Source organism: Nocardia sp. NPDC003963 (assembly GCF_053605105.1).
The window spans coordinates 1-57,671 of the sequence record NZ_JBSGIP010000026.1; the positions used below are offsets into that span (position 1 = coordinate 1).

44 protein-coding genes (1 of these 44 running past the window's edge) are annotated in these 57,671 nt (G+C 68.8%); 24 read left to right on the forward strand and 20 right to left on the reverse strand.

Annotation, left to right across the window (positions count from 1 at the left end; genetic code table 11):
* A partial coding sequence (locus tag ACWEWT_RS27650) for a serine/threonine-protein kinase (protein WP_452563249.1) occupies positions 1-967 on the reverse strand: 967 nt, incomplete at its 3' end.
* Between the two features lie 14 nt (positions 968-981).
* Positions 982-1,416 (reverse strand): ATP dependent DNA ligase, encoded by a 435-nt coding sequence (locus ACWEWT_RS27655; RefSeq protein WP_452563251.1) that lies wholly within the window; start codon positions 1,414-1,416, stop codon positions 982-984.
* Between ACWEWT_RS27655 and ACWEWT_RS27660 the strand changes: the two genes are divergently transcribed.
* Complete coding sequence (locus tag ACWEWT_RS27660; protein WP_452563252.1) at positions 1,369-1,620, forward strand: SDR family oxidoreductase; 252 nt, start codon at positions 1,369-1,371, stop codon at positions 1,618-1,620. The two genes, ACWEWT_RS27655 and ACWEWT_RS27660, sit on opposite strands and share 48 nt — an antisense overlap.
* A 925-nt stretch (positions 1,621-2,545) precedes the next feature.
* Here the strand turns inward: ACWEWT_RS27660 and ACWEWT_RS27665 are convergent.
* Both ACWEWT_RS27665 and ACWEWT_RS27670 read right to left on the reverse strand, forming a co-directional pair.
* On the reverse strand, positions 2,546-3,058 hold the full coding sequence (locus ACWEWT_RS27665) for a hypothetical protein (RefSeq protein WP_452563254.1): 513 nt from the start codon (positions 3,056-3,058) through the stop codon (positions 2,546-2,548).
* Between the two features lie 337 nt (positions 3,059-3,395).
* A complete protein-coding gene (locus ACWEWT_RS27670) occupies positions 3,396-4,073 on the reverse strand; it encodes a hypothetical protein (protein WP_452563255.1) in 678 nt (225 codons plus the stop codon).
* Between ACWEWT_RS27670 and ACWEWT_RS27675 the strand changes: the two genes are divergently transcribed.
* The 9 genes from ACWEWT_RS27675 to ACWEWT_RS27715 all read left to right on the forward strand — a co-directional run bounded on the left by ACWEWT_RS27675 (position 4,057) and on the right by ACWEWT_RS27715 (position 24,995).
* The gene (locus ACWEWT_RS27675; protein ID WP_452563256.1) at positions 4,057-4,341 is read left to right on the forward strand and encodes an acyl carrier protein; all 285 of its coding nucleotides are present in this window, start codon (positions 4,057-4,059) and stop codon (positions 4,339-4,341) included. The two genes, ACWEWT_RS27670 and ACWEWT_RS27675, sit on opposite strands and share 17 nt — an antisense overlap.
* Positions 4,305-5,468 (forward strand): acyl-CoA dehydrogenase family protein, encoded by a 1,164-nt coding sequence (locus ACWEWT_RS27680; RefSeq protein ID WP_452563258.1) that lies wholly within the window; start codon positions 4,305-4,307, stop codon positions 5,466-5,468. Before ACWEWT_RS27675 ends, ACWEWT_RS27680 begins: the two co-directional genes overlap by 37 nt.
* Before the next feature lie 11 nt (positions 5,469-5,479).
* Positions 5,480-6,496 carry a 3-oxoacyl-ACP synthase gene (locus tag ACWEWT_RS27685; protein WP_452563260.1) on the forward strand — a complete coding sequence of 339 codons (1,017 nt, stop codon included), beginning with the start codon at positions 5,480-5,482 and terminating at the stop codon, positions 6,494-6,496.
* The gene (locus ACWEWT_RS27690) at positions 6,493-9,345 is read left to right on the forward strand and encodes an HAD-IIIC family phosphatase (RefSeq protein WP_452563262.1); all 2,853 of its coding nucleotides are present in this window, start codon (positions 6,493-6,495) and stop codon (positions 9,343-9,345) included. Before ACWEWT_RS27685 ends, ACWEWT_RS27690 begins: the two co-directional genes overlap by 4 nt.
* A gap of 17 nt (positions 9,346-9,362) precedes the next feature.
* Positions 9,363-13,712, forward strand: coding sequence for a condensation domain-containing protein (locus ACWEWT_RS27695; RefSeq protein WP_452563264.1), 4,350 nt, complete (start codon positions 9,363-9,365; stop codon positions 13,710-13,712).
* A complete protein-coding gene (locus ACWEWT_RS27700) occupies positions 13,709-14,563 on the forward strand; it encodes a 3-hydroxyacyl-CoA dehydrogenase family protein (RefSeq protein WP_452563266.1) in 855 nt (284 codons plus the stop codon). Before ACWEWT_RS27695 ends, ACWEWT_RS27700 begins: the two co-directional genes overlap by 4 nt.
* Positions 14,550-19,532 carry an amino acid adenylation domain-containing protein gene (locus tag ACWEWT_RS27705; protein WP_452563268.1) on the forward strand — a complete coding sequence of 1,661 codons (4,983 nt, stop codon included), beginning with the start codon at positions 14,550-14,552 and terminating at the stop codon, positions 19,530-19,532. Before ACWEWT_RS27700 ends, ACWEWT_RS27705 begins: the two co-directional genes overlap by 14 nt.
* Positions 19,529-23,905, forward strand: a complete 4,377-nt coding sequence (locus ACWEWT_RS27710) for an amino acid adenylation domain-containing protein (RefSeq protein WP_452563269.1) — start codon at positions 19,529-19,531, stop codon at positions 23,903-23,905. Before ACWEWT_RS27705 ends, ACWEWT_RS27710 begins: the two co-directional genes overlap by 4 nt.
* 655 nt (positions 23,906-24,560) lie before the next feature.
* A complete protein-coding gene (locus tag ACWEWT_RS27715; protein WP_452563270.1) occupies positions 24,561-24,995 on the forward strand; it encodes a nitroreductase/quinone reductase family protein in 435 nt (144 codons plus the stop codon).
* 8 nt (positions 24,996-25,003) lie between these two features.
* Here ACWEWT_RS27715 and ACWEWT_RS27720 read toward each other — a convergent pair whose 3' ends face one another.
* Both ACWEWT_RS27720 and ACWEWT_RS27725 read right to left on the reverse strand, forming a co-directional pair.
* Positions 25,004-26,071 (reverse strand): NAD(P)H-dependent amine dehydrogenase family protein, encoded by a 1,068-nt coding sequence (locus ACWEWT_RS27720; RefSeq protein WP_452563272.1) that lies wholly within the window; start codon positions 26,069-26,071, stop codon positions 25,004-25,006.
* Positions 26,072-26,123: 52 nt separating this feature from the next.
* A complete protein-coding gene (locus ACWEWT_RS27725) occupies positions 26,124-27,251 on the reverse strand; it encodes an NDMA-dependent alcohol dehydrogenase (RefSeq protein ID WP_452563274.1) in 1,128 nt (375 codons plus the stop codon).
* A gap of 224 nt (positions 27,252-27,475) precedes the next feature.
* Here ACWEWT_RS27725 and ACWEWT_RS27730 point away from each other — a divergent pair, with 224 nt between their 5' ends.
* Complete coding sequence (locus tag ACWEWT_RS27730; protein ID WP_452563275.1) at positions 27,476-28,327, forward strand: oxygenase MpaB family protein; 852 nt, start codon at positions 27,476-27,478, stop codon at positions 28,325-28,327.
* 211 nt (positions 28,328-28,538) lie between these two features.
* Positions 28,539-28,844 carry a hypothetical protein gene (locus ACWEWT_RS27735; RefSeq protein WP_452563277.1) on the forward strand — a complete coding sequence of 102 codons (306 nt, stop codon included), beginning with the start codon at positions 28,539-28,541 and terminating at the stop codon, positions 28,842-28,844.
* A 37-nt stretch (positions 28,845-28,881) separates the two neighbouring features.
* Here ACWEWT_RS27735 and cobG read toward each other — a convergent pair whose 3' ends face one another.
* A complete protein-coding gene (gene cobG, locus ACWEWT_RS27740) occupies positions 28,882-30,066 on the reverse strand; it encodes a precorrin-3B synthase (protein WP_452563279.1) in 1,185 nt (394 codons plus the stop codon).
* 36 nt (positions 30,067-30,102) lie between these two features.
* Positions 30,103-30,648, reverse strand: coding sequence for a PaaI family thioesterase (locus tag ACWEWT_RS27745; protein WP_452563280.1), 546 nt, complete (start codon positions 30,646-30,648; stop codon positions 30,103-30,105).
* Between the two features lie 65 nt (positions 30,649-30,713).
* Here ACWEWT_RS27745 and cobN point away from each other — a divergent pair, with 65 nt between their 5' ends.
* Positions 30,714-34,346, forward strand: a complete 3,633-nt coding sequence (gene cobN, locus ACWEWT_RS27750; RefSeq protein ID WP_452563282.1) for a cobaltochelatase subunit CobN — start codon at positions 30,714-30,716, stop codon at positions 34,344-34,346.
* A gap of 6 nt (positions 34,347-34,352) precedes the next feature.
* Here the strand turns inward: cobN and ACWEWT_RS27755 are convergent, their stop codons facing one another.
* The 3 genes from ACWEWT_RS27755 to ACWEWT_RS27765 form a co-directional block, all read right to left on the reverse strand.
* Positions 34,353-34,844: a hypothetical protein gene (locus tag ACWEWT_RS27755; RefSeq protein ID WP_452563283.1), complete on the reverse strand. Its 492-nt coding sequence runs from the start codon at positions 34,842-34,844 to the stop codon at positions 34,353-34,355.
* Positions 34,845-35,091: 247 nt separating this feature from the next.
* Positions 35,092-35,862 (reverse strand): nucleotidyltransferase domain-containing protein, encoded by a 771-nt coding sequence (locus tag ACWEWT_RS27760; protein WP_452563284.1) that lies wholly within the window; start codon positions 35,860-35,862, stop codon positions 35,092-35,094.
* 37 nt (positions 35,863-35,899) lie between these two features.
* Positions 35,900-36,658 carry a TetR/AcrR family transcriptional regulator C-terminal domain-containing protein gene (locus ACWEWT_RS27765; RefSeq protein ID WP_452563286.1) on the reverse strand — a complete coding sequence of 253 codons (759 nt, stop codon included), beginning with the start codon at positions 36,656-36,658 and terminating at the stop codon, positions 35,900-35,902.
* Between the two features lie 53 nt (positions 36,659-36,711).
* Here ACWEWT_RS27765 and ACWEWT_RS27770 point away from each other — a divergent pair, with 53 nt between their 5' ends.
* Both ACWEWT_RS27770 and ACWEWT_RS27775 read left to right on the forward strand, forming a co-directional pair.
* Positions 36,712-38,184: an MFS transporter gene (locus ACWEWT_RS27770; protein ID WP_452563287.1), complete on the forward strand. Its 1,473-nt coding sequence runs from the start codon at positions 36,712-36,714 to the stop codon at positions 38,182-38,184.
* A gap of 31 nt (positions 38,185-38,215) precedes the next feature.
* Complete coding sequence (locus ACWEWT_RS27775; protein WP_452563289.1) at positions 38,216-38,608, forward strand: PPOX class F420-dependent oxidoreductase; 393 nt, start codon at positions 38,216-38,218, stop codon at positions 38,606-38,608.
* Between the two features lie 53 nt (positions 38,609-38,661).
* Here ACWEWT_RS27775 and ACWEWT_RS27780 read toward each other — a convergent pair whose 3' ends face one another.
* Complete coding sequence (locus ACWEWT_RS27780; RefSeq protein ID WP_452563291.1) at positions 38,662-39,555, reverse strand: hypothetical protein; 894 nt, start codon at positions 39,553-39,555, stop codon at positions 38,662-38,664.
* Between the two features lie 240 nt (positions 39,556-39,795).
* On the opposite strand from ACWEWT_RS27780, the gene ACWEWT_RS27785 reads away from it, so the two are divergent.
* The gene (locus tag ACWEWT_RS27785; RefSeq protein WP_452563293.1) at positions 39,796-40,203 is read left to right on the forward strand and encodes a nuclear transport factor 2 family protein; all 408 of its coding nucleotides are present in this window, start codon (positions 39,796-39,798) and stop codon (positions 40,201-40,203) included.
* Positions 40,204-40,454: 251 nt separating this feature from the next.
* Here ACWEWT_RS27785 and ACWEWT_RS27790 read toward each other — a convergent pair whose 3' ends face one another.
* The gene (locus ACWEWT_RS27790; RefSeq protein ID WP_452563295.1) at positions 40,455-40,808 is read right to left on the reverse strand and encodes a 4Fe-4S dicluster domain-containing protein; all 354 of its coding nucleotides are present in this window, start codon (positions 40,806-40,808) and stop codon (positions 40,455-40,457) included.
* The gene (locus ACWEWT_RS27795) at positions 40,805-42,394 is read right to left on the reverse strand and encodes an FAD-dependent oxidoreductase (protein WP_452563297.1); all 1,590 of its coding nucleotides are present in this window, start codon (positions 42,392-42,394) and stop codon (positions 40,805-40,807) included. Before ACWEWT_RS27795 ends, ACWEWT_RS27790 begins: the two co-directional genes overlap by 4 nt.
* 154 nt (positions 42,395-42,548) lie before the next feature.
* Here ACWEWT_RS27795 and ACWEWT_RS27800 point away from each other — a divergent pair, with 154 nt between their 5' ends.
* Entirely contained in the window at positions 42,549-43,607 is a 1,059-nt protein-coding gene (locus ACWEWT_RS27800) for an ABC transporter substrate-binding protein (RefSeq protein WP_452563299.1), read from the forward strand.
* Between the two features lie 27 nt (positions 43,608-43,634).
* A complete protein-coding gene (locus tag ACWEWT_RS27805; RefSeq protein WP_452563301.1) occupies positions 43,635-44,954 on the forward strand; it encodes an MFS transporter in 1,320 nt (439 codons plus the stop codon).
* On the opposite strand, the gene ACWEWT_RS27810 is transcribed toward ACWEWT_RS27805, so the two are convergent.
* Positions 44,910-46,145 (reverse strand): cytochrome P450, encoded by a 1,236-nt coding sequence (locus ACWEWT_RS27810; protein ID WP_452563303.1) that lies wholly within the window; start codon positions 46,143-46,145, stop codon positions 44,910-44,912. The two genes, ACWEWT_RS27805 and ACWEWT_RS27810, sit on opposite strands and share 45 nt — an antisense overlap.
* A 243-nt stretch (positions 46,146-46,388) precedes the next feature.
* Here ACWEWT_RS27810 and ACWEWT_RS27815 point away from each other — a divergent pair, with 243 nt between their 5' ends.
* Genes ACWEWT_RS27815 through ACWEWT_RS27825 form a run of 3 tightly spaced genes read left to right on the forward strand, consistent with a single transcriptional unit; the run spans position 46,389 to position 48,508 of the window.
* Entirely contained in the window at positions 46,389-47,216 is an 828-nt protein-coding gene (locus ACWEWT_RS27815; protein WP_452563305.1) for a mycofactocin-coupled SDR family oxidoreductase, read from the forward strand.
* 60 nt (positions 47,217-47,276) lie between these two features.
* On the forward strand, positions 47,277-48,224 hold the full coding sequence (locus tag ACWEWT_RS27820; RefSeq protein ID WP_452563307.1) for an endonuclease/exonuclease/phosphatase family protein: 948 nt from the start codon (positions 47,277-47,279) through the stop codon (positions 48,222-48,224).
* 44 nt (positions 48,225-48,268) lie between these two features.
* Positions 48,269-48,508: a hypothetical protein gene (locus ACWEWT_RS27825; RefSeq protein WP_452563309.1), complete on the forward strand. Its 240-nt coding sequence runs from the start codon at positions 48,269-48,271 to the stop codon at positions 48,506-48,508.
* A gap of 20 nt (positions 48,509-48,528) precedes the next feature.
* Here the strand turns inward: ACWEWT_RS27825 and ACWEWT_RS27830 are convergent, their stop codons facing one another.
* On the reverse strand, positions 48,529-49,680 hold the full coding sequence (locus ACWEWT_RS27830) for a serine hydrolase (RefSeq protein WP_452563311.1): 1,152 nt from the start codon (positions 49,678-49,680) through the stop codon (positions 48,529-48,531).
* Positions 49,681-50,116: 436 nt separating this feature from the next.
* Between ACWEWT_RS27830 and ACWEWT_RS27835 the strand changes: the two genes are divergently transcribed.
* Positions 50,117-50,917: a polysaccharide deacetylase family protein gene (locus ACWEWT_RS27835; protein WP_452563313.1), complete on the forward strand. Its 801-nt coding sequence runs from the start codon at positions 50,117-50,119 to the stop codon at positions 50,915-50,917.
* Between the two features lie 355 nt (positions 50,918-51,272).
* Here the strand turns inward: ACWEWT_RS27835 and ACWEWT_RS27840 are convergent, their stop codons facing one another.
* On the reverse strand, positions 51,273-51,536 hold the full coding sequence (locus ACWEWT_RS27840) for a helix-turn-helix transcriptional regulator (protein ID WP_452563314.1): 264 nt from the start codon (positions 51,534-51,536) through the stop codon (positions 51,273-51,275).
* Between the two features lie 73 nt (positions 51,537-51,609).
* Here ACWEWT_RS27840 and map point away from each other — a divergent pair, with 73 nt between their 5' ends.
* Positions 51,610-52,377: a type I methionyl aminopeptidase gene (gene map / locus ACWEWT_RS27845; protein WP_452563315.1), complete on the forward strand. Its 768-nt coding sequence runs from the start codon at positions 51,610-51,612 to the stop codon at positions 52,375-52,377.
* A 332-nt stretch (positions 52,378-52,709) separates the two neighbouring features.
* Here map and ACWEWT_RS27850 read toward each other — a convergent pair whose 3' ends face one another.
* Genes ACWEWT_RS27850 through ACWEWT_RS27860 form a run of 3 tightly spaced genes read right to left on the reverse strand, consistent with a single transcriptional unit; the run spans position 52,710 to position 56,460 of the window.
* Positions 52,710-54,113 carry a metallopeptidase TldD-related protein gene (locus ACWEWT_RS27850; RefSeq protein WP_452563317.1) on the reverse strand — a complete coding sequence of 468 codons (1,404 nt, stop codon included), beginning with the start codon at positions 54,111-54,113 and terminating at the stop codon, positions 52,710-52,712.
* The gene (locus ACWEWT_RS27855) at positions 54,110-55,663 is read right to left on the reverse strand and encodes a TldD/PmbA family protein (RefSeq protein WP_452563319.1); all 1,554 of its coding nucleotides are present in this window, start codon (positions 55,661-55,663) and stop codon (positions 54,110-54,112) included. The genes ACWEWT_RS27850 and ACWEWT_RS27855 overlap by 4 nt, the downstream gene beginning before the upstream one ends.
* Before the next feature lie 50 nt (positions 55,664-55,713).
* Positions 55,714-56,460 (reverse strand): TSUP family transporter, encoded by a 747-nt coding sequence (locus ACWEWT_RS27860; RefSeq protein ID WP_452563338.1) that lies wholly within the window; start codon positions 56,458-56,460, stop codon positions 55,714-55,716.
* 102 nt (positions 56,461-56,562) lie between these two features.
* Between ACWEWT_RS27860 and ACWEWT_RS27865 the strand changes: the two genes are divergently transcribed.
* On the forward strand, positions 56,563-57,671 hold the 5' portion of the coding sequence (locus ACWEWT_RS27865; protein WP_452563321.1) for a sensor histidine kinase. 61 nt of this gene lie beyond the right edge of the window; only the first 1,109 of its 1,170 coding nucleotides appear in the window; its start codon is at positions 56,563-56,565; the stop codon falls past the right edge of the window.

Below are 57,671 nucleotides of genomic sequence, written 5' to 3' on the forward strand. Positions count from 1 at the left end.
CACCAGGGGGTTGTGCGGCGACGGGTGGTTCCCGGTGGAAATGCGCCGCAACGGTTGTCACAGCATTGCGGTTTTCGATCGGTATTCCCCCGGTCATGCCGGTTACCGGGGGAGTGCGTGGCAATGCCATGCCCTCGAGCGCATGGGTTGCCGCATCCGCCAACGCCCGGCACGTCTGGAATCGATCGGCTGGGTCCTTGGCCATGGCCTTGGCGATCACGTCATCGAATGCCCACAACCGGGGGTTGATCGTCGATGGTTTCGGCGGCGGCTCGGACAGGTGTGCGTGCATCACGGCGAGCGGCGTCGACCGAGGGTACGGCGGCGCTCCGGTGAGCATTTCGAAGAAGGTGGCACCCAGGGCGTACACGTCGACTCGATGGTCGATATCACCTCCTTGGAGCTGTTCGGGCGCGGCGTAGGCCAGTGTCGCCAATACGGATCCGGATGCGGTGAGTGATGCGGAGTCGTCCAAGGCGCGAGCGATGCCGAAATCGGTGACCAGCACCCTTTCTTCATCGTCTTCGTCGTCATGGCCGGGTGCGACGAGAATATTGGCGGGCTTGACATCACGGTGCAGCAGGCCGGCGCGGTGCGCGTAGTCGAGTCCGCGGGCGGCCTCACCGAGGATGTACACCGCTCTGGCCACCGATGGACGTTCCTGCGCGATCACCCTCGCCAGATCTTGGCCATCGACGTATTGCATCGAGAGCCAAGGGTTGTCCAGTTCGAAGCCGCGGTCGTAGATCGTGACGATGTTGCGATGATCGAGACGTGCGACAAGCTCGGCCTCACGTTCGAACCGCTTCGTGAACTCGACTCCACCGAATGCCGTGTTGTAGAGGATTTTCAACGCGACCCAGCGTGGTAGTCGCGGATGGCGGGCCAGATACACCGCGCCCATGCCGCCGGAGCCGAGCATGTGCTCTATCCGATATCCGGCAAAGACTGTCCCCCGTGCGAGCATGGGGCCAAGCATAGCTAGCCGCATTCTCGGGCGCGGCCGGGTCGCGCGCCCCAGGGCACCTCGCCGGCGACCGGCGGTGCCTCGACAGCGAGCCCATCCAGCTCACGTTGCAGCGCGGTCCGGGCCGCGTCGGAGAATCCGACACCGACCGTCCCCAACAGCTGCAGCTGTCCCTCCCGGTCGCGCGCGGCCACCAGCAAGGAGCCGAACTGCCGGCCTGGTGTGTGCCGGCCCGGTACTGGTAGGGCGAAATATGAGAACGTGCCGAATAGGTTCGAGTGCGCAGCCCTTCGAACAGGGGGTGCGAAGGGTCTTCGGCAGTCAGGTTGGTGCGGAGCGGGATGTAGATTTCGGCATCGCCGTGTGATCAGTCGCGGCTGTTGATTCGCTTCGCAGGTGAGATGGTCTGTGATGTCGAGAGACTGCTTGGTCAGCCCGAGGATCAACATGCTTTCCCCGGCGGTACCCGCACGCAGGGTTCGGTGGACCTGATCTCGGCGGAGACGGTCGCCACCGCTGGGGCGTCGGTTCCGCTCGGCCGGTTGGCCGAACCCGAAGAGATCGCCGCGGCGGCTGTTTTCCTCGCCTCGGACGCGTCCAGCTGTGTCAACGGCTCCGAGCTCGCCGTGGACGGCGGCTCCGCCCAGATCTGAGCCGCGCAGGCGCAAGCCCGCCGGCCCGGCAGAAGCCGTGGAAAGTCCGAGCGCATGGCACTGTTTGCCAACCAAGAGCTGTAGCGGCCTATCCTCCCGGGTTCGAGCCGAGGTGATCGCCTCGCGGTGCGGATTCATTCCTGCCGGGCCCGGGTGGTGCCGGTGCAAATGGGTGGGCTGGTTCACCAGCTCGGCGTGCTGGCGCCACGGTCGGGCGGTGACCACGACATAGCCACCCGGGGAGAGGTACTCGGCGGCTCCGGCGAGGATTTTCGTGAATCCGGACAGCAGCCGGCCGATTCCGACGTCGGCGAGGTCGCCCCGATCGAGCACCGCCCCGTAACGGTGATTCCTTTTGACCACGGGGGCTTTGCCGTTGGCTCGGACCTGGCCGTGCAGGGAGCTACCGTAGGGAGGGGAGGTGATCACAAGATCCACCTGCCCCCGCAACTCCAGGGGTACCAGCGCTGCCGCACGGGTCCCATCCCGGCAGCTGGCGAATGGCCAAACTGGCTGCGTTGTCTCGCAACCCACTGTAACGGCAGTGTGCGACGGAATTTGTTGGTAGCCGATAAAATTAGAGTTCTTTCGGCTGTAGAGCGGCTCGCGGTGGGCCAGGACGGGCTGATCCGTGACTCCGGAGCGGTTCTGAGCTCACAGGTGAAAGGGTTGCGTGTGTCCGGGTCTGTCTCGTTGCCAATATGGGCTGCGATAGCATTGCCGCTGATCAGTGCGGTGATTGCGCTGTCCGGTAACTTGCTAGCAGCCCGCTTGCAGCGGAGAACGGGGGCGGAGACCGTCGCGGCCGTGAAGGTTGCTTCTCGCTGCCAACGAGCGAGAGACCGACCACGGTGAGTGGGTCCGGCGGCTGCTCGGTGTGCCGGGGAGTGGTCGTCTTCCGGTGACCCGGGACAGGAATACCGACTCATCCTGAGACAGGTGCGAGTCCGATGCGCCGGCGTAGATCGATCAGGTAGCGATTCCGCAGAAGTGCGGGGTGCCGGTCGTAGAGGAGAGCGAAGGCCGAATCGACGATCTGATCCACCATCACGCCGAACTGTTCGTGCGACAGCGACACGCGGCCCGGGTGGCGGTTCGATGAGATCGTCACGTCGACACCGGCGCTCTCCACGCAATAGACGAGGGGTTCCGCGGTCATACAGGTTTCGACCCGGTCTTCGATTTTCAGCGCCGCGGGCAGGTATTGCCATGCCAGCGCGAAGTCCATAACGGGAGCCCACACGGTCGAGAAGTCGTGACCGCCGATGGTCAGGTCGACCTGCGCCCGGAACTGGTAGGCGAGGAAGTCGCTCTCGGGTATGTCTTCCCAGCCGGTCGATGCCCCGTCGTCGGAGAACGGTGCCGGAACCCAGCTCGATGCCCAGGACAGATCACTTCGATCCGGCTCGTACCGAATGCCGAAAGGCTGCTGTGCCATGGCCGACCACCCTTCACCCGACTGATCGATCCCATCGTCCGGCGCCTCCGCAGGACTTTGAGGTCTCGGTGCACATCCTCGCACCGGGAAGACCCGGGAGTCGACCAGCTCGACGGTGACGTCGGCGTCGTTGCGAACCGGTGCAGCGTCAGCCGCGTGGACACTTTCGGGACGACAGGTGCCGGAGCGGATTGTTCTGAGGCGGGACCCATTGAAAGGCTCGGTACGACTGCGGCTTCTTTCGCTGTGGATGACAGGCGTGCAGTAGCCGCTCGATCCGGTAGCCGCGGTGCGGGTAGATGCGAGAGGCCCGCGGCCAGTAGTGGTCGGCGGGTGGTCACCACGGTTCGAGTTCGATCAGGTCGAAGGTGAGCGGCTGGTAGCCATGGGGCTCGGTGTCGGCTACGGTGATCCGGTTGCGTGCCCAGGTCCCGACGAGGGTGTAATCGCCGGTGATCTTGTCTTCGTGCAGGTCGTCGGAGCCGAGCCCGTTGCCTTCGGCGGTCAGTATCGGCAGCGGGTGCAGGGGGCACCCGACCGCGTTCGGGGTGATGGTCGATTTGTCGACATGGACGAGTATGTCGTGGTTGATGACGTACCGGCCGACCGGAATGTCGGTGGGTGAGGCGACCTTCGTTGCCGTCTCGGCTTGTCGGTAGAGATCGGTGGCGCTGTCCGACTCCTTGTCGGCATGGCCACCTGCCCGGACCACACGAGTCGGCGAGGTCAGCACGCGCTCGACGGCTGCGACGAACGGATCGCCGAGCCGGCAATGTTCCATCAACTTGAAGGAAGGGCCGTAGTCCCGAGCGGCGAGACAGCCGGCGACCTGGGCATGCCCTGGTTCTGACCGGCCTGGACCGGGAACGGCACGCGCGGTGGTGAACTCATCCGGGAGTTCTGGCGGCAGAGGAATTGGGGGCACGCGCGACGGGCAACCCGCTGATAGCTTCGCCTGGATATCCGGCAGGTGATATCCAGGCGAGGACGGGCAGTTCATGAGCGACGAAGGCACCCCACCACCTCCGGATCTGGTGGAGCGGCTGGTGCGGTATTTCGGTGTGGTCACGGCCACCCGGCTGGGACCGGACGACGACTACTTCGGTATGGGTCTGGTGAATTCGCTCCGGGCACTGGAGATCGTCGCCTATCTCGAGGGCACTTTCGATATCGATATCGAGATCGACGACCTGGATCTGGACAATTTCCGGACGGCGCGGCGCGCGGCCGCCTTCGTCACCCGCAAATGTGGTTCCACCACAGACCTCGGTGCGGGCAGGTGAGCCGGCTGGAGTCGCTACTCCGCCGCGCCGCTGAGGGTGCGGCCGAATGGGACAGCACGGGGATGCCACGGGAAATAGTGTCCGCCGCAGCGGAAGCGGGCGTGCTCGGCATGGATAGTCCGGCGCGTTACGGCGGTCGCGGCGCGGATGCGTCGGTAACCGGCCGGACGGCGGCCGAATTGGGCGCGGTGTGCACCTCGCTGCGTTCGTTGTTCACGGTGCAGGGCTTGGTCGCGGCGACGATCGCCCGCTGGGGCACCTCCGAACAGCGTGCGCACTGGTTGCCCGGGTTGACCGGTGGTGAGCTGGTCGCCGCTCTCGCGGCGACGGAAGCCGGAGCCGGCAGCGACCTTTCGGGAATCACCACCCGCTTCACGGGTGCCGGGCCCGAGCGACGTGTCGGTGGCCGCAAGCTATGGGTCACTTTCGGGGCGCTGGCCGATGTGGTGCTGGTGGTGGGGCGATCGGACGACGGACCGGTTGCCGCGCTGGTGGAGACGGATCAGCCCGGCGTGCGGGTGGAACCGGTGACCGATCAGCTGGGCATGCGGGGCGCGCGCCTCGCGCACCTGACCTTCGATGCGGCGCGGGTGCCCGCCGGGAACATACTCGGCCGAGCGGGTTTCGGCCTGTCGCATGTGCTGGGAACCGCACTCGACCACGGCAGGTACACGATCGCGTGGGGCTGCGCCGGAATGGCGCGGGCGTGTCTGAGCGACGCCGCGGCGCATGCGCACGACCGGATCCAGGGCGATGTCCGGCTCGCCGACCACCAATCGGTGCGTGCCGTGCTCGGACGCAGCTGGGTGGACGTGGCGAGTGCGGAGGCGCTGTGCGTCCGCGCGGCCGGTGACCGCGACGACCGCGAGCCGACCGCGCATCTCACCACCATCGCCGCGAAATACGCCGCGGCCCGGGCAGCGTGCGCGGTGAGTGAGCGCGCGGTGCAGATGCTGGGTGCCGCGGGCTGCGCCCCCGGCAACCGGGCCGGCCGCTTCTACCGCGATGCCAAGGTCATGCAGATCATCGAAGGCGCCCGCGAGATCGCCGAACAGGATCTGGGTGAGTTCGTGCTGCGGTCCGTCGGGGAATCCCGTGCCGCGGCGGACCTCGTGCCGGAGAACTGAGAGCGATACCCATGATCTCCCTCGGTCCGGTGTCGACCGCTTTTCCTGAATCCACTGTCGCGGTAGCCGATCTCGCCGAGCTGTCGGAACTGCCGCCCGCTCGTCGCGCGCATGCACTGTCGCTCGGCATCACCTCCGTGCGCTGTGCCGGTGACGCCGCGGACCATGACGCCGCGGAGCACGATCTCGCCGCCGCGGCCGCCCGCGGGGCGATCGACCGCGCGGGGCTGGCGGCGAGCGAACTCGACGCGCTGCTGGTGGTCGGTGGGCGCGCACCGCGCTATCTGCTCGCCTCCGAAGCCACGCGCCTCCAGCAACGCCTCGGCGCGGATCGCGCGTTCGTCGCCGGGATCGGCGAGCTCGGGTGCGTGTCGATCTCGGCCGCCTTCACCCTCGCGGCGGCGTTGCTGCGCGGCGACCCACGGTGCCGCACCGTACTCGTCGTAGCCGCGGCGACCGCGCCGACCCGACTCCGCTATCGCGCGCCGATGACGATCCTCGGCGACGGGGCCGCCGCCGTTGTGCTCAGTGCCGGAAACCGGGGCCGGTATCAGTTGGTCGACCACGAGATGCGCAGTGACGGCCGCTACGCGGACCTGTTCCGGATCGACTACCGCGACCTACCTTCGGATCAGTGGCGCGAGACCTGCGCCGATGAGGCCACCTACAGCTTCCGGCTCGCGGTCGAAAGCCGCAATCGGTTCACCGCGATGAACAAAGAGATCATGTCCCGCAACGGATTACGTATGGAGGACCTGGGTTCGGTACTGATGCAGAACCTGTCGGTCGGCGCGTTCGCCTTCTGGGAGGAGGCGCTCGGTGTCGGCATCGATCCGGCCTGCCACCGCAATCTCGCCGGATTCGGCCACCTCGGCTCGGTGGATGTGCTGGTCAACCTGGACCTCGCGGCGCGGACTCGCGCGCCGGGGGATCATCTGCTGCTCCTGAACAGCAGCCCGGTCGCGGCGTGGAGCACCAGCCTGCTGCGTCGCCTGCCGGATGGCGACAAGGGAGGGATATTCTCATGAACACGATCGTGAAATGCCTGGTGTGGGATCTGGACGACACACTGTGGGACGGTGTGGTGCTGGAAGGCGACGCCCGCGCACCGCGTCCGGAAGCGCGCAGGGCGCTGCGGTTGCTGGACGAGCGTGGCATCGTGCACACGGTCGCGAGCCGCGGCGAGCCCGCTCCGGCGCTAGCGCATCTGGCGGCGCACGGGGTCGAGGAGATGTTCTGCGCGACGCAGATCGGCTGGGAAGCCAAATCGCTGGCGGTGCGCCGGATCGCGGAGTCGCTGAACATCGGCCTGGATGCTGTCGCTTTCGTCGACAACGATCCGGTCGAACGCGCTGAGGTGGCGTCGGTGCTGCCCCAGGTGCGCTGTTATGCCGCCGAGGACGTAGCGGGTCTGCCGGATCTCGCGGAGTTCAGCCCGGCGGTCGTCACCCGCGACGCACGCGAGCGCAGACAGCGCTATCGTGCCGAAGCGCGCAGACGGACCAGCGAGCAGTCCTTCGCCGGTTCGGATGCCGAATTCCTGCGCGGGCTCGGGCTGGTGATGACCGTGCGCCGAGCGCGCGAGGCGGATCTGGACCGTGCGCACGAACTCACGGTACGCACCCACCAGCTCAACACGACCGGGCGCACCTTCGATATCGGGCAGTTGCGGGCGCTGAGCGCCGATCCCACGCACGAGGTGCTGATCGCAACCTTGCGCGACCGGTTCGGTGAGTACGGCGCGATCGGGCTCGCGGTCACCGAGGTGCGCGGCACGGATTCGGTACTGCTGCTGATGCTCATGTCCTGCCGGGTGATGTCGCGCGGGGTCGGTGGCGCGCTGCTGGCGCATCTGGTCGAGCGGGCGGGTGCGCGCGGACAGCGCTGTGTTGCGGAGTTCGTGCCGACCGAGGTGAACCGGGTCATGCTCGTCACGCTGCGCTTCGCCGGATTCGTCGTGCTGGAACAAGGTCCGGAACGGGTACTACTCGGTCACGACGGACACACCGTGGCGCCCCACACCGCTCACGTACTGGTGCGGTCGGCCGATACGCCGACGCCGCCCGGCGATCTGATCGACGGTCTGCTGCGGCGGGCCGCCGAGTTCCCGGATCGGTGCGCGCTGATCTCCGGTGGGAAAACACTCACCTATCGCGAGCTCGTCGATCGCACAGCCGCTCTCGCCGGGCGTCTGGTCGGGGCGGGTGTGCGTCCTGGCGACGTGGTGCTGTGCCTGCTCCGACAGGACGTGTGGACGGTGGTGGCGATGCTGGCCGCACTACGCGCGGGAGCGGCGTGGTGTCTGGTCGAGCCCGAGCGGGCCGGCCCGCAGGTGCGTGCACTGGTCGACGACCTGGACTGTACCGCTGTGATATTCGACGAGCACGCGCCTCCCACACCGCGCGGGGAGGTGGCGGCACTGCTCGCCCCCGCGTCGGCCCGGCCCGCTCTGATACCGCTGGGCGAGAGCTCACCGGCCGGTCCGCTGCCCGGTCCGCTGCCCGCGTCGGCGCCCGCCTATGTCATCACCACCTCGGGATCCACCGGCGCACCCAAACCAGTCGTGGTCAGCCGCGGCAACCTGGCCGCGATGATCTCCGGACGCGACTATCCGTGCGAAGACGGCGCATTGGTCACGCTGTCGACCTGCCCGCTCACCGCCGACGCCGCACTCCTTTTCGGCCCGTGGGCCCTCACCCGGGGTGGGACCGTGGTGGTGCCGACCCACCGGGAGCTGCCCGACGCCGTGGCGGTCGGTGCGCTCGTGGCCGGGTCGCGGGTGAGTCATCTCGTCGCCACGCCGTCGTACTACCGGCTGCTGCTGCCGATTCTGGTCGAGGCGGCGACCGCGCCGACGGTGGTCGCCCTCGCGGGCGAGACGCTGTCCTCGTCGCTGGCCGACCGGCATCGCGAACTGCTGCCCGCCACCGTCCTGATGAACGAGTACGGCCCCACCGAGGCGACCGTGACCTGCGTCTGGCACGTGGTCACCGATACCGCGTCGGTGCCCATCGGGCGGCCGCTGCCGGGAAACACCGCGCGAGTGCTGGGACCGGAGCTGACGGTGACGACCCGCGGAGACATCGGCGAACTGTATGTCGGCGGAGATCAGATCACCCTGGGCTACGCCGCCCGTCCCGGGGCGACCGCGACCCGTTTCGTTGCCGACCCGTTCGCCGGTGAACCCGGCGCGCGGATGTATCGCACCGGCGATCTCGCACGACTCACCGCCGCGGGCGATATCGACTATCTCGGCCGCGCCGACGGCCAGGTGCAGATACGTGGAGCGCGGGTGGAACGACACGCAGTGGAGGCGGTGCTGGAGACCCATCCGGGGGTCGCGCACGCGGTGACCGTGGTACGCACCGGCCGCGACGAGATCGACGACCTCATCGCGTTCATCGTGCCCGCCGCCGGCACCGCGCCGCCCGGTCGGCGGGCACTGGCCCGGCACTGCGCCGAACGGCTCTCTCCGCTGGAGGTGCCGAGCCGGTTCGTGCCGATCGACACGATTCCGATCGCCGCGGCGGGCAAGCTCGACACAGCCGCCCTGCTGGCCAGGGCTGACGATCCGCCGCTGCCGGGGCCGTCGCGCGCCGAGTGGACACCCGGGCAACGCGAGGTCGCCGAACTGTGGTCCGCCGCGCTCGAACACGATGACTTCGATCTCGACGATTCGTTCTTCGAGATCGGCGGCAACTCGCACCGGGTGGTCGTGCTGCATCTGCTGCTCGAACAACACCGGCCGGGCGCGGTGCGCGTCGGGCAGCTGTTCGATCTGCGCACGATCCGCGACCAGACCGATGCGCTCGCTGCCGGTGCCGCGGTGCCGGCCGAGCCCGAGGTCTCCGCCCCAACCCGAGCTTTCGAGCTGTGACCCCTCAGGAGCACACCGTGCCGGACCCCGGCGTGCATGCCACCGCCCGCGCGCGTGACACCGATATCGCGATCGTCGGTATCGGTGCGCGCTTCCCCGACGCTGCCGACCTCGCGGAGTTCCGGGCCAACCTGGCCGCGGGGCGCGATTCGGTGGGGCCGATGCCGCCCGAACGGATCGCCGCCACCGGCCTGGACGACACCGTCACCTACCTGCCGATGGGGCACCTGGCCGAGATCGACGGATTCGACTACCGCTTTTTCGGGATGTCCCGCCGGGAGGCGTGTGTCACCGATCCGCAGCAGCGGCTCGCCCTGCTGCTGGCCCAGCGCGCGATCGAGGACGCCGGATACACCAGGGAAAGGCTGGCCCGGGCGGTCACCGCCGTCACGCTGAGCGCGGCGCAGTCGAGTTACCACTCCGCCGCGGTGGACCCGGGTCCGTTGAGCCTGCTCGGAAACGCCACCTTCGCGGGCCCGGCGCGCATCGCGCACCGGTTCGGCTTCACCGGCGCTTGTTTCGGTGTCGACAGCGGATGCAACAGCGCGCTCGTGGCGGTGCACCAGGCGTGCCGCGAATTGCGGGGCGGGGACGCCGATTACGCACTCGCGGGTGGTGTGATCGTGCGGGTGCACGGCTCTCCGTCCTGGGGCGGGGGCAGCTTTTCCGAGATCATGTCGCCCACCGGCGTCTGCCGCGCATTCGACGCCGACGCCGACGGCACTGTGAACGGCGAGGGCGGCGCGATCCTGCTGCTCACCACAGTGGCCCGGGCGCTGGCCGACGGTGCCCCGATCCACGCGGTGATCCGCGGCAGCGCGACCCGGCACAACGGCGCGGCCGCCGCCACCATCAGCACCCCGAGCGCCGCCGCCCAGAGCGCCGTCATCGCCAAGGCGTGGGAGACTGCCGGACTCGATCCGCGCGTGGCCGGCTACCTCGAGACCCACGGGTCCGGGACGCGGCTCGGTGACGCGGTGGAGCTGGAATCTATCAGCGCTGTCTTCGGTGGCGGTCCCGGCCTGCCCATCGGTTCGGTGAAGACGAACATCGGTCATCTCGATCATGCCTCGGGTATCGCCGGCCTGGTCAAAGCGGTGCTGAGCGTATCGGAGGCGGAGCTTTTCCCGTCGCTGCACTTCACCCGGCCGACCGGCGACTTCGACCTGGCGACCGCCGGTATCGACGTGGTGACCGAGAGTCGCCCGTGGCGCGGTGACGCGGTGCGCGCCGCCGGAGTCAGCTCCTTCAGCCTGGGCGGCAGTATCGCGCACTGCGTGGTGTCGCAGGCGCCGCCGGTGCCCGCCACCCGGCTGTCGCGCCGCGCCCACGTGATCGGCGTTTCCGCGCGCACGCCCGAGGCGCTGAGCGAGCTGTGCGCCCGGCTCGCCGAGGCGGTGCGCGGCACCGATGCCGCGCTGGACGAAGTGGCCGCGACTCTCACCCTCGGTCGTGACCAGTACGAGCACCGGGTCGCGGTGACCGCCTCGGATACGGCGGAACTCGCCGAATCGCTGGACAAGGCGGCGGTGTACGCGCACCGCGTGCCGACCGCGCCGCGTGTGGTGCTGTTGCTGTCTCCCGACGCCGTTCCGGTCCCACCGGGTCCGGCCGGCGCTGTCGTGGCGCAGCCGCCCGCACTGCCCGCCGAGCTGCCCGCCACCGGCACGACAGCGTCGGTGCTGGCCGGGCAGATCGCGGTGCACGAACGGCTCACCGCGTGCGGGGTCCGGCTCGCGGCACTGCTGAGCGCGGGATCCTCACGCTTCGCCGCCCGGTACCTGCTCGGCTCCCGCGACGAGGTCGAACCGGCCGAACTCGCCGGTGCGGCGCCCACCGTCGACGGCGACCGGCTCCTCGGCGCGGTGCGCACCCTCATGGCTGCGGGACCGGTGGTTTTCGTGGAGCCCGGCCGGGACGGCAGGCTCGCCGCGCTCATCGCCGACGCCGTCCCGGAAGCCGAGATCGTCTCCGCCGCCGCCGATACCGCCGACCTGGACGAACTTCTGGGCCGGTTGTACGAATACGGTGTCGACCTCGACTGGTCGGCCGTCGCGTCCGGCCACGCCCGCCGGATACGTTTGCCCGGCCACCCGATGCGCGAATCCGGCTGCTGGGTCGACCTGCCTCGCGCCGCGGCGTCCGTCGCCGTACCGCCCGCCGTGCCCGTCACGCCGCACGACCACTCCGACCCGGTGCGCTGGCTGCGTCATACCCTCGCCGAACTGTTGTACACCGACGACGAGATCGACGAAGAAGCGGACTATTTCGCCCTCGGCGGCAATTCGCTGATCGCGGTGCAACTGGTGGACCGGATCGAGGAGACCTATGGTTTCCGGCCGAAACTGCTCGACGTCTACGAGCGTCCTCGGCTGGCCGATTTCGCCGAGCTTCTCGCGACCGGGCGCGCCGTCGGCGCCGCGCGCGCACCGATCCCGGCTCTGGTCGCGCACGACGAACCGGTCATGTCCTCGGGGCAGGAACGGATGTGGTTCCACCACCAATTCGATCCGCGCACGACGCTGTACAACTACCCGGTCGTCCAGCTGTTGCGCGGGCCGATCGACCCGGACGCGCTGCACGGCACCTTCGACGACCTCGTCGAACGTCACGAGACCCTGCGGTACAACTTCGCCGAAGTGGACGGCGTCGCGGTGCTGCGCATCCGTGATCGGCTGGACGACTACGTTCGCCGCGTCGACGTCTCCGCGGAACCCGATCCGCTCGCCGCGGCCCGCGACCTCGTGCACGCTGCCGCCACCGAGCCGTTCGACCTCGCTGTGGACGCCCTGTTGCGGGTGCTGCTCATCACCGTGGGACCGGATACCCATGTCCTGCAATTGACCTGCCATCACGCCGTCACCGACGGTGCGACCCCGACGATTCTCGGACGCGAGTTGCCGGAACTCTACGCCGCGCGGCGCGAGGGCCGGTCGCACCGCCTGGCGCCACTGCCGATCCGCTACCGCGACTACGCGGCCTGGCATCGCGCACTGCTGGCGAGTTCCGCGCTCGACCACGAACTCGATTACTGGCGCGAAACGCTGGCCGATGCGCCGGTATTGCGGCTGCCCACGGATTTTCCACGACCCGACCGCAAGACCTATGTCGGCGACCTACATCCGTTCACCATCCCCGCGCAGCTGCTCACCGATCTGCGTGCGCTGGCGGGTCGTACCTCGGTCTCGCTGTTCGTGGTCCTGCTCAGCGCCTTCTACCTGACTCTCGCGCGGCACAGTGGCCAGCGCGATATCGTCGTCGGCACCCCGACCACCGGACGCGGCCGTAGCGAATTCCAGGAACTGATCGGCTATTTCAACAGTACGGTCGCCTTGCGCACCGACTTCACCGCCGACGCCACGTTGCCGGACATGCTGACCCGGGTTCGCTCGGTCGTATTCGATGCGCTCGAACACCAGGAGATCCCGTTCGACCGGGTGGTCAATGCGGTGGCGCCGCAGCGCGATCTGTCGCGCACACCGCTGTTCGATGTGCTCTACATCCACCAGGTGACGCCACGAATGGAGCGGATCGACGAGGCCGGCGCGGAACTGTTCGATCTCGATCACGCCGCAAGCAACGAATTCGGCGGATTGCCTACGGGAACCGCGAAATTCGACCTGACGCTGATCACCTTCGAATACACCGACAGCGCCCCACGCGATATCGGCGCCTGCCTGGAATTCAGCACCGAGCTGTTCACCACGCAGACGGTGACCGCGCTCGGCGACGCGTTCCTGGAGATCCTGACGGCGATGGTGTCCGACATCGGCGCGCCGCCGATCGAGGCGCTGATCGCCGGACCCCGGCGGGACCCGGAGGTGACAACGTCGATCCCCGCCGACCGGCCACGCATCGGGAACACCTCGGAATACGAAGTGGTCACGCGCGCGATAGAGCTGGATCGCGCCGAACTCGAACCCTTCGGGACCGCGCTGTTCGACGCATACACGGTGCTGCTCGGCTGGTACAGCGGCGGTGACCGGTTGCGTATCGGCCTGCCCGACGGACCCGAGGGTGCGCGAGAGGTCATTGTGACCGTCCGTCCGGACACCACCTGGCGGACGTTGCGGGACAACCCGCCGGAATCGGCCGCGAGTACCGGCGCGACGACCCTGCGGTACCTCGGCTACGCGCGGGCGGTGCCGGCGGATACCGCGACCGAACTCGCGCTCGCATGGGCACCCGACTCCGCCGAGTTGCGTGTGCACTACGCGACCGCACTGTTCGACCGATCCTCCGCCGAGGCCATCGCCGACGAACTGGTCGCGCTGGCGCGGGCCGCGATCGACAGACCGGACGAACCGGTGCACGACACCGTGCTCGGCATCGAAGCCTTCCAGGACGAACAGGAGATCCACCCGTGACCACACAGCACCGGATCGGCGTGGTCGGCGCGGGCACGATGGGCGCGGGTATCGCCCAGTGCGTGGCCGAAGCGGGCATGCCCGTCACCGTGGTCGATCCCGATCCCGCTGCTGCCGAACGCGCCCGGCGCGGCATCCGCGCTACGCTGCGTTCGAGCGTGCTGCTGGGCCGCGGTCCACACCCCGGCGAGCTCGCCGAGATCACCGGCCGCATCAGGTGGTCGCAGCACATCGAGGAGCTGCGCGAGGCCACCTTCGTCATCGAATCCGTCACGGAGCGAGTCGCGCTCAAGTACCGCGTACTGGGCGAACTCGACCGTGTGTGTGCGCCGTCGGCGGTGTTCGCGTCAGGGACCTCGGCCATCCCTATCACCGACCTGGCGGCCCGCACCACCCGGCCGGAGCGGATGCTCGGACTGCATTTCATGAACCCCGCGCCGCTGACCGAGGCGGTGGAGGTGATCACGGCCGCGCAGACCGCGCCCGGCACGCTGGCCACCGCGCTCGACTTCCTGAGTGCACTCGGTAAACGCGGCATCGTGGTCGGTGACGGTCCTGGGTTCGTTATCAACCGGGTGCTCATGCTCGCCATCGCGGAGGCCGCCGCTGTCACCGAATCCGGAACCGACGCCGCCACGGTCGATGCCCTGTTCGAGGGCTGCCTCGGTCATCGGATGGGGCCACTGCGCACCGCGGATCTGATCGGCCTCGACAATGTGGCCGACACCCTCGCGGTGCTGCGCGATGCCACCGGCGACGGCCGCTATCGCGTGCCGGACGTGCTGGCCACGCTGGTCGAGAACGGGCACCTGGGCCGCAAATCGGGAAGGGGATTCCATGCCTACCCTTGAGACGAGCACACTCGACCACCCGCTCGAGCAGACGCCCGGGCTGGGTCCGCTGGCCCGGCGCAGCGGCGGCGGGACAGCGGCGGTCGTGCTGGCCGCACTGGCGGTGTACACGCATCGCCGGACGGGCGCGGACCGGGTGACCGTCGGCTACCGGTCCGGTACCACCGCGATCGAGATCCGCGTGACGGTGTCGGTGCGCGACGACTTCCGCAGCGTCGCCACCCGGGTCGGGGCGCTGCTCCGGCAGCGCACGACCGGTGCTGCCGGACCGGAATGCCCGACCGCGGTGCACGACCACCACGACGGGTGGCAAGTCGGCGTGCCCGAGGCCGAGTTGCCGATATTCACCGAGCTTTTCGCGCGACTCGTAGCCGCGCCCGGAACCCCGGTCGACCGGGTCGACCTCACCGCCGAGGAGGAACGCGCGCGCATTCTGCGCCGCGGCGGCCCGGTTCGCCCCCGGGACCCGCACGCCACCACCCTGACCGGTTTCGAGTCGATCGCCCGCCGGTCGCCCGAGTCGATCGCACTGGTGCACGGTGCGGATTCGCTCACCTACGGTGAGCTGGACACCCGCGCGAATCGACTGGCACGCAGTCTGGTTCGGCGTGGTGTCCGGCCGGATACGGCGGTCGGCGTGGCGATGGTCCGTTCGATCGAAGCGGTCGTCGCGGTGTACGCGGTGCTGAAGGCGGGCGGTGCGTATCTGCCGCTGGAACCGGGTCATCCGGCCGAGCGGCTGAATCGAATCCTGACAGTGGCCGAGCCGGTACTGGTGCTGAGCACACGCGGCGACGGCTTCGCCACCGATGCCGTGCCCGTCCACTACCTCGACGAGCCGGATGATGTGGACGAAGACGGCACACCGCTGCGCGACGCCGACCGGCACGCGCCCCTACACTCCGGCAATCTGGCGTACCTGATGTTCACTTCCGGCTCGACCGGTGTGCCCAAGGGGGTCGCGGTCCCGCATGTGGCGGTGGTGGACCATCTGCGGTGGATGAGTGAGCACATCGGCCTGGACGAGACCGACACCGTCCTGCAGAAGACGCCGGTCACCTTCGACGTCTCGATCTGGGAGCTGTTCTGGCCGGCGAGTATCGGAGCGACCCTTGCCATCGCCCCGCCGTCGGCGCACACCGATCCGGCCGAACTGACCCGGCTGATCGCCGCGCACGCGGTGACGACCCTCCAGTTCGTGCCCTCGACGCTGAGCAACCACCTCACTGTGGTGTCCGGCTTTCCGGCCTGCGTCCGCCGCGTGCTGACCATCGGGGAGACGCTCACACCCGCCCTGGCGCGGCGTTTCGGTGCGGCGACCCCCGCGCGGCTGCACAACCTCTACGGGCCGACCGAAACGACCGGGGCCGTCACGGGATACCCGGTGGATGTGCCGGCTCCGGCGTCGATACCCATCGGTTCGGTCGCCACGAATACGCGGGCGTACGTACTCGACGCGCGGCTGCGCCCCGTTCCCGACGGGCTGCCCGGCGAACTGTATCTCGCGGGCGCGCAGCTGGCGCGGTGCTATCAGGGCGAACCCGCGCGTACGGCCGAGCGTTTCGTCGCGGACCCTTACGAACCCGGTGCGCGGCTGTACCGCACCGGCGATATCGTCCGGTGGAATGCGGCGACCGAGCTGCTGGAGTACCAGAGCCGAGCCGATCTTCAGGTCAAACGCCACGGCGTACGTATCGAACTGGGCGAGGTGGAGGCCGCGCTCTCGGCATGCGCGACGGTCGCGCAGGCGGTGGCGACGCTGCGTCCCGACGGAAGGCTCCTCGGTTATGTCGTGCCGGTAGCGGGCGCGGTGTGCGCTCCGAACGCACTCCGCGCGGAATCGTCCCGCGCCCTCCCGGCTGCCATGATGCCCGACGATATCGTCGTGCTGGAGGCGTTCCCCGCCACCACGGCGGGCAAGGTGGACCGGGCGGCGCTGCCCGAACCGGCGCCACGTGACATCCCGTACCGTGCGCCGTCGACGCCGGTGGAGCAGACGCTGACCGAGGTGTTCGGACAGGTGCTCGGCCGGGATCGGGTCGGCGTCGACGAATCCTTCTTCGCCATGGGCGGTGACAGCGTCATGTCGATTCTGCTGGTCTCCCGGGCGAAATCGCGGGGCGTCCACATCACCCCCGCGCAGGTCTTCGAACGGCCCACCGTCGCGGGGCTGTCCACGGTCGCCACGACCGGAGCGCCCGAGCGGCATACGCTCGCCGAACTACCCGGGGCCGGGGTCGGAGAGATGCCACCGCCGCCCGCCGTCCTCGCGCTGATCGAGCGCGCCGCATCCGGTCGCGTGCCGTTCGATCGGTACGCCCAGCACATGGTGCTCGACCTGCCCGCGGGCATCACCGCGACCACGGTGCGACAGGTGATCGGTGCGGTCGTCGAACAGCACGATATGCTGCGCGCCCGGCTCTACCGCGACGCGGCCGGCGAGTGGCGCCTGTTCGCCGACCCACCCGGATCCTTCGAGGTCGGGTCGGTTCTCCGCCGGGTCGATATCTCCTCGGCCGATGACGTCGAAGAGGCCGCGATCCTCGCTCGTGAGACGGATGCCGCGACCGGCCGCCTCGACCCGGCGAACGGGGTCGTGCTGCGGTGTGTCTGGCTCGATCGGGGCCGCGGCGATCGCGGTGGGCTGCTCGTTGTCGTGATCCACCACATCGCGGTGGACGGTGTGTCCTGGCGCGTCCTGATCCCGGACTTCGTCGCGGCGTGGGTCCGGCTCGAGTCGGGCCGGTCGCCGCGGTTGCCCGCCACCGGCACCTCGATGCGGCGGTGGGCACACGCGCTGCGCGACAGAGCAGATGACGTCGAACTGCTCGCCCAGGCCGACATATGGAGGGAACTGCTGCGCGGGCCCGATCCGCTGTTCACCGATCGCGGGCTCGATCCGCGTATCGACGGCCCCGCCACGATGCGCCGCATCGTCTGCGAGTTCGATGAGGCGACGACCTCCGCCGCCGTGACCACAGTGCCTCCGCGCTACGGCACCGATACCAACACCGTCCTGCTGACCGCGTTGACCCTGGCGATGGTCGCGTGGCGCGGCGGTGACAGCTCCGTCGTCCCGGTGCGGCTGGAATCCCACGGCAGGCACGGCGATCTCGTGCCCGGCGCCGATCTCGCGCGCACGGTCGGCTGGTTCACCGCGGCCTATCCGTGCCGTTTCGACCTGACGGGTTTCGATATCGCGGACGCGATCGTGGGTGGGCGCGCCCTCGCCGGTGCGGTGAAAACCGTCAAGGAACAACTACGTGCCGTACCCGAGGGCGGCCTCGGCTACGGGTTGCTGCGCCACTTCGGTACCGGCGTCGATCTCCCGGCCGAGACCACTCAACTGTCGTTCACGTATCTGGGCGCGATCTCCGCGGCGAACGGCCCCTGGCTGCCCACGGCCCTCGCGAGCGACCGTGATCCGATCGACCCCGGCCTACCTGCCGATGTGGCTCTCGCGATCGACGCCGCGGTGGTCGGTGATCGGCTCACCGCGGGTTTCTCGTTCCCCGAAACCCTGATCGGAGCCGACCGCGTCCACGAGTTCGCCGAGCTGTTCGGAACGGTCCTGCGCACCCTGGCGCGGCACGCGGCCGATCCCGCCGCCGGCGGGTGGACACCCTCGGATTTCGCCCCCTCCGGTCTGCGGCAATCCGAGATCGATCGCTGGGAGCGCCGCTACGGCCGGTTGCGCGATATCCGGGCGCTCACCCCGATCCAGCAGAAGTTCGCCGACCTCGCACCCTCGGAGGGACCGGAAATCCACACTCTCCAGGTGGTGCTGACCTGCGAAGGAACTCCCGATCTCGCACGCTTACGCGCTGCCGCCCAGCATGTCGTGGATCGGCATTCCGCGCTGCGGGCAGCGTTCCTCCGCGACGGCGGCGGCCGGTGGCGGCAGCTCGTCGTCGCGACCGCGCCGATCGAGGTCGGGGAAATCGACCTGCGCGACCGCGGCACCGAACTGGACGATGTCCTGGCCGCGGAACAGGTGCGCCCATTCGACCTGGACACGCCGCCGCTCATCCGATTCCTGCTGGTCCGGACCGCGCAGCGCCGCTACCTGCTGTCGGTGACCAATCACCGGCTGCTGTTCGACGGCTGGTCCGTGCCGATCCTGATGCGAAACCTGCTGAGCGCCTTCGCGCTCGGTGTGGCCGACGCCGGTGAGGTGGACGACGGGTTCGCCACCTTCCTGCGCTGGCGGGCCGCGCAGGACCGGGGGCCCGCCGCCGCGGCATGGCGCGCTGCCCTGCACGACCTCGCCGCACCGACCCTGGTCGCCGCGCCCGGCGCCGCACCGCGCGATCCGGTGCGGTCGCACTCCGAGCACCGGGTGACGCTGACGGCCGCGCGTACCGCCGCGCTGGCCGATGTTGCCGCCGCCTCCGGTGTCACGCTGAACACCGTCCTGCAGTACGTGTGGGCGTCGGTGCTGGGTGATCTCACCGGGACCGACGACGTCGTGTTCGGCGCGGTGGTCTCCGGACGGCCCGCGAGCATCCCCGGCGTCGACGCCATGGTCGGCTCGTTCATCAACACCGTGCCGGTGCGGGTGCGCCGCCGTGACGACCAGCCGATAGGCGCCCGTCTGCGGGCGGTACAGGCCGAGCAGGCGGCACTACTCGACCATCACCATCTCGGCCCGGCCGAGATCGAGGACGTGGTCGGCGTTCCGGTGCGCGAGTACTTCGACACGCTGCTGGTGTTCGAGTCGTATCCGGTCGACGTCGCACCGGCCCCCGTCACCATGGGTGACCTGGTGCTGACCGATCTGTCGTCGCGGGAGATCACGTTGTTTCCGCTGACCGCGACGGTATGGCCGCGCGACCGGCTGACAGTGGCACTGAACTGGCACCGCGATCTGCTGGACGACGATCTGGCACGCCGGGTGATCGCCCGGCTGGAAGCCGAACTGGAACGGGTCGCGACCCTGCCCGCCGACGGCGCGAACGGAGTGAGATGACGCAGACGACACAGTGCCGGATCGATTACCCGCTGACCGTCGCGCAGCAGGAGATCTGGGCCTACACCACCCTGAACGGCGCGGATCATCGCTATCGCCTGGAGGGCTACCTCCATCTGCGCGGGCGTATCGATCCCGGCCTGTTCGAACGCGCGCTGCGCGGTGTCGTCGCGGGCGCCGAGACCCTACGCATCCGGCTCGACACCGAGGGCCCCGAACCACGTCAGGTGATCGAGGACTGCGCCGAATGGATCCTGCACCGGCGCGATTTCGGTGCGGCCGCCGATCCGGTCCAGGCGGCACTGGCCTACCTGCGCGCGGCCCCACCTGCCTTCGACCTGACCGTCGCACCGCTGTTCGACCACCATCTGCTGGACCTCGGTGCGGCGGGTCACCTCTGGGCCCTCCGCGCCCACCACATCGTCCTCGACGGCGGCGCGTCGCTGGCCCTCATCCGGGCGGTCGCGCGCGCCTACACCGCGTTGCTCGGTGATGAGCCCGCGCCGGAAGTCGTCGATACCGTCGCGGGATATGTCGAGCAGGACCGTCGGTATCGCGCCTCACGCCGGTTCACCGACGACCGTGCGTTCTGGTCCGGACGGCTCGCCGGGCTGCCCGACGCGCCGATGTTCACCCATCCGCCGGTCGCCGTCGGCGCGTCCGGGCCGATCCGGCATTCGGGTGGTCCCGGTGACGAGGAATGGCGGGAATTCCGGCAGGCAGCAGCGCGGTTCGGCGTGGACTGGCCGGCCCTGCTGGCCGCGACGACGGCGCTGCTGCTACACGCCGATTCCGGTGCGCGGACCGTGGTCCTCGGTCTGCCGGTGCCGGCCAAACGATCTTGGCGCGCACTCGGTATGACCTCGAACGTCGTCGGACTGCGCGTCGAGGTCGACCCCTGCGGGTCCATCGGCGCACTGGCCGCGGCAACGCAGACGGAACTGCGAAAGGTGTTGCGTCACCAGCATTATCGGCGATTCGACCTGCTCGCCGACGGCACGTCCCCGGGCGGTGAGCACCGCATCACCGGCCCGGTGCTCAATATCCTGCCCGCTGCGCCCGATATCCGCTTCGGTGATGTGGTCGCCACACCGATCCCGGTATCGACCGGATACACCGAGGCATTCGGCATCGGCATCCATCTCGGTGACGGTCCGCCACGCATCGATATGGACAGCACCGCCGATCGGTGCGACCGCGAGGCGCTGGCGAGTCTGCACAGCCGCTTCCTGACCGCGATGAACGACGTGGCGGCGGCTTCCGCGGATATGCCCGCCGGTCGGCTGACCCGCGCGCCCGCGTCGGTCGTGCCGCGCAGCCCGCACGAGGATCCGGCGGGCGCGACGGATCGCGGTATCGCGGAGGTCTTCGATTCGGTCGCGCGCCGGCACCCCGAACGCTCTGCACTCTGGTATGAGGGTGAGCACGTCGGTTATCGCGAACTGCAGGTTCGTGCGCAACGGTTCGCCCACCACCTCGCTTCCCGGCACGGTGTCGGACTCGGAACACCGGTGGGTCTGCGCCTGCCGCGCACCCCGGAACTGGTCGTCGCGGCGCTGGCTTTGATGCGGCTCGGCGCGATCTGCGTTCCGCTGCACGAGCAGGACCCGCCCGACCGTATCGCCTGGATGCTGTCCTTCATCGGCACCGAACTCGTTGTCGACGATATCGCGCTGGTGCGCAGCGTCTCGCGGTCCGACGGGCCGGTCCCGACCGCACCGGCCGACTCGGTACCCGCCGACGCGGCCGCCTGGCTGATGTTCACCTCCGGATCGACCGGCGCACCGAAAGGCGTACTCGCCACGCACCGCGCGATGGTGACGCGCGCGGTCGACCGGATCGCCGCGGGCCCGGAATACGCACGGATGCTGATGCATTCGCCCTACGCCTGGGACATGGTCGTCTGGGAACTCTGGATGCCGTTGTTGCAGGGGCATACCGTGGTGATCGCGACACCGGACCGGCTCGGGGCCGAAGACTTCCGCCAGGTGCTGCGGGCGGGCGAAGTCACGGCGGCGTTGCTGGCGACGGGGTTGTTCCAGGTGCTCGTCGACGATATACCGGAGAGCCTCGGCCGACTGCGCACGCTGTCGAGCGCCGGTGACATCCTGCCCCTCGATACCGTGCGCGCGATGCGCGCGACGGCGCCCGGACTGGACATCGTCAACATCTACGGTCCGGTGGAGGCCACCGCCTACGCCACCGCCTACTCGATTCCGGCCGGACCGCTGCCCGACGAGGCGATTCCGGTCGGCCGAGCCGTGGACCACACCGAGGTACTGATTCTCGACGCCTTGCTGCGCCCGGTACCGCCGGGCATGGTCGGCGAGATCTACCTGACCGGAGCGGGCCTCGCGCGCGGATATCACCGGATGCCCGGCCGCACCGCGACCGTCTTCACGGCCAATCCCTTCGGCGCCCCGGGGTCGCGGATGTACCGCACCGGCGATCACGGCAGCTGGGGCGCCGACGGTGCCGTGCGGTTCCTCGGCCGCGGTGACCGGCAGGTCAAGGTCAACGGCATCCGGGTGGAGCCCGGGGAGATCGAACACGCGATCCGGGACATGCCGGGGGTGACCGCGGCGGTCGTCACGGCGCACCGGGTGGCGGCGGGCAAGAGTTTGGTCGCCCATGTGGTCGCCGCCGAACCGATCGACACCGCGGTCATGCGAACCCGGCTGGCGCGGGTTCTGCCCGCCTATCTGCTGCCGGCCGTGATCGTGCAGATTCCCGCGCTACCACTGACGGCCAACGGCAAGGTCGACCGCACCGCGTTGACCATGCCTGCCGCGGCCGCCGCGGAGCCGCCGCGGACACCACGCCGGCAGATCCTCGCCGGGCTGTTCGCCGACGCCGTCGGACAGCAGCGGGTCGGCGTGCAGGACGATTTCTTCCGTATCGGCGGGAACTCGCTCGCGGCGATACGGCTTTCGGCGGCGGCGAGCCGGACCTTCGGTGTTGTGGTGAGTCCGCGCGATCTGCTCGACGCGCCCACCGTCGCCGCGCTGGAGCGGCGCATCGCCGATCGCGGCGGCGATCCCGGCGCTGTCGACCGGGAACCAGTGGACGTCGCGTACCGGGAGAGCGACGGTACCGCCTCCCTTCCCGATGACGCGATTCCGCTCATACCGAGCCAGCAGCGACTCTGGACGGTCAACTATCTCAGCGACGGCGCGGCCGATTACTTGATGCCCGCCGCCGTGGACCTCATCGGTTCACTCGACGCAGCGATCGTGCGGACGGCGGTCGGCGATGTGGTGCGGCGGCACGAGATACTGCGGACCACACTGCCTTTCACCGCTTCGGGACCGATCCAGCGGATCGCGGCCTTCAACCGGGACGCTGTCGACTACCGCGAGTTCACCGACGTCGAGGACCTGAACCGATTGCTGGCAGCGGAGCTGGACCGCGGTTTCCGGCTGCTCACCGAGGCGCCGCTGCGGGTGCGGTTGTACCGGCTGGCGCCCGATCATCACGTTCTGCTCGTGATCCTGCACCACTGTGCGGGTGACGCCGAATCACTGGCGCTGTTGCTGCGCGAATTCGAGTTCGCCTACCTCGCACGCGCCGAAGGCACGGCACCCGGCTGGCCGACGCCACCGGTCCAGTTCGCCGATTACGCCCGGTGGCTGCGTGACCACGGCGACGATTCCGTCCACGCGCAGTATTGGCGTGACCTGCTGTCCGGACTGGAGTACACCCCGCCGCTGGCCGTCGACCACCCGCGCTCCGCTGCCGGTGGATACCCGGCGGCGCTGCTGCCGTTCACCCTCGACGCGGCCACCCACGCCGCGGTGCGGGACACCGCCCGTAGCCGTGGGGCGACCACCTACGCCGTCCTGCACGCGGCCCTCGTCCATGCCCTCACCGATATGGGCGCCGGACCCGATCTGGTCATCGGCACGGCACTGAGCGGACGCGATCGGCCCGAACTCGACACGATGCTCGGCTGTGCCGCCGATATCGTGCTGATCCGCACCGACCGCACCACCGCACCGGATGCCGGACAACTGATCGACCAGATTCGCGACCGCATCCTGGAAGCCCACGAGAACAGGCGCTACCCGTTCGAGCGAACCACGGCCGCCCACGCCGGACCGGACCGCCCGCTGCCCCAGATCGTCACCACGTTCTTCCGCGATATCCCGGTCGCGGGCGGCGCGGGCGATATCGAGGTCCGGCTGCGCGAACTGCCACCCCAGCGAGCGGAGTTCGAGATACTCATCCAGCTCGGAGAAGCCACCGGGCCCGGCGGCGAACCGGCCGGCATCCACGGCGAGATCCGCTACGCCGCACCGCTGTGGGAGGCCACGACGATCACCGCGCTCGCACGCGGCCTGCGATCCGCGATCACCGCATTGTCGAACGGATAGGTTGCGGCAGAACACACGTCATGAAATACAGCGCCGGAGTTCTGCTGTTCCGTCGTGACCCGGAGGTGCGAGTGCTGCCGAGCCTATGGGCAGGCCCCTGTGGGCGGGTGAGGATGCGGGGCGTGGTCGATTCCCAAGGGTGAGTCCGAGCAGGTCCGCGCCGTGCGCCGCGAATTCGACGAGGAGTTGGTTGGGCCGCGAGGACGGCGGCCGAGGCCTGATCTCGGAAACGGTGGCCGGGGATCGTCTGCTGGGACCGGGCCGGTGGCTATCCGCAGTTTTCCGGGGAGGGCGCTGAGTCCGGTCGCGCGGCAGGGGTGGTTGTACTCGGGTCCATTACTCGATATGCAGGAGGCGTCCATGGTTGCGCCGGCGGATTCCAGCGGGTTCGACCCGGGGCTGCTGTTCGATCCGTCGCGCCCTTCCCTGAGCCGGCCGGGGTGATTCCGTACCGGCGTCCGTGCGCCGGGGCCGGCCGGACCTCGGTGGTGACCGGGGTGCCGTCGGTGCGGAAGGTGCGTAGTGCGAAGAACCGGTCGCCGTCGGGATCGTCGGTGAACGCCATGATTCGCAGTGTGGCAGCCGGTCGCCGTGCTGACCCGCCGCACGACCAGACGTCCGGCCGCGACCGGTACGCGGCGGGATAATGCCTGGTATGGCAGACGACTGGAACGCCTGGAACAACGGGATCATCGCGGAATTCCGCGCCAACGAGGGCCGGGTCGGCGGGCCGTTCGAGGGTGCGCCGATAGCGTTGGTGCACCATCGTGGCCGGCGTACCGGTCGCGAATCGGTGACGCCGATGATGTACCTGGCCGACGAACAGGCACCCGAGGATCTCGTCTACGTATTCGCCAGCAAGGCGGGCGCGCCCACCAACCCGGACTGGTACCACAATCTGACCGCCGCCGGGCAGGCCACGGTAGAACGGGGCACCGAGACCTACCCGGTCACCGTGACGGAGCTGACGGGCTCCGAACGCGACCGGATCTACGGCGAACAGGCCCGCCGCTACCCCGGATTCGCCGAATACGAGCAGAAAGCGGCCGGATTCCGCACCATTCCCGTTCTGGCGCTGCGTCGCGCCTGATACCCGTTCTAGCCGGTGCCCGTCGAAAACCTCGGATGGGCCCGGCCGGCCACCATGGGTAGATCGACCGAGGTCCGGATGCCGGGTGCGGCCGCGCAGACGTACGGGATGGAGTTGACGCAGTGCGCGGCCGTCGCGGCGATTCCGGGATTCTTGGCCTCCGGCGGGTCGCCGGGCTCGGGTTGCCAGCCGCGGATGGTCACGAAAGTGCCCGGATCGCCGTCGATCTCGATCTCGAAGCGTTCGCCCGCCGCACCGAGGGTCCAGGGTGGATCGAGATGCTGCTGGCCCATCAGCCAGTTGACCCCGATCCGGACGACGGTCTCCCCACCGGCCACCGCCTCCCAGTGGAAACGCTGCGCGGCGACCTGTCCGGGTTCGATGGTGCCGATGGGTGATTCGATCGGTGCGGTAGCCACCGCTGTCTCGTGCACCGTCCGGATCTGCGGGGAGCCGGTGAATCCGAGGGTGTCCAGGATCATCCGGACCGATTGGCGGAATCCGGCGTCGAGCAGCCGGGTCATCGGCCCTTCGGCGGCTTCGGCCGGAGTGGCGCCGAACCGCATGATGTGGCGGACCACATCGGGTGCGCCGTAGGTCCGGATATCGGAGAACTCCTCGCCGCGGACGAAGGTGACCGCCGCGGACATGGCCGACAGCAGCAGCGGGAACACCTCGGTGACTCCGCCGGGGTCGATACCGGTGCCGTGCAAGGTGGTTCCGCCGTCCAGGCAGGCCCGCTGTACCGGTTCGGCCTGTTCGTCGGTGGGGTAGAACCAGCCGACCGGCGTCACCACGTTCTTCCCGGACCGCAGCAGTGCCGCCACTTCTTCGGTACGTGGCAGCAGCGGCGCGTAGACCACCGCGTCGGCGGGGAGCGCGAGGATCTCGTCGAGACTGTCGGTCGCGGTCACCCCGAGGGGTGGCCGGTCGATGAATTCGCCCACGTCGCGCCCATGTTTATCGGGCGAATGGACCCAGCAGCCCACCAGTTCCAGCTCGGGATGATCGAGGATGCATTCAAGGGCGGCCCGGCCGACCGATCCGGTGGCCCACTGTACGACCCGGTAACTCATACGTCCTCCTCGTCGGGTCCCGGTCCCGGACCGGGACCGGCCGCCGGCCGGATCAACGGTCCGCGTCGGTGTAGCGGATGATGCCGCGGATATTGCGGCCGGCGAGCATGTCCTGGTACCCGTCGTTGATGTCCTCGAGCCGGTACTGCCGGGTGACCATATCGTCGAGATTCAATTTGCCGACCTGGTACATCGACAGCAGGTGCGGGATGTCGTAGTGCGGATTACCGCCGCCGAAGATGGTGCCCTGCAGGTTCTTCTGCAGCAGGGAGAGCATGGCCAGGTTCAGCGTGGTCTTGTTCTCGGTCAGGTTGCCCATGGCGGTGAGCACACAGGTGCCGGCCTTGGCGGTGATACCCATCCAGCTGTCGACGTCCTCGCCGTGCACCTCGCCGACGGTCACGATCACCTTCTTGGCCATTCCGCCCCAGGTGATCTCCGCACAGCCGGCGGTCGCCTCCTCGATTGTCGCGTACGCGTGGGTGGCACCGAATTTCAAGGCCTGTTCGCGTTTCCACGGCACCGGGTCGACCGCGAAGATGTAGCGGGCGCCCGCGTGGACGGCGCCCTGGAGCGCCGAGATACCCACCCCGCCCAGGCCGATGACGGCGACATCCTCGCCCGGCCGGATATCGGCGGTGCGGACCGCTGATCCGTAGCCGGTGGTGACACCGCAGCCGACCAGGCAGGCGACTTCGAAGGGGATCGACGGATCGATCTTCACCACCGAACTCTCGTGTACCACCATGTACGGAGCGAAGGTGCCCAGCAGGGCCATCGGATAGACGTCCCGGCCGCGGGCCTGGATCCGGAACGATCCGTCGGTCACCGAGGTGCCCGCGAGCAGGAGTGCGCCGAGATCGCACAGGTTACGCAGGCCCGCCTGACAGGATTTGCATTTCCCGCACGAGGGGATGAACGACAGGACGACGTGATCGCCGACGGCGAGATCTTCCACGCCCTCGCCGACTTCGGTCACGATGCCGGCGCCTTCGTGCCCGCCGAGTACCGGGAAGCCCATCATCGGGATTCCGCCGGTTACCAGGTGGTGGTCGGAATGGCACATTCCGGCCGCCTCCAGCTGGACCTTCACCTCGTGTTTGCGGGGATCGCCGATCTCGATCTCCTCGATCTGCCACGGCTGGTCGAATTCCCAGATGAGAGCGCCCTTGGTCTTCATCGGTGAACCTGCTTTCTCTACCACTCCCGGGTCCGTGACGGCGTCGGGCCCGGCTGTATGCACAAGTGTATGGACATCAGTCCAGACGACGATACGACACTGGGGCGCCGGGCGTCCCGGAATCCCCCGGCGAGCGACAGTGGACCCCTCGTTGAGCGAGATACTGAGATGATGACCTACTATTCGTCTCAGAGCTTCGAGCCGTTCGACATGGAGGTCAGATCGTGGGTGCTCCGGATATCGCCGCCACATCCCGTCCCGTGGGGGCGCCGATCGGACCCGGGTCGCTGACCTGGGAGTACGCCGGGGACCTGCGGAACATGCTGTTCCTGGGCCGGACCGGAATCCTGCAGAACATGCATCCGGCGGTAGGTGCGGCCCTGCAGGATCATTCGAACTTCTTCCAGGACCCGTGGGATCGCCTCATCCGTTCGCTACCGCAGATCCAGGGCATGATCTACGACGCCGACAACGAAGCGCAGGCGGCCCGGGTGCGGGACTACCACCGCCCGCTCAAGGGCACCGATTCGCGTGGTGAGCGCTATCACGCGCTGAATCCCGATGTGTACTGGTGGACCCACGCCACCTTCGTCGAACTCACCATCGCGCTCAACGAACATTTCGGTACTCCGCTCACCGTCGCCGAGAAGGATCAGCTGATCGCGGAGGGCGTCACCTGGTGGCGGATGTACGGATTGTCGGACCGGGTACTGGTCGCGAACTACGCGGAGTTCGAAGAGTACTGGAACCGCACCATCGACGAGGTGCTCGAGGCCAATCCGACCACCGATTTCGCGCTCCGGCTCGGCAGTGTCCGGATCCCGGCGCTGTCCGGTATTCCGGAACCGGTGTGGTCGGTGATCTGGCGGCCGGTGATGGCATTCAATGTCTGGCTCGCGAACGCGCTCATGCCCGGCCGTGCCCGCGAGATCCTGGGTCTGCGCTGGACATCGGTGGACCGGAAGCTGTTCGGGGTGTTCGCGGGAGTGGTGCGCACGGTCTGGCCGGTGCTGCCCGATCGACTGCGATACGCCCCGCGCGCCTACGCCGGTATCCGGCGGGTCCGGGCCGGTTGAGCTATGGTTTGCGACACAACGCGGGGTGGGGGCAAGCAGCGTACCCTACGTCACACCGGCTCGATTTACCTTGTGGGCCTGCTGATCCCGGCTCCGAGCCGCTGACCGGCGCAGACGTGACCCGGACCACCTTCGCGAAAAGCTCGGGTAAATTCCCCATTACCGGGAAGTTTCCGGATGTTCGCCGCGCGCACGTCGATACGATTTCTGCATGCTCACAGTTCAGGCTCGTCAAGGCAGTTCGTCGTTCGTCACCGAGGGTTCGAATCGGGCGAGCGGATGCCCGGCGGCCGGGGCGCGACCCGAGCACCACGCCGCCGTACCGGCTCCGCCGCTGCCGGAGGAGATGTCGGTCCGCGAAGAAGCCGAACAACTGCGCAAGCCCTCTGCTTCGCTGGCCGTCGCGGCGGTGATGGCGCTGTTGATCGTCGTACTGCTGGTGGCCAGCCACGGCAAACAGGACGACGGAGACCGTCGTTCGCGGCCCATCGAAAAGTCGTCGACGTCCCAGCAGTAGGACCGCTTCGCCCCGCCGGGCAGGCCGCCTCGCCGGTTCAGTCGCACGGTGATGTCACCCGGTAGCCGTCCGGGGTTCCGGTGACCTCGGTGGCCCCACGGGCGGGCCGCCCGCAGCGCCGCTCGCAACCGGACCAGTGCTGCCGCCCGCCGGTGGTGATCTCCGCGGCCGGTATCGGAATATCGGATACGCGGGCCGTCGGGCCGTCCGTCCGGCCCTGTTCGACCGCGAACGCGGCATCGGCCCGGACATCGGTATGCGATTTCGCGCAGCCCGGCTGCCCCGCGCAGGCGGTGATCCGCAACCACGGTGACGCGGCGTCGAAGAGGAGACCCATCGGCGCCAGCACCCGGACAACCTGTTCGGCGGGCCCCTCGCCGAGATCGGTCACGATCAGGCTGCGCCACGGTGTGAGCAGGATCGGACGTTCGACGGCGGCGAGGAATTCGGCGGTCCGGGCGGGCAGTGACCCCAGGCGCACGCCCGCGCCGAGCGCGACGAGGTCGTCGCACTGGGGCAGCCAGCCGATCGGCGGGTCCGCGGGACCGGGGAATTCCAGTCTCTCGGGTCCGGGCTCGAGCCCGAGCAACGCGGCCAGTCGTGCGGCGCCGTCCGCGACCTCGTGCAGACGCCACTGCCCGTCGGCGAGCTCGAGGAATCCGTGCGCGGCCGCCAGCAGCACTTCGGCGGCATCGGCGGTGGGGAGGCGGATCCCGCTGTCGCTCCCGGCGAGCAGCAGGGCGGACCGCCCGCCGCCGAGTTCGTGCAGGCCGATATCCGGGCGCAGCGGACTCACATCGCCCCGGCCGTCGTCCACGGTGAACAGCACCCGGCCCGGGAGTTCGGCCAGCCCGGGCGAGCCGAGCAGACCGGTATCCAGTGCGGCCACCAGCGGCCGGATATCGGCGTGGTCACCGACCCGTCCGGACAGGGGAGAGGCGATGATATTGCGGACCCGCTCGTGGGTCCGGCTCGGTAGCAGCCCGGCGGCGGCCAGACGTTCGGTGAGGGCGTCCGCATCCCGGACCCGGCGTAGCTGCACATTGCCGCGCGAGGTCAGTTCGATGGAGCCGTCACCGAGATCGTGGGCCGCCGCGGCGAACGTCTGCAACTGTTCGGGCGCGAGCGTTCCCCCCGGAACCCGGACCCGGGCCAGCGGGCCGTCGGCGGCCTCGTGCAGGCGCAGGACACCGGGACAGGAATCGGGATCGGTACGTGCCATGATCCGACCAGGATACGGGCGCCGGACGGTGCCGGTTCAGCGCACCGCCTGGGTCTGGGTCACCTTCGCCACGAGCGCGCCCGTATCGTCGCGGACCTCGGTCTCGACCACGATGAACGACCGTCCGGTGTGCAGCGGCCGGGACGACGCCGCCGCATGGCCCGAACGCACAGCGCGCAGGAAGTTCGTCTTCGATTCCACCGTGGTGGTCGCCCGGGTCCCTTCGGGCAGATCGAGGAACGCGCACACCGCCGCGGTCGAATCCGCCAGCGCCATCAGTACACCGCCGTGCAGCGCGCCACCCAGTGTGCACAGCGTTTCGTCCCAGGTGATCCGGCTGCGCACCAGGGCGGGGCCGTGTTCGAGGACCTCGACCCCGAGGCGCTCGGTGAGGGGCATGGACTGATGGAACAGTGCGGTACCCGCGTCGTCGGCCATGGCGTGCAGCCGACCCGTATCGGTGCGGATCGGCAAGTACGCGCGGCCGGGGCACGGGAGGTCACCGTGTTCGCGGTAGCATCCGGGGGCTCGACGGGTGACGAGGAAACCGGTGGAACTCCGGTGCGGTCGCGCCACTGACACAGCCAGACCCTCTCCGGCGAGCACACAAACCCCCCACGGGCGCGTCACCCAGGAAGGTCATCGCTGTGATTCTGCTGCTGTCCACCTCTGATACCGATCTGCTGAGCGCGCGCGCCAGCGGTGCCGATTACCGGTGGGGTAATCCGGCCCGGTTGCTGGTGGACGATCTGCCCGGCCTGCTCGCGGGCGCCGACCTGGTGATCGTGCGCATTCTCGGCGGTAAGCGGGCCTGGGAGGACGGTCTCGCCGCGGTGCGCGCGAGCGGAGTACCGGTGGTGGCCGTCGGTGGCGAGATGGCGCCCGACGCCGAACTCATGGAATGTTCGACCGTTCCGGTGGGTGTGGCCTCCGACGCGCACAACTATCTCGCGGCCGGTGGCCCGCAGAATCTGCGGCAACTGCACAATTTCCTGTCCGATACGGTGCTGCTCACCGGGCACGGATTCGAACCGCCGGTCCAGCTGCCCGGCTGGGGCCGGCTCGAACGCGCCGCCCGGTATCCCGGACCGGTCGCCGGGAAGCCGACCGTCGGCGTCGTCTACTACCGGGCCCAGCATCTGGCCGGGAACACCGGCTATATCGACGCTCTGTGCGGCGCGATCGAGGACGCCGGCGCGGTACCGCTGCCCGTCTATTGCGCATCGCTGCGCACCGCCGAACCCGAACTGCTGGCCACCCTCCGGCAGGCGGACGCGCTGGTGGTCACCGTCCTGGCCGCCGGCGGTAGCAAACCGGCGCTCGCCACGGCGGGCGGTGACGACGAGTCCTGGGATATCGGTGCCCTCGCCGAACTGGATGTCCCGATTCTGCAGGGCCTGTGCCTGACCAGCGGTCGCGCTCAATGGGAGGCGAACGACGACGGGCTGTCCCCGCTGGATGTGGCGACCCAGGTCGCGGTCCCCGAATTCGACGGCAGGCTCGTCACGGTGCCGTTCTCCTTCAAGGAATTCGACTCCGACGGCCTGTCCACCTACGTCCCCGACGCCGAACGTGCCGCCCGGGTCGCCGGGATCGCGGTGCGGCACGCGCGGTTGCGGCATATCCCCGCGGAGCGCAAACGCCTGGCGCTGATGCTGTCGGCCTATCCGACCAAACATGCCCGGATCGGTAATGCCGTCGGGCTCGATACGCCGGCCAGCGCTATCGCGTTGCTCACCGAACTGCGTACCGCCGGATACGATCTCGGTGCCGTGGGGGAGGTCCCGGGTCTGGAGGAGCGGGACGGTGACGCGCTGATGCACGCGCTCATCGCGGCCGGTGGCCAGGATCCCGATTGGCTCACCGCCGAACAGCTCGAGGGCAATCCGGTGCGGATCGGTGCCGAGGTGTACACCGCCTGGTTCGACACCCTGCCCGAGGAACTGCGGACCGCGGTCGTCGAGGCATGGGGGCCGCCGCCGGGGGAACTGTACGTCGACCGCTCCGCCGATCCGCGCGGTGAGATCGTGATCGCCGCACTGCGATTCGGCAATGTGGTGCTGATGGTGCAGCCGCCGCGCGGTTTCGGGGAGAATCCGGTCGCCATCTATCACGACCCCGATCTCCCGCCCAGCCATCACTATCTGGCCGCCTACCGCTGGCTTTCCACCGAGCCCGAATCCGGCGGTTTCGGTGCCGACGCGCTGGTGCATCTGGGTAAGCACGGCAACCTCGAATGGCTGCCCGGTAAGACCCTGGGTATGTCCGCGGCGTGCGGTACCGATGCCGCCTTGGGGGATCTGCCGCTGATCTATCCGTTCCTGGTGAACGATCCGGGCGAGGGGACGCAGGCCAAACGCCGCGCGCACGCGACCCTGGTGGACCATCTGATCCCACCCATGGCCCGCGCCGAGAGCTACGGCGATATCTCCCGGCTCGAACAGCTGCTCGACGAGCACGCCAATATCTCCGCGCTGGATCCGGCGAAACTGCCCGCCATCCGGCAGCAGATCTGGACGCTCATGCGGGCCGCGAAAATGGACCACGATCTGGGGCTGGCCGAACGTCCGGACGAGGAAACCTTCGACGATATGCTGCTGCATGTCGACGGCTGGCTGTGCGAGATCAAGGATGTCCAGATCCGCGACGGTCTGCATATCCTCGGTCGCGCCCCGGCCGGTGACGGTGAGGTGGACCTGGTGCTGGCCATGCTGCGGGCGCGGCAGCTGTGGGGCGGGGAGGTATCGGTACCGGGCCTGCGGGAAGCGCTGGGACTCAGCGAATCCGGCGACGAGGCGCGGGAGCGGGTCGATACGGTCGAGGCGCGGGCCCGGGCATTGGTCGTCGCGTTGCAAGCGGCCGACTGGTCGCCCGCGGCGGTGGACGAGCTCGTCGACGCGCATGCGGCCGAGCTGTTCGACACCGCCGGTGCCGATCGTGGAGCCGTCGCCGCGGTGCTGCGTTTCGCCGCGACCGAGGTGGTGCCGCGACTGCGCGGAACCGGGGTCGAGATCGACCGTGTCCTGCACGCGCTGAACGGCGGTTTCATCCCCGCCGGCCCCAGCGGCTCACCGCTGCGCGGCCTGATCAACGTGCTGCCGACCGGCCGCAACTTCTACTCCGTCGACCCGAAGGCCGTCCCGTCGCGGCTGGCCTGGGAAACCGGCCAGGCCATGGCGGAATCGCTGCTCGAGCGCTACCGCGCCGATCACGGGGAATACCCGCGCTCGGTGGGTCTCTCGGTCTGGGGCACCTCGGCCATGCGCACCTCCGGTGACGATATCGCCGAGGTGCTGGCGCTGCTGGGGGTACGCCCGGTCTGGGACGAGGCCAGCCGCCGGGTCACCACGCTCGAGGTGATGGACCTCGCGGAGCTGGGCCGGCCGCGGGTGGACGTGACGGTGCGTATCAGCGGTTTCTTCCGCGATGCGTTCCCGCATGTACTGGCCCTGCTGGACGACGCCGTACGGCTGGTCGCCGAACTGGACGAACCCGCGGAATCGAACTACGTCCGCGCCCACACCCGTGCCGATCTCGCCGAGCACGGTGACGAACGCCGGGCCACCACCCGGATCTTCGGCTCGAAACCGGGGACCTACGGCGCGGGCCTGCTCCAGCTGATCGATTCGAAGAGTTGGCGCACCGACGACGATCTCGCGCAGGTCTACACCACCTGGGGTGGTTACGCCTACGGGCGCGATCTCGACGGCGCCCCGGCGGCCGACGATATGCGCAGCGCGTACCGCCGGATCGCGGTGGCCGCCAAGAACACCGATACGCGTGAGCACGATATCGCCGACTCCGACGACTACTTCCAGTACCACGGCGGCATGGTCGCCACGGTGCGCGCGCTGACCGGGAAGAATCCGGAGGCCTATATCGGTGACAGCACCCGCCCGGACGCGGTGCGCACCCGCACCCTGTCGGAGGAGACGACCCGGGTGTTCCGGGCCCGGGTGGTCAATCCGCGCTGGCTCGAGGCCATGCGCCGGCACGGCTACAAAGGTGCCTTCGAGATGGCTGCTACGGTCGACTACCTGTTCGGCTACGACGCCACCACCGATGTGATCGCCGACTGGATGTACGAGAAGCTCGCCGAGAGCTATGTCTTCGACGAGACCAACCGCAAGTTCATGGAGCAGTCCAACCCGTGGGCGTTGCACGGTATCGCCGAACGGTTGCTCGAGGCGGCCGAACGCGAGCTGTGGGGGAGTCCCGAACCGGAGACGCTGGACCGGTTGCGCCAGGTGTACCTGGAGACCGAGGGCGAGCTGGAGTAGCGGGCGTCAGAGGGTCCAGCTGCTCTGGATGAAGTAGTCGCTGGTGGCGAAGAGGATCTTCGCCGGGTCCTGCTCGGCGCCGATCCCGAAGGCCACCAGACCGTGGCGCGGTTGTCCCGGCTCCAGGAACCCGGACGGGTACTCGCCGGGTACATCGGTCAGTGGATACACGGTGGCCCCGTCGGCCGTCACCATGCGCAGGTCGAGCGTCGGCAGGAAATAGGGGTTGCCCGCCGTCTGTTCGGCGGCGACGTCGTAGACCAGTACCCGCTGACCCTCGGCGCGCGGTTCGATCTCGGTATCGGCGGGCCGGACGGTGACCGCCATATCGCCGCCGGTGCGGACAGGGAAGGTGGTACCCAGTGGACCGGTGGGAACGGAATCGTCGGTGACCACCGGTGCCGGTTCGGGTACCACCGGTACCGGTTCGGCGACGGCGGCGGTGACCGAGAACAGGGGTAGTACGACGGCAGCGGCGGCCATGACTGTCTTCTTCACGGTGGCATCCTTCGGGGTCGTCGGCCCGCGGGCGCGAGGGTGGTACCGGCACGCCGTCGGCCGGGCGATACGAGAGGCGTCGCCGGGACGCCGTATCCGGTCGAGCCGCGCCCCGTCGGTCGGTACTCGGCGGCGGCCCTCCGCGAGCCTAGGAGGCGCTCGGCGGCCTCCGCACCTTCGGATGCGGTTCTTGCCGAATATGTGATTCTCGATCTTGACGAGACCGTACCGTTATCGGCACGGTCGGTCACGCATCCGGGTCGTCCTCCGCCGCGGCCGCGGCGAACAGCTCCCGAGCGGTATCCACGGCCCGGGTGAGGATCGCCGGGTCGGTCGTCAACCCGCCGACGATCTCGTCGATCCCGCGCAGCCCCGTGCGGTCCAGCAGCCGTTTCTCGTTGGTGACCCATTCACCGCGACAGGCCGCGATCGCATGCGCCGTCTGCATGGCCGCGGTGGCCAGCGCCCCGGCGGTTTCGGTCAGCCGGCCGCGCGGTGCGTAGGCCGCACCTGCGTAACGCAGGGTCAACGCGGACTGCCTGCGCCAGATCGGTGGCGCGGCCGCCCGCATCGCCGCCGGAAACCCGGGCCGCGGCAGCGTACCCCGCAGCACCTGTGCGCCGGCGAGTTCGCCCACCACCAGATAACTCGGAATCCCCGCCAGGTGGAACGCCAGCGGTTCCCACCGGAACCGGCCCAGTTCCGCCTCGGTGCGTTCGTGTTCGATCACTGCCAGATCCCGGTAGTGCACATCGACCGCTCGGCCGTCGATCGTCAGCCACGCGCCGCCGTTGAACACCCCGCCCCATGCGCCGAGTTCGGACACCTCGCCTTCCCAGCCGAGTGCGCGCAGATCGGCGGGGTCGAACCGGTCGCGGTAGTAGAGCGCGAAATCCCAGTCGCTGCCGGGCTCGTGGGTGCCCTGTGCCCGGGATCCGCCCAGCGTGACGGCGCGGACGTTCGGCAGGGCAGCGAGGCGATCGGCGACCGATGTCACGAATTCGTTGTCGGGGAGCACATTTCCTTCCGAAGTCTGCGGGTGTGGCCGACGGTGGTCACGGGAGCCGAAATTCGCCGGCCGCGTTCGGGTCCGGGTCCGCCGGTGCCGCGGGAGCCTGGGCGCGTAACCGGGCCTCCAGTCCGTCCAGCAGGCACAGCAATCCGAAATCGAAGCCGATCGCGTTGCCGACCGCGGAATCCTGGGGCATCAGCGTGCGATAGTCGGCGCGCATCTGCGGATAGTCGGTACTGAGCTCGTCCAGGATCCGCATCACCTGTTCCCGATCGACCGGTCCGCCGTGCGCCTTCTCCATCGCGATCAGCGGAACGACCTGGCCGAGTACGAAACTGGTGACGGTGCCGCTGGCCAGGTATACGTCCAGCCCCCGGAACCCCGCGTCGGCGAACGCCGTACGCAGCCGTTCGGTCAGCCGGAAGGCCTGGGGGCCGACGGCCGGAATCTGACCGATGAGTGTCGCGGCCCACGGGTGGGCCAGCAGCGCACCGCGGAAGTTGTAGGCGAAGGTGCTGAGCAGCTCGCGCAGGCCCGCGGCCCGATCCAGTCCGGCATCGTCGACCAGCCCCCAGATCTGGTCCAGGGCGAGTTCGAGCAGTTCGTTCTTGTTCGCGACGTGCCAGTACACGCTGGTGGCGCCCGCGCCGAGTTCGGCGCCGAGTCTGCGCATGCTGAGCGCGTCCAGGCCTTCCTTGTCCAGGATCGATACCGCCGCGCGCACGATCTGCTCCCGGTCCAGGCCCGAGGTCCTGGCCCGGCGGGGAGTACGGGTCCACACACTGTCGAACTGATCGGCCACAGCTCGATCCTAATTCGCTCGCACATCGTTCGACTGGGTCATACAGTGTGCGAGTGAAATCGAACACTGTACGAGACCCGCGCCGATGGCTCGTCCTCGCCGCGCTCTGCCTCGCGCTGCTGGTGCTGATGATCGACAGCACCGTGCTGAATATCGCCATCCCGTCGCTGATCCGGGAACTCGACGCCACCCCCTCCGATATCCAGTGGATCCTCGATTCCTATGTGCTGGTCTTCGCCGGCCTACTGCTCACCACGGGCAGCCTGTCGGACCGGTTCGGCCGCCGGCTGATGCTGATCCTCGGCCTGGTCGTCCTGGCCGTGGGCTCACTGGCCGCGGTGCTGGCGACCGAACCCTGGCAGGTCGTCGGCGCCCGGGCCGTCATGGGCGTCGGCGGTGCACTGCTGATGCCCTCGACACTGTCGATCCTGATGACCACCTTCGACGAGGACGAACGCCGGATGGCGCTGGCGGTCTGGTCGACCGTCTCGATTCTCGGAATCGTCGCGGGCCCCACCCTGGGCGGTCTGCTGCTGGAGCACTTCTGGTGGGGCTCGGTATTCCTGCTGAACATTCCGGTGGCGGCGCTGGCGATCGTCGCCGCACTCGTGCTGATGCCCGAGACCAAAGGGGAACAGCGCCCGATCGACGGGGTAGGAGTGGTGTTGTCGATCCTGGCGCTCGCCGCCACGGTCTACCTGATCATCGAGCGGGAATGGAACATCCCGGTCCTGGTGATCGCGATCGTCACCGCCGCGGGGTTCGTACTGTGGGAGCGGCGGCACGAGCATCCGATGCTGCCGCTGGCGCTGTTCGCCAACCGCGACTTCACCGCCACCTGCGCCACTGTGCTGCTCATGGTTTTCGGAATGGGCGCGGTGATGCTGATGCTCACCCAGTACCTGCAGTTCGTCCTCGGCTACGGTCCGATGAAAGCCGGTCTCGCGCTGCTGCCCTATGCCCTGGCCGGTGCCGTGTTCAACGGACTCGGGGCGACCCTGGGCAAGGATCTGGCCAACAAAACGCTGATCGTCGCGGGATTGGCGGTCATGTCCGTCGCTTTCGCGGTCCTGGCCGTGGGGACAGGGTACCTGTGGGTCCTGGTCAGCATGCTGGTCATGGGAATCGGTGGTGGTCTGGCCGGGCCGGCCGCCTATACGTCGATCATGAACGCCATCCCGCTCCGGCACGCGGGCGTGGGCTCGGCTCTCAACGACACCCTCCAGCAGGTCGGTATGGCCTTGAGTATCGCGATTCTGGGCAGCGTGCTGGCCGGGGTCTTCACCGCGCAGATGCCGGCCGGTGCCCCCGCGGCCGCCCGGGAATCCATCGGCGCGGCCTTCGCGCTCGGGTACGACGATGCCGCGAAGGCCGCCTTCGCCGACGCGGTATCGGTGGGTGCGTGGGTGAGCGCCGGTTTCAGCCTGGCGGCGGCGGTGTTCGGCGCGATCGTCCTGCGGGCGCGCCCGGTCCCGGCCCGGCACGAGGAACCGGCCGCCGCGGAAATACCGGTCGGCAATCCGTGACGCGCGACTGCACCCGGCCTACCGTGGAGCAATGAGCTGGGAGCAGTTGGCGCAGGCCAAATATGTTTCGCTGACGACCTACAAGAAGGACGGTTCGCCCGTCGGGACCCCGGTATGGGTGGCTCCCGACGGCGACCGTCTGCTGGTGTGGACCAACCCCACCTCCTGGAAGGTCAAACGGATCCGGCGCAACCCCGAGGTCACCCTGCAGATCTCGGACAATCGGGGGCGGACCGAAGGCGGGGAGGTCCTGCCCGGCACCGCCGAGATCCTGGACGCCATCGGCACCGAGCGCGTCAGGGAGGTGGTGGGCGGCAAATACGGGCTGATCGGGAAGATCATGATCCGCGGCCACAAACTGCTGCGCGGGTCGGACGGGTCGGTGGGGATCGCGATCACCCAACGCTCCGGAACCCCTGGCTGACGAGCTCGTCCCGGCCGGACCGGTGCGACGGCGCCGGCTTCCTCGACAGTCGTTCACCAGGGCCCGCGACCGTAGTAGATCTCGAACGGATCCGGATAGACGGTCTTGCCCTTGTTGTTCCGTATGGCATGCATCCCGTCCGACAACTCTTTGACGGTCGTTACCTGCACCGCATCCACCACCTGGGAATACGAATCGGTGAGTTCGTCGTATTTCGCCTGGTATTTCGGCAGATACCAGGATGAATACAGTTCAGGGGAACCGTCTTTGCCGGTCCGCCCGGTCGCCACGGTGACGTGTTCGGCGTACTGGTTCCACATGACGATATCGCCGCGTTGCGGTCGAGGGCTGCCGGGCGCCCCGGTGTATAGGCGGCGTCCTTCCGGTATCAACCAGCCGGCCATCCGCGGCTGCCATATCTTCGTGACGAAATCCTCGTTCCAGCCGCCTGCACGGGGAAACTCGGTCAGTTCACGCAGATATCGTTTATCCGCCACCCCGGACCGGGCCGCCGCATAACAGACCATCTCCCAACAGTTGAGGCCGTAGCCCTCGTGCAGCGGCCCGAGCGGCTCGTCGGACTTCAACCAGTTCTCGAACCCCCGGTAGCCCTTCCGGTACAGCCTGGGGTCGTAGTTCGCCCACCGGGCCTTGTCGCCGGACCGGTAGATCCGTTCCAGTTCGTCCGCGATCATCTCGGGAGCGTTGTCGACCCGGGGCACCGGCGGCTGGTTCCATCGGCCGAGGATTCTTCCGTCGTAGTCCTGGGATGCCAGCCGGCCGAGAGCGGTCGGCTCGTCCCGGTGGACCAGTGTGTCGGTTCCGCCGCGTAGTTTTCCGGTGAACGTGTCCGTATCGCGATGGAGAACCGTGGCAACGTCGTCGATGGAGCCGCCGATCCGGTGCAGGACCTGCGTTATCGTCACATCCAGGCTGATACCGGCCACAGCTCAGAAGAATACGGAGCGGACGACTCGAAACAGTAACTTACGCGATGTGATACTGCTTTCCTACCAGGACGTACTCATCGCCGGGCGTGGCCCGCGACCTGGTCGGCAGTGGGCGTCGCGACGTGTCACTACTCACGATCCGGGCCATCGTGGACATCCTCGGTCGAGGTCGATAGCGTCCAGGGCGAACCCGGTCGGCGAGGGCCCGGTCGGCAGATGGACTGAGCGAGGTTCCGGATGCACCCGTTCCGCAAGGCCGTGGAGGACCGTGACGCCGCCGCCATAGAGGCGCAGCTGGCCGATAATGTGGTGTTCACCAGTCCGGTGGCGTTCCAGCCCTATCCGGGCAAACCCCTCACCGCGGCCATTCTGCGCGGTGTGCTGCGGGTCTTCGAGGATTTCCGCTATGTCCGGGAGATCGCCGACCCCGGCGGTCGCGATCACGCACTGGTCTTCGAGGCGACTGTCGCGGGTAAACGGCTCACCGGATGCGATTTCCTGCATTTCGACGAGGACGGGAAGATCGACGATTTCATGGTGATGGTGCGCCCGCTCTCGGCGGCCACCGCCTTGGCCGAGGCAATGGCCGCGCAGTTCGACAGGATCCGGAGCGAGGCGATTGCCGCGAGTACCGAGGCACAGTAGCGCACACCGGCACGCCCCGCCGGAGTAGACCGCGAGCGCACGCCCCGCCGGAAGCTTCCAGGGATCGAGGCGCGCGGAACCTACCGCGATCGAGGTCGCCGGAGCGGCGGCCGGACGACCAGTCGCCCGCCGTCGTATCGATACCAACGATCGGTTGAGCCCAGTACGTGGCGGGTCCGATTCGCGGCAGTTCCGTCCGGCTGCCGCCGGAGTCGTAGCGGCCGCCCGGTGTCCGGGCCGAGCTGCCGCGGTCAGCTGGTGAGCGGGGACCCGTTGGGCTGTAGTGCCGGGCCGAGCGCCCGGAGAGTACCGGGGGTGCGGCCCTTGCCCCAGCCGATCTGCGCGCGATAGCTGCCCAGCAGTCCGTTGCGGACCAACTCGTCCTGATCGCCGGCCGGCGAGGAGGCGGGCTCCGGGGTCGTGCGAGGCGAGACGAACAAAGCATCGGCCGGGCAGTTCGCTTCGCACTGGAAGCAGGTCTGGCAGTCGCTGTGCCGGCTGATCACCGGTATACCGTCGGCGCCGCGGTCGAAGACATCGGTCGGGCAGACTGCGATGCATTTGTCGCAGGCGATGCAGCGCTGTGCGGAGACGAGTTCGATCACGATGCCACCGCCGTGGGGATCGTGGCCTGTTCCGGCCGGACCCAGATCCGGTCCAGGCCGCCGGTGATGAGCCGATGGTGCTGGCCGGGGTCCTGGTCGGGGAAATCGAGCCGTTTGGCCATCCCGCGGGTCTCGGTGCGGGCCAGTGCCGCCCGGTACATCCAGCGGGCGTGCGCGGTCATGGCCGCGGCCTGCCGGGTACGCACTCGTTCGGCACCGTCGCCGCCCAGGGATTCGCGGATATCGGTCCAGATCGTGTCCAGGGTGATCAGCGACTCGGTGAGCACACTGCCGCGGCGTAGGTAGTTCTTGTCGTAGGGCAGGACCTCGCGCTGTACCGCTTCCACGACCCGACGCGGATCACGGTCGGTCCGGCGGCCCTCCGGCCGGATGCCGACCGTACCGATACCGGTCACCCGCCGGCCCGGTGCGCCGCGGCCGAGCGCCAGCGCGTACCGGGCGGCGCCCGCTCCCGCCCAGGTGCCCGAGGAGATCGCCCAGGCGGCATTGTGGCTGCCGCCGCCGGTGAACCCGCCACAGATGAGTTCGCGGGTCGCGGCGTCACCGGCCGCGTAGAGGCCCGGCACGCTGGTACCGCATTCCTCGGTGACCAGGCGGATTCCGCCGGTGCCGCGCACGGTGCCCTCGGCGATCAAGGTGATCGGGAATTCATCGGTGAAGGGGTCGATACCGAGCCGGTCGAAGGTGAGGAAGAAATTCGGCTGGGCGTGGCGCATGGCGGTCCGCGTCGGTTCATCGGCTCGGTCGAGGCGGCAGAAAACCCTGTCGCGCAACAGTTCCGCCGCGATGGGGGAGCGGTTGCGGCTGTCGGCGCCCTCGAGCACGCTGCCGTCGGCGCGGTAGAAGGTGGCGAAATGATAGAACGCCGTTTTGGTCACCGAGGTGCCCTCCGGTGCGATGCCGTAGGCGTTGGAGAATTCCATCCCGGACAGTTCCGCCCCGGCTTCGACGGCGAACAGCGCCCCGTCGCCGGTGTTCACATCGCAGCCCAGTGCCTTGGACTGGAACGCGCACCCGCCGGTCGCCAGTACCACCGCGCCCGCCCGCACCCGGTAGCTCTCCCCGGCCTGCCGCCGATAGCCGGCGGCTCCCGCGACGGCTCCCGCCGCGTCGACCAGCAGTTCGGTGGCCGGGCTGTGATCGAGGATCCGCACACCGGCGCGGCGCACCCGGATCCGCATCCGGCGCATGTATTCCGGGCCCTGGAGTCCGTTGCGCAGTTGCCGGCCGTCCGGCCCGACCGGGAACGGATAGCGGGCTTCCTCGGCGAGTTCGGCCAGGCGGTTGTAGGTTTCGTCGAGCACCCGGGCCGACCAGCGTCGATCGGCCAGATAACCGCCCAGGCTCTCCCGGCTCGCGATCGCGGCCTCGCGTTCGACCGGATCCGGCGGGACGTACCACACGCCGGTACCGGCGGACGCGGTAGCGCCGCTCGTCCCGCAGTAGCCTTTGTCGGCGAGCACCACATCCGCCCCGGCCCGGGCCGCACGCAGGGCCGCCCAGGTGGCGGCGGGGCCACCACCGATTACGAGAACATCGGTGTTCGAATCGTGCACATCCGTCATACGGAACCCCTCGTCGGTGCGCGGAACTCATCGCGTCCGCGCGGGTCACAGTGACGAATGCCAGGCTGCACCCGGGCTACCCGGGCGGACAACGATTGGAATCGCGGGTAGTGCAAATCTCGTCGCCGATCGCCGGTGTCGTCATGATCACGCCATGCGTAAACGTGTGCCGGCTCTGCTCTTCGCGCTGCTCGCGGCCGTCTCCCTGGTGTCGGCCTGCGGCACCTCGTCGGAAGCCCGGACCACCGAGGACGGAAAGACACTCATCCGGTACCAGGGCTGGGCCAGTCAGGTCACCTACCCCGAACTCGCCGCCGATCTGGGCTATTTCGACAAGGTCGCCCTGGACTGGGTCGGTAATACGACCAGCGGCCCGCAGGACATCCAGTCCGCGGCCACCGGCGCCACCGATATCGGCGGCGCGTTCAACGGCGCCGTGGTCAAACTCGCCGCCGCCGGTTCGCCGATCACTTCGGTGATCAGCTACTACGGCTCGGACAAGGAGAATTTCACCGGATATTACGTGCTGGACAACAGTCCGATCCGCAGTGCCCGTGATCTGATCGGTAAGAAGTTCGGGGTGAACACCCTCGGCGCGCACCACGAGTTCGTGGCGCGGGAGTGGCTGGCCCGGCAGGGGCTGAGCAATGACGAGATCGCTCAGGTCGAACTGACGGTCGTGCCGCCGGTGAACGCGGAACAGGCACTGCGGCAAGGGAATATCGATGCGGTCGCGCTCTTCGACATCTGGCGCGACGAGGCGGTGGGGCGCGGTGGGGTCCGGCCACTGTTCACCGACGGTGACCTCTTCGGCGCCTTCAGCTACGGCACCTATATCGTCCGCGACGACTTCCTGGCCCGCAATCGTGACGCGGTGGCCGATCTGACCCAGGGCACTGCCCGTGCGATCCGCTGGGCCCAGACCACACCGCGCGACCAGGTGATCGCGAAGTTCGAGGACATCATCACCCGCCGCGGGCGTGAGGGAGAGAGCCCGGACAAGGCGAGCTACTGGAAGAGCACCGGCGTCGCCGGGCCCGGCGGCGTCACGCGCGAGCAGGAGATCCAGTTGTGGATCGACTGGCTGGTCCGCAACGGTGAGGTGGAGAGCGGCGAACTCGTCGCGAAGGACCTGTACACCAACGAGTTCAACCCGTACGCCAACGGCACCTATCCGGAGAACTCCGGACCGGACGGCAAGGTGGTCGGATAGCGAGCGGGTAGCGACCGAGCCGGACGGATGACTTCCACCTGGACAACGCTGCGCCCGCTGCTGCCGACCGTCTTCCTCCCGTCCGCGGTGTTCGGGATCGGCCAGGGCGCCGGTTCGCCCGTAATCGCCCTGACCGCTCGGGATCTGGGTGCCTCGGTAGGTGTGGCGGGGGTGATCGTCGCGCTCGTCGGCCTCGGTGCCGTACTGGGCGATCTCCCGGCGGGCCGGGTGGTGGCCCGCTTCGGTGAGCGGCGGTCGATCATCGCCGGATCGATGATCGGCACCGCGGGTGTGCTGCTGTCCCTGTTCGCGTGGACCCCCGCGGTGCTGGCGGTCGGCGCCCTGCTGACCGGAGTGTCGAACGCGGTGTGGGGACTGGCCCGGCAGAGCTATCTCGCCGAAGTGGTCCCGGTGCCGATGCGGGCCAGGGCCATGGCGACATTCGCGCTCATGTGGCGGCTGGGCTTTCTCGTCGGTCCGTTCGCCGGTGCCCTGATGATCCTCGGGATCGGGACCCGCGGCGGATTCGCGGTCCAACTGGCCGGTGTCGTCCTCTCCGGCTATCTGATGTCGCGGGTACCCGATCCGCCACGGGCTCGTGACGCGCCGCGGGGCGGAGTCTCCCTCGGCACGATTCTGCGGCGGCATCGCGGGTTGCTCGCGACACTGGGCGCCGGGTCACTGCTCATGGGCGCGGCGCGGGCGTCGCGGGAGGCGGCCCTTCCGCTGTGGGCGGACCATATCGGTCTGGACGCCGCGTCGGCCTCGTTGGTCTTCGGTATCGGTGCCGCGTTCGATCTGCTGTGTTCGTATCCGGCCGGACAGTTGATGGATCGTTACGGTCGCCGGTTCATCGCCGTACCCTCGTTGCTGATCATCGCGCTGTCCTATTTCCTGCTCCCGCTGGCCCACGATGTGTGGACCATCGGCGCGGTGGCCGTGGTCATGGGAATCGGCAACGGTTTCGGGAACGGTGTGATCATGACGCTGGGCGCCGATGTGGCGCCGGCGGCCACCCGTGCGGAGTTCTTGGCCGCGTGGCGGCTCACCCATGATTTCGGAATGTTCCTGGGGCCGCTGGCCGCCGGCGCCGCGGCCACGGTGGTCGCGCTCGGAGCGGCGGTGGCAGCGCTGGGCGTTGTCTCGGTGACCGGCGCGGGGGTGATGTTCCGGTATATCCCGAGGTTCGTTCCGGTCCCGGGGCGGTCCGCACCCGATCCGGTATCCCGATCGGCCGGCATCCCGTCTCCCCGAGCGAGCGAAATGGCCGGTTCCCGGCTCGGCGAGGGCCGAATCCCGGCGTCAGCCGATGGTCAGCGGCGGCGTGGGTGGGAAGGTGACCGGTAATCCGGCGAGCGTGCGGTGCAGTGGTCCCGGCCGCCAGACCAGCTCCCGCGCCGGTACCGCCAACCGGATTTCGGGCAGTGCGTCGAGCAACTGGTCGATGGCCTCCTGCGCGATCAGGTAGGCGGCGGGCTGGGCCGGGCACGCGTGCGGCCCGGCGCCCCAGGCGAGATGAGCCCGGTTGCCGATATGGTCACCGTCGCGGATTTCCGGATCGTTGTTGCATCCGGCGAGACTGATCACCACCGGTTGATGCGGTGGCAGCCAGACATTGTCGACGAGAATCGGCTGGCGGGGGTAGGTGACGCTGGCGTTGGGCAGGGGCGGATCGTCGAAGAGCACATCGTCGAGCGCGTCCCGGGTCGACAGCGCGCCGCCGAGCATCTCGTCGGCGAATCTGTCGTCGGTGAGGATGAGCGACAGCGTGTTGATGATCAGGCTCTGCATCGGTCCCATACCGACGCCGTAGAGCGCGACCACCTGATGCGTCATCTCGGTTCCGTCGAGCTGGGCAGCGTGGTGCAGCAGGCGGGAGGTGACGTCGTCGCCCGGTTCGACACCCTTGGCGGCCACCAGTTCCTGGACCGCCTCCCCGAACATCCGGTTGCCCTTCTCCGCGTCGACCCCGTCGAAGATGGCAGCGGTCGCGGCGGCGGCGCGGGCACTGATATCGGGTGGGCAGCCGAGTATCGCGTTGATGACCTCGAAGGTCAGCGGAAACGCGTACTGGGCCACCAGATCGGCCGAACCGGCGGTACAGAACGAATTGATCAGCGGCACCGCGAAGCGCTCCACGGTACCGCGCAGCGCGTGCAGGTCGACCCCGTTCAACGCCGCCGAGGTAGCGCCCCGGTAACGGGCGTGCTCGGTACCGGCACTGCGCGGGGCGTTCGGTCGCCACTGCAGAACCGGCAGCACCGGACAGTCGGCGGGAACGGTTCTCTCCCAGTGCCGCGGATCGGCGGGAAAGCGGTCGGGGTCGTTCAGGATGCGCAGCGCTGCGCGGTAGCCGATCACCAGGGTCGCGGGCACATCGGGGGCCAGTTCCACCGGCACCAGCGCGCCGTAGCGTGCCCGCATCTCCCGGTAGGCGCGATGCGGATCGGCGGCGAACTCCGCCGAATACAGAGCGACACGCTGTTCGTCGCCCCGTCCGGGTACCTGCGGTGGAACGGGGTCGAGCGGCGTGTTCATGGTATTGCTCCAAAGCAGGTCGGCAGACAACGGCGGGGGCGGTGCTGAAGCGTTGACCCTGGTGGTGGTTCGGCCGGTTCCGCTGCGCTGCGGGCACCAAGATCATAGGTCATTTCCCGCCGGAGAGGTTGCGCGCGGGTTGCCACTCCTGGGCGCAGCGGGCCGTCGACTTTCGACAGCGGGTGTCATATCGTCGGATCCACGGTAGTCGGTGCAGCATTCGGTGCGGATACGGAGTAACTCGTGGGCAAATTGGACGGCAAGGTCGCATTCATCACCGGCGCCGCGCGGGGCCAGGGACGATCGCATGCGGTGCGGTTCGCTCAGGAGGGTGCCGATATCGTCGCCGTCGATACGACGGCCCGGGTGGACAGCGTTCCCTACCCGCTCGCCGGTGCCGGCGACCTCGCGGAGACGGTACGGCTGGTGGAGGCCACCGGTCGCCGGATCATCGCCCGGGATGCCGATGTCCGTGATTTCGCAGCTCAGTCCGCGGCGGTCGCCGCGGGTGCGGAGGCCTTCGGGCGCCTCGATATCGTCGTCGCCAATGCCGGAATCTCCAGCCCGGCCCCGACCCTGGAGATGAGCGAGGACGTCTGGCAGGACATGATCGATATCAATCTCACCGGTGTGTGGAAGACACTGAAGGCCGCGGTCCCGCATATCGTCGACGGTGGTCGCGGTGGTTCCGTGGTCATCACCAGTTCGCTGGCCGCCTTCCACGCCAACGAGAACACCGCGCACTATTCGGCGGCCAAATCCGGCCTGGTGATGCTGATGAAGGTCCTGGCCAAAGAACTCGCCCCACACAGTATCCGGGTGAACACTGTGCACCCGACGACAGTGGCTACCGAAATGATCCTCAACGAGGCCACCTATCGTCTCTTCCGCCCGGATCTCGCCGCCCCGGACCGGGCCGATTTCGAAGAAGCTGCCCGCACCCTGAACCGGCTCCCGGTCGCGGCTCTGGAACCGGAGGACATCACCGCGACCGTGCTGCATCTGGTCTCCGACGATGCCCGTTACATCACCGGGACCACCCAGTTGATAGATGCCGGTGGAGTGCTCTGAGCGCCGTGACTGCAAGGACTTCGAAAGGTTCTCTCGAGCGGGCCGGATAGATTTGCGGCTATGAGGCACAGAGTTGTCCGCCGGGTGCTGCTCGGCGCGGGGTGGTGTGCACTGCTGGCCGGCGTGCTCGGGATCGCCCTCTATCTCGGGGGCTGGCAGCGGCGGGAGCTGATCCTGCTGGCCTCGGGCGCGACCTATCTGATGCTCGCGACCGTGGTCGCGCTGTTGCTGTTCCTGACCGCGCGCGGCTGGCGCAGCGCCGCGGCGGCGGTGGTTGTACTCGCCGGTGTGCTGTGGACCCAGTTGCCGCTGTTCGTCCCGGACAGCCGCGCGGCCGCCGGCGCCGAACTGACAGTGCTGCAATCGAATCTGCTGTTCGGCGGCGCGGATACGGCCGCTCTCGTGGACGCGGTCCGCGCACGCGGCGTCGAGGTACTCACCGTGGACGAACTCACCCCCGAGGCCGTCGACGCGCTGGCCGCGGACGGCCTGGGCACCCTGCTCCCGTACAGCTATCTGGATCCGGGTCCCGGTGGCGGCGGTACGGGTATCTACAGCCGCTTCCCGCTGTCGGATCCGGTGCGGCACCAGGAGTTCGTCATGGGCAACCTGTCCGCGACGCTGACCCATCCCGCCCTCGGCCCGGTCGCGGTCTACGCGTTCCATCCGCTGCCGCCCACGGTGGACGCGGCGGTCTGGGCGAAGGAGATGAACGCGGTGGAAACGATCCTGCGGGAATCGCGGGGCCCGGCGGTGGTCGGCGCGGATTTCAACGCCACCAGCGATCACGTGGCCTTCCGGCGGCTGGTGCGCGGGGATTTCGCCGCCGCCGCGGAACAGGCCGGAGCGGGAAGACTGCTGACCTATCCGGCCGACCGGAACTGGGGTCCGCTGATCGGTATCGATCATATTCTGGTATCCGGCGGCACCACCGATCACATCAGTACGTTCACCCTCGCCGGTTCGGACCACCGCGCCGTCGTGGCCCGTCTCCGGCTCACCCCCTGATGCGCCGGGGCGCTCGGCCTTCCCTCGAAAAACCAGGAGAGAACATGTTTTCCGGCACCCGTCTGCGCACTGTCACCGGCATCGTGGTGATCACCCTCGCGGCCGGTCTCGGCTCGGCCGCCTGCGGCAGTAAACGCTGGTGCGAATTCGACGCCACCGATACCGAGGTCGCTGATTCGTATTGCGAGAAAGGAACTCCCGGCTACGAATGGGAGCCGGACAGCGACGGGAAGAACAGCAAGAAGAAGCCCAGCAAACCCACTACGTCCAAGCGCACGCACTGATCGGGGCCGGTCGCGGCCGGTTACGGACGAGGCGCGGTGGTATCGAGCGTTTCGACGACCCGGTGCACCGCGGCGACCCGTGCGGGTATCGGAATATTGCGGTTCATCAGAACGACGACCGCGATGGATCGACTCGGCACGAAGGCAACATAGGTGCCGAATCCGTCGGTCGACCCCGTCTTGTCGAACAACACCGGCCCGGACGCGGATGCGACCGGGCCGACCGGCTGAGGTCGGTAGACGACCTCGGCCGAGTTGCCGGCCTGGAGGGTCTCGAGCGATACCGGATAGTCGAAGCTCTCCCAGCCCAGTGCCTGAGTCATCGGGCCGACCCGGTAGTACCCCTGATGGGTCGCGTCGAGTGGTTCGCGCAGCTCGGGTGGCGCGTGCCGAGTGTCCGTATTCGCTCCGACGAACGACAGCAGATCGGTGACGGTCGTCTTCAAACCGTAGGCCTGCGCGTCTCCCGGACCTGGCGTCACCCGGACCGGAGCTCCCGATTTCGAGGTTCCCCAGGCGTAGTCGTCCCGGACCTCGGCCGGTACCTCGAAATAGGTGTCCCGGAGCCCCAACGGTGCGAGTACCTCGGTGCGCATCGCGTCCTCGAAAGGACGCCGCAGGGCGGCGCCGGTCGCCAGACCGAGCAGCGCCATGCCCGGATTTCCGTACAGGCGGGTGGTCGCGGCCGGGTACGTGGCGCGCCACTGCCGGAACCAGTGCCACATATCCGCTTCTGTTCGCACCTCAGCGGGGAACTGTTGCGGTAGGCCACCCGCGGCGTACGTCGCGATATCCCGCAAGCGTGCGCTGTCGATCGGGTGATCACGGAGTTGCGGTAGGTAGCGGCCGACCGTGGCGTCGAGGTCGAGATGTCGTTCCGCCACCGCGGCACCGGCCAGCAGGGTGGTGAACAGCTTGCTGACCGAGCCGATCTCGAAGAGGGTCCGGTCGGTGACCGGACGTGTGCCGTCCGCGGCGGTGGTCCCGAACACGAAGTGCCGGGCTCGATCACCGTGGAGCACGCCCACTGCGATTCCGGGAACATCGTAGGTGTCGCGCAACGCCGTAAAGGTCTCCTCGACGACGGCGCGCAGCGGATCCCGCGTTGCGACCGGCGCGGCCGATCCCCCGGAGCACGCGGGTACGAGTAATCCCGTGAGCAGCACAACCATCGCGCGAACCCACGGCGCGCGGCCGTTTCCACTGTCGGCCCGCGCGATTCCGCGCCGTGCCGCGCCGGCTCCGTTCGCCGAACCCTCACCCGAACAACACATGAAGGAAACGGTAGGCGACCGGGGAACCGTTCACCGAGACACTCGGATCGGCACGGTCCGTTCTCGGTCGGATCGGACCACCGGAGCGGATCCGCCGCCGGAGCCGAATCTGCCACGGCATTGCGCACACCGCTCGAAACTTGCTGGAGGTGAACGGAAGCCGCCGGATCGCTACGACCCGATTCATCCGGTGTCACCGACCGCCGTGTCGCGCCGGCCCCGGAAATACCTGCGTGGCGGTCCGTGTTCTGCGTCGTCCGCGCCGGTAGAGTCCGGGACGCTCGAGCACGCGTCACAGAGATCTTGTCGGTAGCACGGTGCGATCGGGGTGGTCATGGACAGGCGTCGGGTGTTGTCGTTGCTGGCCGCGAGCACGGTCGCGGCACTGACCGGATGCAACGCCGCACAGCGTGGATCGGCTGTGGCGGGTGCGGGGCAGCCGCCGGGAGCAGTGGAGCCACCGATGCCGCCGCCGGCTCCGTTGCTGCCGCCCCCGCCGGGTGGTCCGCGTACGCCGATTCCGGCCGGCACCATCACCGCGCTTCCCGGGCCGGGCACCTGTATGGCGCTCACCGTGGACGACGGGGTGAGTGCCGAGGTCGTCGGTGCGTACATCCGGTTCGCCCGGGATACGGGGGCCCGCTTCACCTTTTTCGTCACCGCCTGTTACGACTCCTGGCTCGCGCACCGGGACGAACTGCGGCCGTTGGTGGAGGCCGGGCAGGTCCAGCTCGCCAATCACACCTGGTCGCACGCCGATCTCACCGCCGGTTCGGAGGCCGCGGTCGCCGATGAGCTGTCTCGTTGTAAATTGTTTCTGCACAATATCTTCGGGGTCACCGGCGCGCCCTACTATCGGCCGCCGTTCGGTCGGCACAACGCCACAGTGGACCGGATCGCCGCCGATCTGGGCTATACCGTCCCGGTCATGTGGTACGGCTCCCTGTCCGATTCCGGTCTCATCACCGAGCAGTATCTGGTGGAGTGCGCGCACAAATACTTCAACCCTCAGTCGATCGTCATCGGGCACGCGAACTTCCCGCCGGTCACCCACTGTTACGGGCAATTGGTGGACATCATCCGGGAACGCAACCTGTCGCTGGTCACGCTCGACGATGTCCTCACGGTGGTCTGATCCGGCCCGGATCGCGATCGGCGCGTGCTGTGGCGCCGGCGGCCGATCTCCAGCGCGAGTTCGTCGCTGTCCGTCCGTGGGATGTCGACTACAACGGCCGTGGTTCGCGGCTGCTGATGAATCGGGCGCTCGAACGGGAAGGGCTACCGCCGCGCGCGCTCTCGGATCTCGACCGCGATATCACATCGTCACTGCCCGATGAATGGACCGGAATGGTCCGGGACGGGAGCGCTACCGGGAGCGGGGGCTGGATCTCGAACCGTTCGAGCCCGGCGGGCAGCACGATATAGCGGCCTATCGTGCCGTGCCGGCGGAACTGCGGGGAAGCGGACAGCAGTATCCGGCTCGGGTCCGGTCAAGCGGTTTCGGCGAGGCTGTCCGCGGTCCAGATCTCGGCCAGCTCCTCGAGGGGGAGTTCGAGGACGCGGCTCAGGGAAACGACGGTGCCGAAGCCCGGCGAGGGCAGGCGGCCCGTCTCGATTTTACGCAGAGTCTCCGGGGAGATACCGGCCGCGCGGGCAACCTCGGCGAGGTCGCGTCCGTCGCGGGCGAGACGCAATCTGACGCCCAGGCGGCGGCCGGCGTCGATCTGAGTGGCGGTGAGGGGCAGGCGGACCATGCCCTCCACTCTAGGAGTGGTATTAATGTACCGCAATGACGGTATAGAAATACCGACGACGGTGGAGGTTGTCATGGTGGAGTTGAAATCGCCCGCGGAGATCGAGCGGATGCGCGTGGCGGGGGCGTTCGTGGCCGAGATCCTGGCGGAGTTGCGCGCGGTCGCGGCAGTGGGGGTGAACCTGCTGGACCTGGAGATGATCGTGCGCGAACGGATCCGGCAGCGCGGCGCCGTATCGTGCTACTGGGATTACGCGCCCTCGTTCGGGCGCGGCCCGTTCCGCAATACGGTCTGCCTATCGGTCAACGATGCCGTTCTGCACGGTCTGCCCTTCGACTACGCCCTGCGCGACGGTGATGTGCTGACCGCGGACCTGGCTCTGAGCATCGACGGCTGGGTCGCCGACGCGGCAACCACGGTTATCGTCGGCACCGCCGCCGCCGCGGATCTGCGCCTCGTACGGGCGACCGAGGAAGCCCTGGCGGCGGCGATCGAGGCCGCCCGTCCCGGTAACCGGATCGGTGATATCTCGGCGGCCATCTCCGCGGTCGCCGCCGCCCACGGCTATCCGGTGAACACCGAATTCGGTGGTCACGGCCTCGGCCGGACGATGCACGAGGATCCGCACGTCGCCAATGCCGGGCGCGCGGGCCGGGGTTTCCGGTTGCGGCCCGGGCTCACCCTCGCCCTGGAACCGTGGTTCGCCGCGACCACCGACCGGATCGTCACGGACCCGGACGGCTGGACCATCCGCTCCGCCGACGGCTCCCGCACGGCCCATTCCGAGCACACCGTCGCGATCACCGCCGCCGGTCCCCGGGTGCTCACCGCGGCAGCGTGACGGCCCGGCGGAGGGGCACACTGCGGGCCGGTCGCGACAGGTGGTCGCCGGGGAGCACGGCACCGTACGCTCCGGCGGGCAGTCGGCTGCTCCGAGTGTGGCCGCCGGGCGGATGCCCGCCGACAGGGACCGTGGCAGGCGCTGGTGCCGAACTCGGTGCTCAGCCGGTTCACTGCGATGAGGCCGAGGTCCGGCGCACGGTATTCGCCGGAAGACCACATCGCGTGGACTCCGGCTCGGCAGCCCGCGGGCCCGGAACCGCGCCCGATGGACCCGGACGCCGTCGGGCGGGATCGGTATCTGTGTCGCCCGGCCGGCTCGTCGGTCCGGGCTCAGGTCGCCCGGCTCACCGACGACATGTGGAAATCGGGGATCCGCAGCGGCGGCATGGCGGTACGGGTGAACCAGTCCTTCCATTCCCGCGGCAGCGTGAGTTCGGTGGCCCCGGCCTCGGTGACCCGGCGCAGCAGGTCCAGCGGGCTCTCGTTGAACCGGAAATTGTTCACCGCTCCGGTGACCTCGCCGTTCTCGACCAGATACACCCCGTCGCGGGTGAGGCCGGTGAGCAGTAGGGTCGCCGGGTCCACTTCGCGGATGTACCAGAGCGTGGTCAGCAGCAGACCGCGCTCGGTCCGGGCGATCATATCGTCCAGCGTCGCAGCGGAACCGCCGGTGAGCAGCAGGTTCTGCACCTGGACCGTCGGTTCGGTGCCGTAGTCGGCGGCGAGCGCCCGGGGGTACACCAGATCGGCTATCGCCCCGTCGCGCAACCAGTCCACCCGCCGCGCGGGCAGGCCGTTGTCGAATACCGATACCGTCTCCGACGAGGCCTGCGTGGCCACGAAGGGCAGGCACTGCAAACCGGGTGCCGCCGGGTCGGAGAAGAGCGTCAGCGGGATATCGGTGAGTTTCTCGCCGACCCGGGTACCACCTGCGGCGGCGAAAGCGGTGTGGCCCTCCTGCGCCCCCCGGCCCTCCATCGACCAGTACATGTAGATCAGCAGATCGGCGACCGCCGACGGCGGCAGCAGCGTTTCGTAGCGTCCGGCGGGCAGATCCACTCGGCGCGCCGACCAGTCCAGCCGCCGGGACAGTTCCGCGAGCAGGCCCGGAGTGTCCAGATCGGTGAAATCGGTGGTGCCCGCACCGACCCAGGCGCTGGCCAGTTCCGCGCCGTCCCCACGTTTACCGTTGATCTCCACCGACCCGGTGGGCTGGGTGTAGCGGCGCCGAATACCGGTGGAGGTCCCGAGCCAGGTGGTCTGCACCTGGTGGTGCGCGAATCCGTAGAGGCGGTCGGCGCCGTCGAAACCGGTGGACAGATCGGCGGCGAGCCCGGTGAACACCTCGATACCGGTGGTGGCCGGAGCCTGTTCCCAATCCGGTTCCGCGGGTACCGAATCCGCGTCCAGCAGGGGCATCGCGTCGCGCGCCGGCTCGGCGGACCGGGCTGCCGCTTCGGCGGCCCGCACCACGCCCTCGATATCGGCCGGGTCGACACTGGTCGAGGCCACGCTGCCGACGCGCGCCGCGCGCGGACCCTCCCGGAACACCGCGATCACCGACCAGCGCCGCGATACGGATGCGCCGTTCGTGGTCATGGAGTTTCCGGCCCAGCGCAGCGACGCCTCGTATTCGTCGGTGACGATGACGATCGCCTCGTCGGCCCGCGACGCGGCGAGGGCCCGTTCGACCACCGTGCCCGCGGGTAGTACGCCCGCACCGATCACCGTCATCGCCCTGCCTCCGTCCGGGTGTTGAGTACGTTCACTCCGCGCACCAGCACCGACGGGCAGCCGTGACTGACCGCGGCGACCTGGCCGGGCTGGGCCTTACCGCAGTTGAACGCGCCGCCCAGCTGCCAGGTCGACGGACCGCCGACCGCTTCCATCGAACCCCAGAAATCCGTGGTGGTCGCCTGATAGGCCACATCGCGCAACTGTCCGTCGAGTTCGCCGTTGCGGATCCGGAAGAAGCGCTGGCCGGTGAACTGGAAGTTGTAGCGCTGCATATCGATCGACCAGCTCTTGTCGCCGACGATGTAGATGCCGTCGGAGACCCGCGAGATCAGCTCAGCCGTACTGGTGTCGGCGGCGGGATCGGGTTGCAACGATACATTGGCCATTCGCTGGATCGGCACATGATGGGGGGAATCGGCGTAGGAACAGCCGTTGGAACGGTCCAGACCCAGCCGCGGCGCGAAGACCCGGTCGAGCTGGTATCCCACCAGCACTCCGTCGCGCACCAGATCCCAGCGCTGACCGGCCACTCCCTCATCGTCGTAACCGACGGTCGCCAGCCCGTGCGGCTGCACCCGGTCGGCGGTGACATGCATGATCGGGGTGCCGTAGCGCAGGGAGCCCAGCAGGTCGGGGGTCGCGAACGAGGTTCCGGCGTAGGCGGATTCGTAACCGATCGCACGGTCGTACTCGGTGGCGTGACCGATGGATTCGTGGATGGTGAGCCAGAGATTCGTCGGATCGATCACCAGATCGGTCGGCCCCGCCGTGACGGTCGGTGCCTTCACCTTCTCGGCGAGCCATTCCGGGATCCGCGCCAGTTCGGTATCCCAGTCCCAGGTGCGGTCGGCGCCGGTGACGTACTCCCAGCCCCGGCCGACCGGCGGCGCCAGGGTCCGCATGGTCTCGAAGGCGCCCGAGGCCGTATCGACGGTGATCGCTTCCAGTTGCGGTTCCAGGCGCACCCGCTGCTGGATGATCGAGGAGCCCGCGGTGTCCGCGTAATAGGTCTGTTCTTTGACCTGGAGCAGGGTCGCGGTCACATGATCGACACCGTCGGCGGCGGTGAGCCGGCCCGAATAGTCCTGTAGCAGTGCCACCTTGTCCGCGGCGGCGACAGCGAACGGATCGATCCGATAGTCGGAGATCCAGCGCGCGTTCTCGTAGCGAGGCTCGTCGGCGAGTTCGACACGTTCCCGGTTCAGCGCGCGAAGGGTGGTCGCCACGGCCACCGCCGAACGCGCTACCTCGGCGGCGGTCGCGGGGGTCAACGCCGCGTGTGAGGCGAAACCCCAGGTCCCGTCCACGATGACGCGAACCGCGAACCCGAGCTCGACGGTATCGGTGAGTGCCTCCACCCGACCGTCGCGCAATCGCAGTGTCTGCGTACACAACCGGTGTACTCGCAGATCGGCATGTTCGGCGCCGGCGGCGCGGGCCGCCGAGAGTGCCGCCTCCGCCAGCGCTGCCAACGGCAGGTTCGCGAACTCCGGATCGATATCGTGCCCGGACGGTAGGCCGCCCGATTCGGTGGTTGTCGCCGTCACCCTGCACAACTTAGTCCGCCCCGGCGGATCACGGGCGGTGCGCCCGGTACTCAGCCGAACTGCTGCCAGCCCAACCGGATCACCATCGCCACCACGACCACCAGCAACACCACGCGTACGAACTCCGCGCCCCGGTCCAGGGCCATCCGCGAGCCCACCACCGCACCTGCGATATTGGCCAGTGCCATCGCCCCGCCCAGCGCCCACAGCACATGACCGGTGGAACCGAAATAGATCAGCGCCCCGATATTCGAGCCACAGTTGATCACCTTCGCCATCGCGGCCGCCCGGACGAACTCGGTACCGAGCAGGGTGGCGAACGTGATGATGAGAAACGTTCCGGTGCCCGGCCCCAGCAACCCGTCGTAGGCGCCGATCAGACCGGCGGCCAGACCCACTACCAGGACGACCTTGCGCCGCGACGGGGGATGGGTGGCCAGGGTGATCCCGATCGACGGCCGGGCCGTCACGAAGATCGCCACACCGATCAGCACCACCAGCACGATCGGGATGAACAGCTCCCGGTCGATCAGCGCCACCGCGGCCGCACCGGCCGCCGCGGTAGCCGCCGCCAGTACCGCGGCGGGTATCAGCAGCCGCCACTGGATCGGGACTTTCCGGGCGAAGGTGGCCGCCGCCGCGGCAGTACCCGCGACCGCCGACAGCTTGTTGGTGCCCAGCGCCGTCTGTGGGGCCAGGCCGGGCGCCACCAGCAGCAGGGTCGGCAGCACGATCAGTCCACCACCGCCCACCACGGCGTCCACCCAGCCGGCGGCGGCCGCGGCCGGTAGGAGCATCAGCCAGTCGGTCGTATCCACCCGCTCAGGAAACCAGACGGTCTGCGGGTTCGGATCACCCGCTTGCGCATCCCACCGCGGCCTTCCTCCTAGGCTGGGCGGGTGCGCCGGTTCAGCTTGTGGCTCCGAGACAACCCCGTCGTCGCCGATTCCGTTCTCGCGGTGATGCTGCTGCTCCTCGACCTCGCGGTGGCCCGGGACAGCACCAACCTCCCCGCCTTCCTGGTGTTCTCGGTGCTCATCCCGCTGCCGATCGCACTGCGCCGGATCTACCCGCGGGCGATGGCGGTGACGTTCATGGCGCTGTCGTTCTGCGCCAGCACCATCGGCTACATCGTCGGTGATCCCACGGTGCACGCCGCGCTGCTCGGCCACGGGATCATGCTGTACACGCTGGTGGCCTACGTCGGTCGCCGCGTCGGGTTCTGGTACGTGCTGGCGCTGGTGGCCGATACGGCCTACGGGATGGCGTTGGTGAGTGGATTCAAGGCCGGTGACGGGGCCTTCGTCGCCGTGTTCTTCGCGCTGTGCTGGGCACTGGGGGAGTTCACCGGGGCGCGCCGCGCCTACGACGCCGAGGTCGCGGCCCGGCTCGCTGTCTCCGATTCCGACCGGGAACGCCGCGCACACGACGCGGTCTCGGCCGAGCGCACCCGCATCGCCCGCGAACTCCACGATGTGGTCGCGCACGCGGTGAGCGTGATGATCGTGCAGGCCGACGGTGCGCGTTTCGCCCTGCGCACCGATCCGGACACCACGGAACAGGCGCTGGTCACCATTGCCGGAACCGGGCGCGAGGCGCTCCGCGAACTCCGCCGCACCGTCGCGTTGCTCCGCACCGAACACGCACCCGACGAAGTGCCCCAGCACGGTACGGCGGGGCTCGCCGCAGTGGTGCAACTGATGCGCGACGCCGGCCTGGCGGTCGAACTGGAACTGTCGGGTGAACTGGACGGCGTCGCGCCCGAGATCAGTCTGGGTACGCATCGCATCGTGCAGGAGGCACTCACCAACACCCTCCGCCACGCCGGTGCCCACCCCAAGGCATGGGTGCGGGTACGCCGCCGGGCCGACCACATCGAGGTGGAGGTCACCGACTCCGGCGGCGTACCGGTGCGGCCGGAGGACCGGATCCAGGGCAGCGGACTGGGCCTGGCCGGTATGCGGGAGCGGATGGCGGTGCTCGGCGGCAGCCTCGAGGCCGGGCGCCG

What these genes read in the sequence shown, in the direction of transcription:
- ACWEWT_RS27660 (WP_452563252.1), top strand. Translation starts at nt 1,369, where the DNA reads ATGGTCTGTGATGTCGAGAGACTGCTTGGTCAGCCCGAGGATCAACAT.
- ACWEWT_RS27655 (WP_452563251.1), bottom strand. Translation starts at nt 1,416, where the DNA reads ATGTTGATCCTCGGGCTGACCAAGCAGTCTCTCGACATCACAGACCAT.
- ACWEWT_RS27665 (WP_452563254.1), bottom strand. Translation starts at nt 3,058, where the DNA reads ATGGCACAGCAGCCTTTCGGCATTCGGTACGAGCCGGATCGAAGTGAT.
- ACWEWT_RS27675 (WP_452563256.1), top strand. Translation starts at nt 4,057, where the DNA reads ATGAGCGACGAAGGCACCCCACCACCTCCGGATCTGGTGGAGCGGCTG.
- ACWEWT_RS27680 (WP_452563258.1), top strand. Translation starts at nt 4,305, where the DNA reads ATGTGGTTCCACCACAGACCTCGGTGCGGGCAGGTGAGCCGGCTGGAG.
- ACWEWT_RS27685 (WP_452563260.1), top strand. Translation starts at nt 5,480, where the DNA reads ATGATCTCCCTCGGTCCGGTGTCGACCGCTTTTCCTGAATCCACTGTC.
- ACWEWT_RS27690 (WP_452563262.1), top strand. Translation starts at nt 6,493, where the DNA reads ATGAACACGATCGTGAAATGCCTGGTGTGGGATCTGGACGACACACTG.
- ACWEWT_RS27705 (WP_452563268.1), top strand. Translation starts at nt 14,550, where the DNA reads ATGCCTACCCTTGAGACGAGCACACTCGACCACCCGCTCGAGCAGACG.
- ACWEWT_RS27710 (WP_452563269.1), top strand. Translation starts at nt 19,529, where the DNA reads ATGACGCAGACGACACAGTGCCGGATCGATTACCCGCTGACCGTCGCG.
- ACWEWT_RS27715 (WP_452563270.1), top strand. Translation starts at nt 24,561, where the DNA reads ATGGCAGACGACTGGAACGCCTGGAACAACGGGATCATCGCGGAATTC.
- ACWEWT_RS27720 (WP_452563272.1), bottom strand. Translation starts at nt 26,071, where the DNA reads ATGAGTTACCGGGTCGTACAGTGGGCCACCGGATCGGTCGGCCGGGCC.
- ACWEWT_RS27725 (WP_452563274.1), bottom strand. Translation starts at nt 27,251, where the DNA reads ATGAAGACCAAGGGCGCTCTCATCTGGGAATTCGACCAGCCGTGGCAG.
- ACWEWT_RS27735 (WP_452563277.1), top strand. Translation starts at nt 28,539, where the DNA reads ATGCTCACAGTTCAGGCTCGTCAAGGCAGTTCGTCGTTCGTCACCGAG.
- cobG (WP_452563279.1), bottom strand. Translation starts at nt 30,066, where the DNA reads ATGGCACGTACCGATCCCGATTCCTGTCCCGGTGTCCTGCGCCTGCAC.
- ACWEWT_RS27775 (WP_452563289.1), top strand. Translation starts at nt 38,216, where the DNA reads ATGAGCTGGGAGCAGTTGGCGCAGGCCAAATATGTTTCGCTGACGACC.
- ACWEWT_RS27785 (WP_452563293.1), top strand. Translation starts at nt 39,796, where the DNA reads ATGCACCCGTTCCGCAAGGCCGTGGAGGACCGTGACGCCGCCGCCATA.
- ACWEWT_RS27795 (WP_452563297.1), bottom strand. Translation starts at nt 42,394, where the DNA reads ATGACGGATGTGCACGATTCGAACACCGATGTTCTCGTAATCGGTGGT.
- ACWEWT_RS27800 (WP_452563299.1), top strand. Translation starts at nt 42,549, where the DNA reads ATGCGTAAACGTGTGCCGGCTCTGCTCTTCGCGCTGCTCGCGGCCGTC.
- ACWEWT_RS27805 (WP_452563301.1), top strand. Translation starts at nt 43,635, where the DNA reads ATGACTTCCACCTGGACAACGCTGCGCCCGCTGCTGCCGACCGTCTTC.
- ACWEWT_RS27810 (WP_452563303.1), bottom strand. Translation starts at nt 46,145, where the DNA reads ATGAACACGCCGCTCGACCCCGTTCCACCGCAGGTACCCGGACGGGGC.
- ACWEWT_RS27820 (WP_452563307.1), top strand. Translation starts at nt 47,277, where the DNA reads ATGAGGCACAGAGTTGTCCGCCGGGTGCTGCTCGGCGCGGGGTGGTGT.
- ACWEWT_RS27825 (WP_452563309.1), top strand. Translation starts at nt 48,269, where the DNA reads ATGTTTTCCGGCACCCGTCTGCGCACTGTCACCGGCATCGTGGTGATC.
- ACWEWT_RS27830 (WP_452563311.1), bottom strand. Translation starts at nt 49,680, where the DNA reads ATGGTTGTGCTGCTCACGGGATTACTCGTACCCGCGTGCTCCGGGGGA.
- ACWEWT_RS27835 (WP_452563313.1), top strand. Translation starts at nt 50,117, where the DNA reads ATGGACAGGCGTCGGGTGTTGTCGTTGCTGGCCGCGAGCACGGTCGCG.
- ACWEWT_RS27840 (WP_452563314.1), bottom strand. Translation starts at nt 51,536, where the DNA reads ATGGTCCGCCTGCCCCTCACCGCCACTCAGATCGACGCCGGCCGCCGC.
- map (WP_452563315.1), top strand. Translation starts at nt 51,610, where the DNA reads ATGGTGGAGTTGAAATCGCCCGCGGAGATCGAGCGGATGCGCGTGGCG.
- ACWEWT_RS27850 (WP_452563317.1), bottom strand. Translation starts at nt 54,113, where the DNA reads ATGACGGTGATCGGTGCGGGCGTACTACCCGCGGGCACGGTGGTCGAA.
- ACWEWT_RS27860 (WP_452563338.1), bottom strand. Translation starts at nt 56,460, where the DNA reads ATGCTCCTACCGGCCGCGGCCGCCGCCGGCTGGGTGGACGCCGTGGTG.